The sequence below is a fragment of the bacterium SCSIO 12741 genome, from assembly GCA_024398055.1.
In the GTDB taxonomy this organism is placed as follows: Bacteria; Bacteroidota; Bacteroidia; order Flavobacteriales_G; family Salibacteraceae; genus SCSIO-12741.
Genome location: CP073749.1, coordinates 4,325,360 through 4,383,030, shown reverse-complemented (window position 1 = coordinate 4,383,030; position 57,671 = coordinate 4,325,360). Strand labels below are relative to the sequence as shown.

Sequence of the window (57,671 nt, the reverse complement as noted above, 5' to 3'; positions counted from 1 at the left end):
GCTCGTTACCAGCAAATGATTTTTGCACTTTGCTGCCAAATGCTTCAGCAGGAAGTATGGGCAGAAGAAGCTACGCAGGATGTTTTGCTACAGTGTATTCGAAAAATGGATCGTTACGAAGGCCGTTCTCGGTTGAGTACTTGGGTCTATCAAATTGCCCGAAACCATGCCTTAAATGAACTAAGAAAACGGAAGAGTGCACCCGAGACCTTGGAGTTTAACAGCGAAACTCACGGAAGTTTTGAGTCACCCTCCGATAAGAAAGAATTAAAGAAATGGGTGAGGCAATTCATCGGCTCATTGCCCGAGAAGCAACGGGAGTTGGTGACTTTGTTTTATCTGAATGAACTGAACCTAAAGGAAATATCTGCCCTTACCGGTGAGACCGAAGGTTCTATTAAAGTAAATTTGTTTCGGGCGCGTCAAGCGCTCAAATCTCGAATTACAGATCGGGATGCGGAACTACTAAATGATTTGCGCCATGGATAATCACCTGAGTCCGGAAGAAGTATTTGCTCTCAGCAATGAATGGGACATCCCCCAGAAGCGAAGGCTCATTATAGCCAATGTTCCCATTGTCAGGCTTTGGTGGCCGAAGAAAAAGCGCTTAACGGTTGGGTAGAACAATCCATTGTCCCCAATCGTAAAGTGGACCTGGCCGAAGCGGTACTCAACCATCTATCCCCAAAAAGGTGGGTACCCTGTCAAATGTAGGTTCCTTCGTTCCGGTTTTTCTGGGATTGGCGTTTGCCCTTTTACTGGTATATCTCATGCCTGTTGTTAAAAGCTATATACCCGTTCAAGGCCCCGAAACAAATTACTTTACCCTGGCCCTTTTTGCCATGGTGTGCCTGTTCATTTTTGATGCTCTTCGGTCTTTCTTCAAGTCCAAAGGGGTGGCTTAAGGAAAACAATCCGACTCATAAAACTTACTTTTAACCTTTTGAACCGTCACTGGTCGAGGTTTTGCGCAACTGAAGTTCCGTTTATGTTTCGCCTTTGGCGGTCGGCCTAATTTTACGCCTTCAAATATTCGCGGTATGAAAAACTCCTTTATTCTTTTGATCAACCTACTACTTCCAACTTTACTTCTGGCTCAACCTGGTTTTGAGGTTAAAGAAATTCAGAAAAAATGGGTGGGTGATCAAATGCATAACACCTACGAAGTGCTCATTCTGCAAGCGGAGAAAAAAGACGTCCTCAAGGCGATCGAACATAAAATTGAGCATGGAGGAGAGGTGAAATGCGAGGTAAACGAGTCGGCCATTTCCGCCAATTCAGTAGTGATGTCTGCTTTCTGGACCGATTCGGTGGATATTTACACCCTATCTGAAGCCGATAAATTAGGTACCCGGGTATTCTTTGCCTTTTGGATGGATACCCTGTGTCTCGGATCAGCTTCTCACCACGAATACGATGTATTTATTCGCAAGTTCATCAAAGACATTGCGCTCAGCGAATACATCAATGCCGTACAGGAGGAATTGAAAAATGAAGAAAAGAAGTTGCTCTTGATTGAAAAGGAACAGGCTAAGTTCAAAAAGGAAGAAGACAAAATTCGCCTGGAAATCAAAGAAGAGGAATTAGATGTGGTAGGTATGAAGGATGACCTGACCATCAATGAAAAAGACCGGGAAAACAAGGTAAACCAAATTCAAGATCAGAAAGCGGCGGTTGAAAAAGTGGATCCCACGGATAAGGTTTCGGCTTCAGCTGAAAAAGACAAACTCAAGACCTATAAGTCGGATTTGAAGCAACTGAAAAAGCAGTACAAGAAAATCAGCAAAAACATATTCAAAACCGAATCTGGTATTACCGATCTCAAAGAAGAGCTGGCTAAGAGCTTGAAAGAGAAGGAAGGAGTAGACAAACGCCGCAGCGACCAGTACGACTGGATTCAGAGTGTAAAAGCTAAGTTGCTCGCCGCTCAGAATGCGCTTTAGTGGTCTCGTTTTCTAAGGAGGCGAATTAGGTTGGTTAATGCTAATACAAGCAGCACTATTCCAGCAATCAGGCATAGTTTTTCCAAGATTAAAATCTCAAAGGCCTCGGCTCCCGGGTATTGGTAGTTTCTACTCCAGATGGCTTCCTTTTGATCTATGGCCCAGCTAATGGTTAGGAAGAGCCCCCCTACAATAGCTTTCAGTACAATTTGGTCAATCGATCTCATCTGACTTTGTTGGTCAAACGAAGATAACCCACCCGTCCCATTTCGGGAAAAAAGCCAGCATTTTTAGCAATCTCAATTTTTTCATTTCTAACCGGCGAAAAATTCAAAATTTTGTAACCTGATTCCAACCCAATCACGAACCCCATAAAGTAACCACCATGGTTGGAAAACAGTATAGTGGAGCTGGTAAGCTTCACGAAATCACAGAAAAAGAGCACATTTTCTTTCGCGATTTTGGATTTGAAATCGTCGCTCGTAAAGGACCTTACGTATCGTTTTACAAAACCTGGGGTAATTACCTGGACTATCACCGCGATCTGTCGGGTTGGATGGATTTTTGCCGCTACGATCCCAGTTACAAGGTGTATGAGATAGACACGGCCATTAGCCAAATTCAGCGGGAATGGATTGAACCGGGTACCCGATTTGCTTTGGTCATTGTACGCGACCTAAGAATGCTCACCGTAAATGAGCGAAAAGAAAAGGATCAGTACGGAACTTAAGCGAGAGGCTTAACCGATGTTGGTAAACACCTGCTGGCAGTCGTCATCGTCGTCGAGTTTGTCCAGCATTTTTTCGATGTCCACCATCTGCTCTTCCGAAAATTCAACCGGAGAAGTAGGGTAGCGGTTCAGGGAAGCTTTTTTAACCTCAATGTTCAGTCCTTCCAAAGCAGCTGCCAGGGAACCAAATTGGGTGTACTCACCGTAGATGTAGATCATACCCTCATTTTCCTCGATCTCTTCCAAACCGGCATCGATCAATTCCAATTCCAGTTCTTCCAAATCGTGGTCTTCGGTTTTTTCAAATTCGAAAACGGCCTTGCGGTCAAACATGAATTCCAAAGATCCGGAAGGAACGAGTGCACCGCCGGCTTTGTTAAAGTAAGAGCGAACGTTGGCCACGGTACGTGTGGTGTTGTCTGTAGCACATTCCACAAAAACCAATACCCCATGAGGCCCTTTGCCTTCGTAGTTCACCTCGGTAAAGTCACCCATGTCCTTTGAGGCCGCACGCTTGATGGCAGCATCAATGTTGTCTTTAGGCATATTCTGTCCCTTGGCGTTGGCAATTGCCGTACGCAGGGTAGCATTCATTTCCGGATCGGTTCCACCTTCTTTGGCGGCCAGGGTAATGGCTTTAGCCAGTTTGGGGAATATTCGGGACATCTTGCCCCAGCGTTTTTCTTTAGCAGCTCTTCGGTATTCAAATGCTCTTCCCATAGGGGTACTTGTTTAGCTTGTTCGAACTGCAAACATAGAAATCACGAAGTTTTTTACCAAAATCAAAGTCCTGTGATGAACGGTTTGACCGCTAATCCCTCAGAACCGCTTATCACAAATGGGTGCTTAAGGCCAAACGATCAGAAAGTTAGCAGCGTGAAATGGGAAACACTCAAAAAAACGACTTACCATGAAATCGATAATCACTGCAGCACTATTGTTGCTTCTCTCAGGGGCTATTTACTCCCAGTCTTTGCTAAAAAATCCACAAACTGGAAATCCGATTGGAACGGGAACCATTGATCAAATTAAATTGATCACCGATGGTCAGGAGGTGGTACTCATCGTAGCCGATGGGGTCAAGTTCAAATTATATGCGATTGCGCTAAATGACAACAACGTAGCAGATCGACACCAGAATCTGGTAGATTCCATTCCCAATTACACCACTAAGATCAGCGCCGCTTTGGGCGTAGGATCGGTTCATGTGATGAATATGGAAGTGAACCCACTTTCGGGCTCAGTGTATTTTTTGGTCAATGATGGCGCTCAGCGTCGGGTAATGGTGGCTACGAATGGAGGAAATGACTTGCAGATTCTCGATTTGAGCCAAGTGACTTACTGCGAAATGTCCTATTCTAATAATGGATTTACCGTGCAGGACATTACCTGGGGTAACGGTACCTTATATGTATCGTCTGGAGAGCTCTTCGGAGGATTGGTGGGAGAAGTAGCTGCAGTAAATGCTCCATTTGAGCATCAGACTCAAGTGGTTCGTAGAGCAACTACCTTGTACAAAACCAATTGGGGCGGAGGATACCACACCAATGCACCACTCGAAAAGATGGCTTATACCGAAATTAATGGACAAAGCCGTTTGATGGGGGTAACCGTTTGTGCACCTGGGTTTTCCTTCGACCCGGCAACGATTAATGGAGCTGGAGTTCTACAAGTGCACGAGCAATTTAATGTGCACAACAATTTGCCTTCAAAAGTGGTAGCAGTCAATCAAGATGGGATGCATTACCTCTACAACCTTCATCGCGATAATGGAATCAACAACCAGGTTTTGATGCGCATTGGCCAGCACTGGATTGATGGAACACCAGAGAACAACAATCAGATTAACAACAACGCGGTAAGATTACGCGACAATGCCGGACAGCCCGCTACCGGTATGACAGATTCGGATATTAAGGTGTATCCAGAAACCTACCGAACCATTTCTTTTTACGACAATCACAACTTACTGGTATTAACCTCTGATGCTACACTAAAGATGTTAAAGGTTGGGACCAAGGATCCGGTATTTACATTGAACGCTCAGGCTATCCAACAACCGATTGATGGAGTTCGGGTATACCCGAATCCGGTGAGTGACCGGTTGGAGGTGGCCTGGCCCGGATCCGATGCTCAAGTAGAGTTAATGGACCTCAAAGGCCGCGTACTTCAAAGCGAAAGCCAGGTTAGTGGTGGAAATATTCAATTCTCCTTGAAGGAGTATCCGGCGGGTCAATATATAGTTCGGATCAGTGCGGAAAACAGAACGCCCTACACGACCCAAATCATTAAGAAATAGAAACCGGGGTAAGAAAGTCGGATTGTATGGATTCGACTTTCTTTGCAGGTATTATGAAGCGAATCATCTTAATGGTCCTCTTGGCTTGTCCCATGATGATGTTAGGGCAAGAGCGAATCGAAATTTTGGACTCGGCCCGATTTGAAGTGGCCGGCAGGCTTTTGCCATCTGAGCTTAAGTATCTCTCGGAAAAGAATGATCCAGTTGCCTTTCGACGCTTTCTATCCGTCCATTGGATTGTGGATAATGTAACCGTTGATCAGCCCGTTCTGGGGCGCTACAAAATAAAAGGGCAATACCTCTGCTTCACATCGACATCCGATGCCGGATCCAACCTGACTTTTGAAGTTCGGTTGCAAAGTCGGGGAGAGGAATTTAGAAAACGATTCAAGTCACCGCCACAACCGGAGCTTAATCCTTTCGCACCACAGGTTTTGGCCCATTATCCAAGTGCTCAGGCTATTCCTGAGAACACTTTGCTTTTTTACCTCAAGTTCGACCAGCCGATGGATCCGGATGTATTTGACCTGAAGGAGGTTAAAATACTGGATAGTTTGGGCCTGGATCGTCCCTTGGTTTGGCGGCACAAAGTAGCCTGGAATGAAGATTATACCGTTGTGGCTTTGATGCTTCATCCGGGCCGGGTAAAAAAAGACATTCGCTATTTGGATGAGTACGGTGAAATCTTTTATCCAGGTGAAAGGGTCACGTTACAATTGGGAAAAGCCTTTCAGGGCGTCAACAATCGTTGGGCTGAGTGCTCCTATGCCATTACTTATACCATTACCGAATCCGATACGCTGTTGCCAAGTATTGAGGAATTTCAAAAAGGTCCGGTCAAGCCTGGAAGTAAAGAGGCTGTATCCGTTCGTTTTTCTGAACCCATGTGCTATGGGAGCCTTTTAGAAGGATTGCAACTAACCTCGGCTCAAGGGGAGGTTATTCAAGGAACATTTCAGTCTGAGCAGGAAGAACGAAGTTGGAGCTTTACTCCCGATGCACCCTGGGAAATTGGAAACTACCTTTTCATTCTTCCTGAATTGACCGCAGATTTGGCTCAAAATCAGTTAGATCGTCCTTTTGAAAGTACCAACCTGGAGCAAATGAAACGCAGACAGGAATCGGTGCTGCTGCGTTTCAGGGTAGAGTAGTGCTAAAACTCATAAGAGGCATGGGTCCACTTAAGTTTATCTCTGGCAATAAGGATGATTCTATCGCCTTCGATGTGCATTCCGCTTCTTGGACGGATATCCAGCTTGGTGTCTTTTTCTGTCCCAATTACTTGTCGATCGAAATCTCCTTCTGAATCGACCTCAGCCAACATGAGTGGAATTTTTTTCCGGGTGTTTACCGTAATCGTTTCGTTTTTCGGTTTCTTTAGGTTTTCCTCCAAATCGTGGTAGATGTAGTACATCTTATCATCAGTATATCCATAGACGAAAGAGGAATTGGAGCCACCATCGTTTTTGGTGTACTGGCTTTTCGGAATTCTCGACATCCAGTTAAGTTCCATGTTTTTGCTAAATGACCAGGTCATGATTTCACCATACTTGTAGTGATTTGTAGTGGTGGTGTTACCGTTGGCATCGGTACTTTGAGTTTGCCAGTAGCGGTATTTTTCCAGAATGTACACATAGTCATCACCGCGCTCAATGAATCCTCTCCAAACCATGTTGCTGAGTTCATAAATCACGTCACGTCCTTTTTTAGCGGCTTTTTTCTCGGCCTTCTTGCGGATTTTATCAGCCTGCTTGGTAGGAGTAAGCTCGAATACCTGGTCCTCGGATAAGTGGATAAATTCAAATTCTCCAATCTTACCGTTGCCACCTTCCTTGGCAAAGAAAACTCCGCCCATACTGGAACTGTATATCTTGGAGTATACACCGGCAATGGCTACTTTATCGTTCTCATCCACCAAAACACTAATGTCGTTTACGTATACCTGACCCACCTCGAGGTATTGATGATCCAAAGGAGAACCTTTGTCGTCAAATTCGATCAGGGTAAAGAGTCTGGGAGTGATTTCATCTTCATCCACATCTTCCTGCACTTCGTCGTCCTCATCGGTTCCTACCCAGCGAGATTTTAGGAAGAGGATGCGTCCGTCTGAAAACCAGGAAAAATCGGTGTAGTAGTTAATTTCAATGTGCTCTTCGCGGTCATCTTCTACCAAGTCTGCTTTGTAAAGCTCTTGCATTTCATTGTTGTATACTTTGAGATGGTGGGTCAGATCTTCCCGTTCAAATTTTCCCCTTTCCGGAGAAGTGAAGTAGGAAATGGCCATCTTGGTAGCATCGGGTGATACTTTAACCAGAATGTCCTCGTAGCGGAATTTACCAATGAAGTCTATGTCCATAAACTCTTCGGGGCCGCTGGTTTGCATGGTACTCAAGTCATATATCTGGTAGTAGAGGTGGAAGGTTTCTTCGTCTTTGTCCTTGAATCGGGTAAAAACCACGAGACGATCTCCCATCCAGCGAAAGCGGGGCTCGGTGAATTTTCCAGGTGCACTTTCGTGTTTGTAGGTAAAAGTCTCACGAGCTTCTTCCTTCATGTTTAAGTCACGACGGATGAGGGTAAACTCACCATCTGCGCGGTGATAACTGTAGTACTTTCCTTCATACAGATTGTCGTTCCAGCCTTCCCGTTTGGGATCTTCAAGGATTTCGGACCAGCTAAGCTTTTGGCCGAAGCCCGGGCCAGATAAAATTATAAGGAGTGAGAATAAAGCAAGTTTAAGGATGAAAGAGTTTCTTCTGCCTAAGGCAGGTACGTGAAATAGAGCATTCATCAGGAGAGGAAATTGGGTTAATTACTTAATTAGTTGTGACTAATCTAAATAAATTCAACCAATGGTCTAATTGCTTCCCAAAAAATCTTTCCCGCTTACAACGTCGATGCCGTGATGCCCAGCTTTTGCTCCAGCCAACTTTTGTAATGAATAAAATCCCCGCCATCGGGAGTAGGAGGTGCTTCATAGCCATTGGGGTACAACCGCTCATACAACCATCGGTATTGTTGCTCATACTCTAGCAATGGAGCCTTACTAATTCGTGAAAAGAAACTGAGAACATGCGGTACACTTGGGTCTTTAATAGGCCACTTTTTGAGATACCGTCGGGTGCTGTCTACGAAATAGCGTAGCACGAAGAGGTTTTGCAATTCCAGGTGAATCATCAGATTTAGGAATCGTGCATTGACCTGAACATCGGGGCGCACCTGTCGGTGTTTGCTTTGAAGCACCAGATTCACCCATTGAAGGGCCTGGGAAAATTTACCTCGCTTAAAGTATATATACGCCAGCTGAAAGCGAAAGGAGAAGAGGTAGTCCAGCGGCATTTTATAGGTTTTGCTGATCACAAAGTCCTCGATGTGTTGAATATCGATATCCGCATTTTCCTGTTCCCGGTAAATCTCGAGTTCTATGTTGTAAGTTCTGAGCATCTGCTTGAGCACGGTTCGATTCTCGCTCCGGCTTTTTACCTTTTGATAAACCTGCTGCGCTTTACGAATCCAACTCATGGCCTGATCGTAGTCCTGGTTAAACACATAGTAACTCACCACATTATTCACACTTCCAGCGTATAGCGAAGGCGCTTCAATAATTCGATGAGGGTATTTTTCCATACGATCGATCAGTTCGTGCATCGATTGTAGGGCCTGTTTACTTTGGTTTTGAAGAATGCTTTTAAAATAGAGAGCGTTGTAATGCATGGTGGCCGCATCCTCGGTAAGAGCGTTTTCCGGAGCTTCCAAGAGTTGTTCGTAAGGAACCGGACTATCACTATTTTCCATTATGGAGCGGGAAACGCCCACGATGAGTTCCATGTATTGGTGCTGGTTTTCCAATTGTTTTAACGCCTGTTCCTGCTGCTTAAGCGTTGCTTGAAACTGGGCATATTGGTGAGGGTTTTGATTCTGCTGCAATTTTCGCTGCCAGTCATAGATTTCATACAATCCCGCGGTCAATTCATATTTGAGAGCCAGTTTCTCCGCTTTTTTCAACTCCTGATCACATAATTGGTACAGTTCTTTATTGAATAGGATTTCTACATTGCGCAGCAAATCTTTGAGCTCTGCCTGCTTACTTAAGTGGTGGTGGTAGTTGCGTAGGCTTTTTAGCAGCAGCTTGTAGAGGTAGTTCTTTGTAACCGAAAGTTGGTTGAGAAAGGTCTCTCCTTCAAACAACTGGCGAATGGCGCCCTCATCATATTCGTTTTGTTGCTCAATGGCTCGAAACAACCGAAGATAGTTGTCTCCATTTTTTTGCCGGGTGCAATCCAGGACGAAATACCGCTTTTCACTCTGATTGAGGGAGTGAATTAAGGAAAATAGAACTTCCTTTTTTTTCATTTAAAACTTAATTATTGGGCGTAATAAATTCACTTATTGAGCAAGTTATTGGTAAAAATATTAAAATTAGAAATTTAAGTTTTTGGATTTTTTGATTTGCCGTCGCGAATCACCCCATCTACATTCGTAGAGAAATAATGCTAATTCTTAAAATCTATTTCTAATGGCTAATGTGATTAACTGGTTCGAAATTCCAGCTAAAAATTTCGATAGAGCTTGCAAATTCTATGGTGCAGTATTGGATGGACCTGTACAAGAAATGGAAATGAACAGCCCAGATGGAGGAGACTTCAGAATGGGATTTCTTCCAGGATCTGAACCTGGCGTTGTTGGCGGAGCCGTAGTTACCGGCGAAGGTATGGAGCCTGGCTCAAGCGGTGCCTTGGTTTATCTTAATGGAGGAGATGATCTAAGCATTCCTTTGGGACGCGTTGAGGCCGCTGGTGGAACCATAACAATTCCTAAAACTTCGATTGGGGAGAATGGATTTTTTGCTCAATTCATGGATCCGGAGGGTAACCGCATTGCCTTTCATTCTATGGGATAAGAGGAAAACGAAGAGCAGGAAGTAATTCTCGTTCAATTTTTCTTGCTTCACCGTTTAAAAATCGCTCTTTACCCAAAGACATTTCGATTTAACTTAGCGTTCACCGCTGCTTCGGTAGCGGTGAACTTTTAATTATCTGATTCACTATGGCTACCCTCAGCAAAGACACTTTCACCTTTCTCAAGACACTTAAGAAAAACAACAACCGTGAATGGTTTATGGATAATAAACCGACCTATCAAAAGGTACATCAGGAGTTTATCGAGTTCATTGATGAATTGATTCGGGAGATTGCCAAATTCGATCCTTCCATTTCTCATCATTCGGGTAAGGCGGCAGCCTTCCGCATTTACCGAGATGTTCGATTTTCTAAGGACAAGTCGCCGTACAAAACGCATTTTGGCGCTCATATTACGGCCGCTGAGAAAAAGTCAGAGATTCACTCTCGTGCGGGTTACTACATCCATATTGGACCGGGAGAATCTATGCTGGCCGGTGGAGCCTACATGCCCGAATCCAAATGGATCAAATCCATTCGGGATGATATCGCTCATGATCCGGATGAGTTTAAAGCCATCATTCAAAACAAAACCTTCAAAAAATACTTTGGCGAACTGGAAGGAGAGAAGCTTAAAACGGCTCCTAAAGGCTTTGCCAAAGATCACCCGGAAATTGAGCTTCTACGGTACAAAAGTTTCCTGGCTTCGCATCAAATGGAGGATAAATTGGTGACTTCGGCCGATTTTCTGAAACACTGTGCATCCGTCTTCAAAGGACTCAAACCTTTGGACGATTACCTGAATCGTTCCCTCATTTCCTGATTATCAGGAAACTAATAATAAGGGAAGACTTCAATTCTTGGAAGATTTTCGCGTGGGTGTAAAAAAGAATTGTGCATAACCCGTTTTTATCTTCTGCCTGGGCATAAAAAACTCCCTATTTTTGCAAAAATTTTGGAGAACAATTCATGCCGGTTGAAGCCACCGAAAAGTTAGATAAGAAAGTAGGGAAGGAGTTGTACGACTACCAACACGAGGCGATGGAACGCATTTTCGATCGACTTCGTGATAAGAAAGAGAAGTACAACTTGCTGTATCAGCTACCTACCGGGGGAGGAAAAACGGTAATTTTCTCTGAAATCGCCAAGCAATACATTCGCGAAACGGGAAAAAAAGTACTCATTCTAACCCATAGAATTGAGCTTTGTGCCCAGACATCCAACGTGTTAAGCGAGTTTGAGGTTCCTAATAAAATCATCGACAGCAAGGTAAAAGAGCTACCCGACCAGGAAAGTTATTCCTGTTTTGTGGCCATGGTGGAAACGCTCAACAACCGCTTAAACGATGATGTGTTTGAAGTGACGAATGTTGGCTTGATCATCGTGGATGAGGCTCACTACAACTCTTTTAGAAAGCTGTTTAAGTTTTTCGAAAATGAGATGATTCTGGGCGTTACAGCTACTCCGCTTAGCTCCAATATCAAGCTTCCGATGAAGGATAACTACGATGAACTAATTGTAGGAGATTCCATTGGTACCTTGATCAAAAAGAGCTTCCTGGCTAAAGCATCTACTTTTTCTTACGATGTAAACCTCAAATCCCTTTCGGTAGGTATCAACGGGGATTACACCGTTCGATCTTCCGAACGCCTATACACCAATTACCTGATGCAGGAAAAGCTTTTGGATGCATATGAGGAGCGTTCCAAGGGCAAGAAAACATTGATCTTTAATAATGGTATCAACACGTCCAGAGAGGTTTATGAGTCCTTTAGCAATGCCGGTTATGACGTTAAACACCTGGATAATACCAACTCATCCAAAGAGCGAAAAGAAATATTGCAGTGGTTTAAAGAAAAGCCGGATGCGATTTTGACCTCTGTAGGAATTTTGACCACTGGATTTGATGAACCAACGGTGGAAACCATCATTCTGAATCGGGCTACAAAGTCTTTGACGCTTTATCACCAGATGATCGGTCGGGGTTCTCGTATTTTGCCTGGGAAGTCTGAGTTTACGGTAATCGATTTGGGTAACAACGCCTACCGTTTTGGTAAGTGGGATGCTCCAGTTGATTGGCACGATATCTTCCGAAATCCTAATCTATACCTGGAAAGCCTGGCTTCGGATGAAGATATTCAGCGCAACTTCAAGTACATCATGCCGGATGAGATCAGAGAAAAGTTTGCCAAGTCAGAGAGCATTGAGTTTAACATCAAGGAAGAGTATAAGCGGGTTATTCAAAGTGGTCAGCGTCCTCGGGTAGCTATCGATAATTCTATTGAGCAGCATACGCAGATTTGTGTAGAGAACTCGGAGGATATGTTCGACGCGCTTCAATTGGCAGAGCACCTGTACGACGATATACGCGATCGGGTCAAGCATTATTGCCATTGCATCAGTAAGAGTACGACCAACTTTATGGACTGGATGACAGAAGATTACCAGCGTAAGTTGAAGTACAATCTTCGTCGTCGTTTCTAAGTTTATAGTACTTCTCTAATCTTTTAGCAAGATTTCAGATTGGGCCAGAGCTTGAGGGTTAACCTCGTTTAGGCTATGGAAAAAGGCGCACCTATCAAATAGATTGGAAGGAGCGATTATGGTGATTTGCTCCATCGAATGATTTTGTAGCCTATCGTTTAGATTTTCCAGAAGGATAGTGGCACCCTGCTCATCCAGAGAATTAATGGCCGATAAATCGATGATAAGGCTTTTTGCGGGGGAAGCCTTCAATTTCTGTAAAAGATGGGTTAAATGCTCCCCATTCCAATCTTCCTGCGAGCTTGATACCGTCAATCGAGCTTTGGGCTCTTGGATGCTAATGGTGGACTTCTCAACGGGCAAGGTCTTGCTAATGGCTTTACCGTCAGCCGTTATACGGATTCCGGCCAGAATGATATCGTCGGTCTGCTCGTTATCGCCTTTCCAATTCCACAGTTGTTTTTCTACTTGGGCTTGCTGCTCCTGAATTGGCATTTGGCTGATTTCCAAGGTGAGTTGTTTAAGTCTTTTGGCGGTAAACTTCTTGTTTTTGCTTCCGCCGAATTGATCCTTGATTCCATCGGAGAATAGGAAGAGTTCTGCCTCGCTTTCCAAGCTTATTTCCTGGCAACGGAAGGTATGTGCCCCTAAGCGCTCTGTTTGCAACGATCGATCACCGGTTAGGTATATGGGGCTGCCACTTTTCGGATAGAGGTAGGCGTTGGAGTTCATTCCGGAGTAATACAGGGAGTTGTAGCCTTCAGGAATAGCAATCAGTGAAATGTCAAATCCATCGCGAAGTTGCCCTGATTCTCCCAAAGACTCTTCCAGTGTGCGATACAGGCGCTTAAGCAATCGGGGGGAGAAGGGCAGGTTTCTTTTTCAATGGCCTCGTTGAGCGCAGCTTGGCAGAATAGGGTGATAAATGCAGCCGGAATTCCATGTCCCGTACAATCGACCATGGCTAGGAAGTGAATTCGCTGTTGAAACCCTCGTGCTTTGAATTCTACATTTTCATACCAAAGAAAATCACCGCCAACCACATCTCTCGGTCTTGACCACAGGAAGGAATTTGGAAAATGCTTCTTCAACCGAAGTTCGGCATCCAAAATGGCACTTTGAATACGGTGAGCATAGTTGATGCTGAGCATGAGCTCATCGTTCTTGGTCTCAATCACGTTCTTCTGCTTCCGAATCCGGCGGTTCATGTTTCGGGTCCGGCGATAGAGCCAGAAGATCCAGATGAGCATCAAGTAGCCAATAACAAAGGTGATGATTATATTTCGCTGGCCTTTTTGAATGATTCCGAGCATGTCTTTTTCGGGAACCAATACGCCAAAGGTGATGGCATTTTCATCATTGAGTTTCATCGACCGCATCCGACACCACCAACGAGTACCTTCAAAGGTGATTTCAAACAGGGCTGAGTCCTGCTCGTTTTCAGAAAATCGATCGTAGCAGGCGCCAAACAGCGGTAACCCCGCGTCTTCGGGCTTTTTGAGCAGTAAGCGATTCAGGGTATCTGAGGCCAAATCACGGGCCATGTGGGGAAGTCCCATGAATTGCCCGTTTTTACCCAAAATGAAGAATTGTCCGTTTTCAGAAACCTTCAGGTGTGAGGTGAAGTCCGATATAGCACTTAATGGAATGTCATAGGCAAGGACAGCAAAATTGGAAGCACGACCGGGAATGACACGACTAACTGTTATTCCTGGTACCCCGGTCCAAAACAATTGATGAGGCTCGCTCATAAACAAGGGGGCAGACACGGGCCTGCTCAAGGCTCCCTGATACCAACTTTGTTCCCGAGGATCGTAATCTGCACTATCCTGGTGAGAAATAACCTTGTTGGTTGGTTTGAAATTGAGCGTAAGGTGGTTGTTAGGGCTGTTTCCTTTAATGGTGCGGGTTATGAGCAGATTTTCGGTTTCAGTGAGTAAAAATTCGAGGGAGTCAGAAGCTATACGAATACAGGTGATTCGATCGGTTTGGTGCAATACTGGAGTCATCAAACTTCGCAGCTGTTGTTCATCGCCTACATCCAAGAGTGGGTAAACGCCGGGAAATTGCTCTTTGACCAGGTCGAAGGATTGCCAAACGGGTTGCATAAACCGAGAAACGGTTTCTTCCGGTGTACTGGCGATTTCACTAAGAATTTTTCGAGAGTTGTTTTGAACCGACCATCTGCTTTGAAACAAAACATAAAACAGGGCAAAGCCAAACAAGGTCAAGGCAAGGTAGGGCGAGGATCGTTCGAAGGTTTTTCCAAATGAACTCATCTCGGCCAAATGTAATACAATTGAGAGGCAGCACCCTCAGTTAAATGCGGTCAAAGTGCAGGGATTCTTCTGCTCATTCCATTATTTTGTGGTTCTATATTTTTACCCCATATCGGATACACAACGACATGAATTTCAGCTACTGGGAACAAAAGGAATGGATTGGAAAACCCGATCTCGTGGTTATCGGGAGTGGAATTACGGGTCTGTCGGCTGCCTATTTTGCCAAAAAACAACATCCCGACTGGCATATTCTGGTTTTGGAAAGAGGTATGCTACCTTGGGGAGCAAGTAGTCGCAATGCGGGTTTTGCTTGTTTTGGTTCCTTGGGTGAATTGCTGGATGATCTGAATCACCATGACCCGGAAGAGATAAAACAATTGGTGCTTCAGCGTTACCAGGGCCTTCAAGGATTGCTATCCACGTTTGGAACAGACCGGATCGGGTTTCATCGATGGGGTGGGTATGAATTATTCAGAGATTCGGAGGCCTGGGAAGAAGCTCTTGCCAATCGGGAGCGGATTAATGATTGGCTGAAGTATGACTTGGGCCCGGAATTGTTTCGCCAGACTGACAACACCTTTGGTTTTTCTGGTATTCAGGGACTGCTTTTTAATCCCCTCGAGGGACAACTGGACACGGGGAGGTTAATGCAATGCCTCTTGGAAATGGTTCAGCGATCGGGCATATTGGTTTTGAATGGAGCACAAGTGGAGGAGTGGAGTGAAAACCCTTCACAGGTCACCATTTCGGTGCAGGGTCATCCAGATATTCAAGCTTCGCGGGTACTTATTTGTAGCAACGGGTTTGCGCAATCCTGGTTAGGTGATTCGGTTCAGCCCGCCAGGGCTCAGGTTTTGGTAACTAAACCGATGCCCCATTTGAATATCCAGGGGACCTTTCACCTGGATCGAGGCTACTACTATTTTCGGAATATTGACGGTCGAGTATTGCTCGGAGGCGGTCGCCAACTGGATAAACAAGGGGAAACTACCACTGAAATGGTAACAACAGATCTCATCCAGTCTGACTTGAGAACATTGATGAACGAGGTCATTCTTCCCGGGCAGAAATGGGAATTGGAACGTTCCTGGTCTGGAATTATGGGGGTGGGGAGTAGTAAGTCACCTTGGATAGCACCTGTCTCTGATCGGGTGGGGTGCGCGGTCCGTTTAGGGGGAATGGGCGTAGCCCTGGGAATGGAGACTGGAAAGAGGGCTGCCCTTTTGGCCGGGGAACTCGGTTAGGTTGTTTACCTTTAGCCTGATTGAGAAATAACGAATATGAAACCCATTGAAGCTTCCCTGGATTCCAATGAACCCAATTTCAAAACACATCTCTACATCGATGATCATCATCTGTTGGCCGACGAGCCTGAAGAAAAGGGAGGAGGTGAATTAGGACCTACACCGTTTCAGTATTTGGCCGGTTCATTGGCTTCTTGTACAGTGATCACGCTTAAAATGTACCTCAATCACAAAGGCTGGGAATATGGCGCAGTTACGGCCAAAGTTTCTCGTCCTTCCGATGAAAAAGGTCCTCAAAACCGGTTTGATGTACACGTGATCATTGAAGGCGATTTCGATGATAATCAATGGGGAAGGTTAAATCGAGTAGCTGGGCGCTGTCCCGTCCATAAGGTGCTGGAGCATGGAATGGAAATAAACCTTCATCTAAGCCCCGGTCTTCAGTCATAATCCTAAAATCTGTTTTCCATCTTGAAAGTACAAATTCTCTTGGGGGCAATGGTCCTTTTATTGGTCACCAGTTGCTCTACCACCCGGGTAATTAAACCCTTAGAAAAAGGGGAGTGGCGTATTGCCGCTGATGCAGGAGGTCCCTTTGCGGCTAACACACCCATTCCGCTCACCAGCATTTCTGCGGCACATGGCCTTACAGACAAGGTTAGCCTTTTTGGAGGTTTGCACACTTCAGCCTTATCCTTCAATACCCTTCAATTGGATTTAGGAGCAAATTTTGGTTTGCTTCAACCGCAGGGATGGCGGCCCGGAATTAGTGCGAACCTCGTTATCAATCCCATGGTTGCTTTTAGAAATGGATCCTTCCGAATCTATCCGGAAACTACCGTTAATGCCTACTGGACCGTTTGGAAGAAGAGTCAGATCTATTTGGGTTTTACCCAATGGTATGACTGGCACCTGCTGGAAACTGAATTGGATAAGTCTACTTTTTTCCATCCTAACCTACAAGTGGGGTATCAGTACGAAGCCAAAAAGTGGGTCCTGGGCGCAGAATACAAATGGTTAAACTTCAATAAGAAATTACTCATCCCTCAAACCAAGGTCAATTCTATTGGAGGTTATGGAGGATACGGTATTTACTTGAAAGTGGCTTATCGTTTTAATCGAAAGGAGATAGGTGATGCTCAATAAGATGAAGATTTTAATGGTCGCTACTTTAGGGTTTTTGTGGGGCTGTAACAACGATGTGGACCAACTCATGCTAAAGGGAGAGCCTGGTGAATACAAGTTTACCAATGCCGAGCTAAGTAATCGTTTCGTAGATGAAAGTCTGGTGCATCGGTTTCAGGTTACTTCCAACTACCAGGGAAGTAAAGCACAATTGGAGTGTGTGTACCTCGGTGATCTGGGGTTGATTAGCCAGGATACCATCATTCTCTATTTGCACGGCAATGCACCAAACATGGATGACTATTGGCAACGAGCTGCTGATTTTGCTAATATCGGTGGCCAACACCGGTTTGGGGTTATGATGTTTGATTACCGCGGATTTGGTAATTCAGAAGGAAAGACCGAACACATCAAAACCATGTTGGCTGATGTGGATGCTTGTATGCTTTGGCTCAAGGAACATGGCCTTACCCAGGATCGTTTGCTACTTTATGGTCATAGTTTGGGAACCATGCCAGCAGCAGAGGCAAATGCCTTTTCGGATGTTATGCGAACTCCCTGGATGGTATTGGAAGCACCACAAACCACGGACGATGTGTTGCTGCAAGATGCCACGGGTAGCCTAAGTCTTTCAGCCACTTATGTAACCGATTTTGGTTACGATATTCCTTCGGCCTTGGGAGAATTTCAAAAGCACTTCCTATGGATTCATGGTACGGCAGACGATGTGGCTTCCTACCCCAATATGCTCCATGTTTATGAAGGTTATAAGAACCCCCTCAAGGATGCAGTGATCGTAGAAGGTGCAGGTCATGAAGTGGTCGATGAGATGGGTTTTGAGCCTTGGGAAAGCAAAATGCTTGAATTATTGCGAAAATAATTTTGGATATAATGCGCTGTTATTTAGTGTGTTATTTGTTTTTTGCGAAAAAGTTGTGAAGTCCATGTAACTTTTTCTTCCGTAGAGGGACTATCCTATTGTGACTCCTCAAGAAAAATACAAGCAGCAGTTTACCGAACAATATCGAGAAGTACATGCCAAGTTCTTAAGGTATTGTGAAGTATTGACCGGAGAACCCGAATCGGCAAGAGATCTTCTGTCAGATTCGGTACTGGTAACGCTGGAGAATTACCACAAAATCAAGAAAAAAGATGCCTTTTTATCCTACCTCATTGGAGTAGCTCGCAACCGCTTTTCAAAACATTTGAGGCATAAGAATAAATGGGAATCCATAGAAACCGGTAGAGTAGGAGATGCCCAGGATTCAGGAGCCGATCCATCCTTGCAAGCTGATGTGCGATTTCTCCATGAAGCCCTGAACCAATTGCCGGAAAAACAAAGAGAGGCCCTGATTTTATTTGAGCTATCTGGCTTTTCTCAAAAAGAAATTCAAGCTATTCAAGGCGACAGCCTCTCGGCTGTGAAGGCCCGAATTGTTCGTGGACGGGAAGCTTTGAAGCAATTATTAATCGAAAAAAAATCCGTAGCATGAGCCATTCATTGGACCACTATTTTGAGGCTGGCCGGGCCAGCTTAAAAGCAGAAATGTCATTGGACGAGGTGGATAACCTAATTGCCGGCGCCGCCATTGCTGGTGGGGCTGTAAGCCTTTTGGGGTGGATAAAACCGCTAACGGCGGTTGTGTTAACCTCTGCTGCCGGTGGAGCACTTTGGTTGGGTATTCAGACGAATCAACCCGAACCTACGCCTCCTTTAAAAGAAAATCCCATTATGGTTCAACCTGAAGAACAGACCGACAGCTTATTGGTTTTTCCTCAGGACACCCCGCCACCGGTGGAAACGAACATTAAACCCATATTGGAGCCCCTGGATACAGAAGCGAAATCCCCCACACCGGTTACTGATGATTCCCCCATTCAGGAACCTGAAACCCAGGAGGCTCCAACCCCACAACCCGAAGCGGAAGAACAACCGCCCACTAAACCAGATGTGCTGGACGAACCTGTACCCATACCCGAAGAAATTTTGGAATCGTTGGAAGAGGTAGAACTTCCCGAATTACCTGAATTACCGGAGCTGCCCGATGTGCCTGAACCGCCGACTCCACCTGCACCTCCGGCACCTGGACTCTGGGATGAACATGCCGTATCCACAACAACGGTGATCCATTCTTCAGGAATTTTTGTAGAAAATCACCATGAGCATGATGAATTGCATCACAACTCCAACTTCTATTTTGAGATTTCAGGAGATGAGTCAGAAATCGATTTGGAAGAATTGGTTCGAACCATGGAAGATTACAACCTGGAGTTGCAATTCAAACCGCTGAAGTATGATAAGGCTGGCCAAATTCGAAAAATTGGTCTCAACTTAAGGGGAGATGACTCCCACCACGTCATCAAAACGGATTCATTTGGTAAAATCATCATCTCCTTTGACTACACGGAAGAATCCGGACCATACAACATTCATGTAAAAGTGCATGGAAACGATGATTGCACTTGTGACTAAGGAAAAAAGAACCTGTGTTTATTAGCGAAGGGCTTTTCACCGGCCGCATACTTCGGTGGAGAGTTCTTTGCTAATTAGTGGATCAACGAATCACCTTTACGCTATCGATAAACAGGTCGTCAATAGGCCAATCCTTGGAATCGGTTTCCACATGGGTAAGCTTGGGAACTACCGAATACCCGGAAATAATTTCTCCAAAAACCGTGTGCTGGCCATCAATATGAGCTGCTCCCTGGTTCTCTCCTAAGTAGTAATCCCGCTGAGTTTTGGTGTATTTGTATCCGTTTGTTTCCTCGTATTTGGCTAAGGTAGGTTCGTTGTATCGGGTGCCTTCAACGAAATAAAAACGGTGCGAATCTGAGCGTTTTTCTGGATTGTCTTTGTAGTGACGCGCCGCACCCAAGGCTCCTTTTTTGTGAAAATGGTGTTTGTGAAATTCGGGTGGAATGGTGTATTTCCCGATTTCGCGTTTGATTGCCTGCTGTTCATCGGTATGCGTGGCTCCTCCCTGAGCAATAAAGTCGGGGGCTACTCGCATAAATACGCTCCCGTTGTAAAAGCCCTTCTTAGCCCAAAGTAGAAAGCTGGCTCGGTGCAAAGGCGTGTCTTTGTAGAGTCGCACCCGCACCTTTCCAAAAGTGGTATAGATGTCTACAATGGTCTCAGGATTCTCTTTGCCATATTGAGTCAGGCGTTCCACCACATTGCCGTTGTTGATCCAACCGCGTGGCTTTTTGGGTTTGGGCTTTGGCTTTGGTTTAGGTTGAACAACCTTCTTTTTAGGCGGGGCAGGTTTTTCTTCTGGTTTAGGTTCTTCTGAGCAAGACCAAGCCAGCGCAGGAATCAATATGAGGAGCATCCATTTCTTCATGCCCCAAAAGTAGAACCGAAAATGCAATTGTCAATCTCCAATCTCCAATCTCGAATCTCGCATCTCGCATCTCGCATCTCGTTTCTCCTTTCTCGCATCTCATTTTAACCCTTTTAAGTCCCAGAATTACCTTTCTTGCCCGGTTGCTGCTGTAGACCTTTGTTCCTTCAAAAGAAAAGTAAGATGAAAACAAGAGGAATATTGTACCAACAACCGGCTAAAAATGATGTTCAATTTATCGTATCTCCTCGAGTGAGAGAGGAGCTAAAACCCCTGGTCTTTTTTGATGCTGGAAAATTTACCCAGGAGGGCAATGGATTTAAGGTGGGATTTCATCCGCACTCAGGCATTGGAATTATTACCTATTTCGAAGGAACGGATCTTCATCACCGGGATAGTGGAGGACATGAAGGAGTTATTCAAGATGGAGGTGCACAATGGATTCGTTCCGGTGGTGGGGTATGGCACGAGGAGGGATATCAACGTAAACCTGGTGTAGAGGGCACATGGACCGGAGCGATTCATCAATTGTGGTTACAGTTACCGCCGGAATGGGAGGAAAGTGAAGTAGAGTATGGTCAATTGAGCAAAGAAGATATTCCCTCGAAAGACCAAGTGAAGGTTTTGGTGGGCAATTACCAGGGAGTTCAGGGAAGGTTAAATCCGCCTGTAAATATGACTTACCTGGATGTAACCTTGAGTCCTGAAGAAAGCTGGTCTTTTGAAACTCCGCCGAATCAAACGACGGGATTCATTTTTGTTCGAGAGGGAGATCTACTCATTCAGCAAGAGGAATTGGCTCAAGGTGGAATGGCCGTTTTGGAGCATAATGAGGGGAAAATGGAGCTTATGGCTGGAGCTCGTAAAGCTAAATTCGTTGTGGTTTTGGCCAAGCTGTCACCCTGGCCAACCATTGCTTCAGGCGGGCAAATTCATACGGATCATGAAGCGTTAAACCGCAGTTTAGAAAGAATCCGTAACATTGGTCGGAATTTGCTTTAATGAACCCGGAAGAACTTACTTTTTTTAGCTCGAAAGATACTGGACAAGGCCTGCCTTTTGCCATTGTGGATCATACCACGCTGATGCAATCGGACGATATTTTTGTGCCTTCCTTGCGGGATTTTCACGTGTTGTTTTGGTTTAAAAAAGGGGGAGGTAAATACTACGTCGATTTTAAAGAGTACGAATTTGAGCCGGATACACTGCTCTTGCTTTCTAAAGATCAGCTGCAGTATTTTGAAGAGTTTGATCGCAATTCCTGTGAGATTCAATCCATCGCTTTTGTTCCCGATTTCATTTACCGCAACGACAACGATATCCGGCATTTGTTTCAATTCAACATGGGAAGTCCCTTGGTTGGCGTTCAGGTGTTGAACATCGGGCAGAGGGAGAAGCTGTTGTTAGAACAATTCTCGGATCAAATGAAAATGATTTTTCGGGAGTGGGAGGGGGAAACCCGTGAAGTTGGATTCTACCATGCTCTTTGTCTGTTTCTTACCGTTTGTGAACGATTGCAAGATCCTCTGCTTAATGCTCAGGAGGAATTTGATGAGGATTCCAAAATGCTTTGGCGGTTCACCCGTTTTTTAGAGAAGCACTTTCGAACGGAGTTTAAGGTGGATTTTTATACAGAAAAGCTTCAAATTCATCCCAAACTTTTAGCACGGTTGACCCGAGAGAAATTCCGACTTTCACCCAAGGCTGTTATTGATCAACGTAGGATGCTGGAAATCAAAAGGCAGCTTCGTGGAAGTTCAAAACCTGCTAAAACCATAGCCTACGAACTGGGTTTCGGGGAGCCTACGAACCTATTTAAGTACTTTCGAAAGCATACCGGAATGACGCCGCAGGAGTTCCGTATTTCCAATTAGTCTCATTTTTACCCTTTCTTGTCCCTTTTCTACCTTGATCGAGGTTGGTGTATTCAGGTTCTTTGTTTCCACAAAACATTAGAATCATGGCAGCAGATTTTTTACAGGACAAAACCAACAAGATTTTACTAAGAATGAGTATTCCCATTAGTTTGGGAATGATTTCAACGATTCTCTTTCAGGTCGTGGATACCTATTTTGTTGGGCAATTGGGAACCCGAGAGCTCACAGCTTTGGGTTTTGCATCTACGGTCTATTTCCTTTTGGTGGGTCTTTACATTGGTGTTTCCGTAGCCGTGTCCATTCAAGTGGGACGCCTTGCTGGTGAAGGGCAGGGGAGCAAGGCCCACAGGGCAGCCTTAATTGGTATGGCTGTATCCTGGGTGCTGTCATCCCTGTTTTCCATTCTTGGGTTGTTTAGCATCGACCCCTTGTTTGGCCTATTGGGGGCCACACCCGATCTGATTGAACCCATACGAGAATATTTAATTCCTATGTATTTAGGCTTGCCTATTCTGGCCATAGCCATGGCAGGAGGGGCTGTACTTCGATCCAATGGCTTTGTTCGAAGTCCTGAAATAATCTTTGGAGTAGGGGGGATCATCAATGTGATTCTCGATTACGTGCTCATTTTTGGTACCGGACCTTTTCCTGAAATGGGTATTCAGGGAGTAGCTGTAGGTACGGTAGTCTCCTGGATTGTGATGTTGGTTTTGGTATTGATCTACTTGGTAAAAAGCCGATTAATCAATTTCCAAGGATTATTCGGAACCGAGACTGGCGTATTGCTCAAGGAGCTATTGGCTTTGGCAGTACCCACCGGAGTTACTCAATTGGTAGGACCATTCACCTTGTTGTATGTTACCTTCCTTTTGGGACAAGAAACTTCCGAAGCCGTGGCTGCATTTGGGGTGGCTGGGCGAATCGAAACGCTTATGATGATCGGAATCATGGCGGTTTGTACCGCTTCAACACCATTTATTGCCCAGAATCTTGGAGCTCAAAAACACGAACGTATCGATGAAGCAGTCATCTTTGGAGGAAAATCAGCCTTTTACCTTGGCTTTTTGTTGATGATTGTGATGGTAGTGGCAGTGGGACCTATTGCACGTATATTCAGTGATGACCCTGCCATAATTGGTTACACCAAAACCTATTTCTACTGGGTGAGCCTATCCTATACCTTTTATGGTTTTTACCTCATAACGGCTTCTATTTTCAACGGACTTCAAATGCCCAAAAAGGCCATGCGCATAGTCTTGGTTAAAACGCTTGGCTTCACCATCCCATTGGGGCTGATAGGAGCCTATTTTGGTGTACTCGGAATTTTCATTGGCCTGGCACTAAGCAATGTTGCAGGAGGAATCTATGCCGCCTACCTGATGAGAAAGCAGCTCAAAATGGTCAATTCTCCTTTGGCCCAAAAGAACCCGGTAGAATCCTACCGCGATGATTTGGTATCCATCGCTTCAGGTGTTGCAGCACTGGTTAAAAGAAAGGGATAGGTCTTATCAATCAAGAAGAAGTTCTGGAAACAAAAAATGGTTTCTCACCCACAAAAAGTCCTCCTTCGATACAGTCTTGCCATTCCTTTGGAATTTGTTGTCCATAGAGCACACGGGCAACGCTGTATGCGGCAAATCTGGTGTAGGGTTCAAGCTCTTTGATTTCTTTTTCAGCCTCACTGAAGTTTCCTGCTTTTATCCAACGCACTCCTTTGATAATGCGTTCAGATCGTTCGTCGTATTCTTTCTTGATGTAGGATTCTATTTCAGAGCAATCTTTGTCATACTTCAGACGCAACCCCCAAGTAGACCACACGGTATTGAGGTTCAAGCCATCTTCCAATCTCAGGTTTATTACGTCTTTGTTTTGCCTTACCGTTGCACCATCGGATGCACCCAGTAGGTGGTAAAAAACATAATAGGAACCATGGTCTTTGTCCAAACTGCTTATACCAGCATCAATCTGCCCATTGATTAAGTACCACAAGACCGGAGGATCATCGCTAAGGCTCAATTCCGTCATTCGTTGTTCCTGAGACTTTATATTGTCAACATGACTGGATTGACAATCGTGTCGTTGAGTGAGCACATCCGCATTTCTTAGCTTTATCACCCGATAGACCCGTTCAGCCGTGCTGGAGATATAATCGGCAAGGTGTGGGTGTTTTACGCATAGGTCACTCATCAATGCATAAGCCTTTTCCCATTCATTTTGATTGGTGTAACTATAGCTCGCAGCTAGCATAAACCAATCGTGTTCGGGAAACTGAAGGTGCCCATCAATAAACATTTGATTCTGATCCGGATTGTCTTTCTCACATCTACAAGCCAGGTAGCTCCAGTTAGCATTTTCGGGATCTTCCAGCTTCATTTGGTGGAAGTAGGTGCAAAGAGAATCCTTGCCCGCATCGGTATTGTTGTCCATCAATATTCGATAGCTTGCCAACTCACCTGGGTATCTTATTTGACGCATAGCCACGATGGAGTCCAGGTTGGCAAATTGAGCAGCCAGTTGCAACCAGGAAGTAAGTTGAGGTGAATCGTAGGGTTCCCACACTCCATGGGTAGTTACCAACGCTTTAATTTCATGTGCATCGCTCATGATATCCACCATTTCGTAGGGATTGGTACTCGAAAAGGCGTCGAGCACATTTTTAATCGAAATTCCCGATTTGGATTGAATGGAAGAAGGAGGCTCTTTCAATACATAATCCAGGTTGGAGCTGGTGAATCGTGTAGAAGTTCCCGGGTCAGGTTCAAGGCCACCATCTTTGTATTGATGACCATACCACACCTGGTAGTTATAAATTACAGCGCTGCGAGCTACATTATAGACATAGGTTTCACGTCCTCGCTCTAATTCGGGTTCAAATTCTTCGATCAGTTGCCCTGCAATGTAGGCCTCAATCGTCGGCTCATCACCTGGAGATATTTCAGTTCTTACCGAAGAATGTGGAAGCACCGCATAGTAGGAATCATCAACTTTTACATCAACCGTTTTGGAAAATCCGTTGTAAATAACGAGCTCTTTTTCGTCAAACATTGCACCGAGTGAAACGGTACCTCCAATGATGACCGAAGCTGCCGCTAATCGTAGCAGGGTAGCGGCGGTGCCATCGGCGGTGTGAATTTTATCCCACCAGCCTAACTTGGTTTGAATTTCACGTTCTTCTCCAGGCATCAGGGTTCGATATTCCAGAGCTACCTGTGAAGGAACCGGAGCGTGCATCATGGTTTGCTTGCCTTCCAGTGCCTGGGCGATTTTATCCTGAGATTCCAGGAGAGTTTCCAGTGCGCTAAACCGAAGATCATTCAATGCTCCTAAGGCAACAGCAGCCCAGCCGTCGACTACTTCAAGCCAGCTGCCCACATTTTGTTCCACAGGGCCCACTAAGCCAAACTCTTCTAACCGGTCGCCCCATTCTTTGAGTTTGAGTTTTTGGAGAATAAGCTCATCGGGTTTGATTTTGTCTTTTTTGGTAAATACGGAGTCCAAATTGAGTTGTACATCATTGCAAGCCTGCAGAAGTTGAACCATTTCCGAGCTCGATACCCGATTGTCGGCCGTGACAATGGCAACCACATTACCCAATTTATTCATCGAGTCCGTTATTTCCCGGGACGAATGCTCGGCATAGTGAATTAGGCGCATTAAGCCTTGAAGATAGGCTGGCCAGCCTTCGCCTACCTTTTCGGCAGCCATCATATAGGTGGACTGACAATTGATGTTGTGTTCGTTGATTTTGTTTTCCAGATCGTCGATTTCTTTTTTGACGCCTGCAATTACTTCATCAAGATCTTTCCGCTTCACAATTTTTCCACGGTGCATCAGCTCTGGACCGGTTGTAGAAAGAGCTTTGCTTTTAACCCCTTCCAGCATGTTCGTTTCTTCAAACAGGCCTTCTCGGTCTTCGATCCATTGTCCCAAATTTTCAGGATACAAGCCTTGCAGGGATTCCTGGAGATTGGCAATCGAAACTTGCCTGCTGTAAATATCTTCTGGTTTTTTGAACGATTGAAACAGCGAAATCGAACGATAGAGTCCCCTGTATCTTGGTTGTAGAAAGAGTTTTTCGTATTCCTGATTCTGTCTCGATAGCGCATCCTCAGAAGAAAGTAGACTCAATTCACCCTCCACATTACGGTACAGGTTTTCCGTAATGTCTTTTCTCCATTTTTCAGGCTTTTGAAACAATTCCCAAGCTGATCGATCATCAATAGTTGCAGGGATGTAGCGTTTTTTGGCTTCATTTTCCCGGTCAAAATCGGGTGGGTGAGTGGCCCACATTTTTGGAGGTTGAGCCAATCGACTTTTAAATACCCGAAATTTTTCGGGATCTTTTTCCGGAACCTGAGGGGAACGCAACCATTCCGATTGGTTGTAAATGCCAGAGAGCTTTTGGATAGCGTTGCTCTGAAAATCGTAGATATCTGGAATTCGGTGTTTTTCTCCCACCAACTTGTTCACGTCGTCTATCGCCGAATTATACCCGCGATCACCCACACCCAGTCGCTGTAAGGCGTGAACCAAGGCATCGCTACCCGTAAGGGATACAGCAACAGAATCGGCGTGAAATTCCATTTCCTGTGAAAGCTTACGTTCGGCCATAACCACCAATCGGAAGGCAATTTCTACTACCGACCGAATGGACCAAACGATAATGGACAGAATCCAACCAATCCAGGCTATACGCAGATCAAAACCGGAAATGAAGCCCAGAACTTTATCCAAAAAGTCACGCTTGGCCACGATATAGGCAGCAATTTGATGAGCCACGTAAACCCATCTACCAACCAGCATAGATCGTTGTCCAAAATGTCCAAACTCATGAGCCAACACGGCTTTAAACTCCCCGAGATTTAACACGTTCACAAGACCCAGGCCTATTAACAGGTTCTTGCGGGATGGAAAAAGCAGGTTGAAAATGGAAAGGTTGTAGAATACGGCTGCATTAACATTATCGGTGATGTATACTTTGTGAGGCTTAGGTGCACCTGAGTCCTTGACCAATTGATCTATGAATCGAAATAATTTGGGTTCCTGTTCCCGAGTTACTTCTACTTGGCCGCTATTGTCGGTTTGAATTCGAAAAAAAAGCGCTTTGACCATGAATACGGCTAAAAACGTATTGACAAAGGCGAACAAAAAGGTGATTAAACCATCTCCTGATCCTTCAACCAGAGCCTGAATAAACTCGAGAGCTTTATTGATAAACCACCAAGTGAGGCCTACATAGAGAATAACAAAGGTGAGAATACCGCCAACAGCAATCCATACATGCTTCCGGTATTTAGAGGATGGGCGAGTCAGGTCATCTGGAACAGACTTGGGCCCGGGTGGGTATAGGGTGTTCATCCAATTGTAATTGTTGGTTCAAAAGGAAGGCCAATTTATAAAATCTCGAATTAAGAGCACCAAATTGGATGGTTCGAAATCCCATTCCCTTGATTTTAGGTGATTGTTTGATCTAATTGTTTTATTTTTAATCACTTATAAATCGTGCTGCTATGAAGATTGTTTCTGTATTTCTCGCTGTTTCCACCTTACTTCTGTTTAGTTCTTGTGAAAAATTGGATTTTGGTAAAGGGGGCAAAGGCACCAAATGCCAGAAATATGTTTATGAAGATTTGGTCTTCTCCGAGCAGTGCGGTTGCATTGTTTCCGGAAAGGTAAAGTACGTAAAGGGGAAGACGCTTGCCTTAGTGGATTACGGAGACGGTAGTTGTGACAATGAAGCCGTTAAAACCGTTTGCTACCAAGGAGATTGTTACCATAAAAAGGCCACTAAACACGTGATTACGATCGACTGTCAGCAGAAAAGCGTTGCTGAAGGTGAGGTGGAGGAAAGTGAGGCCTTATCACCAGAACTTCCTTAAAAATCCTTTTCTATAAGCCCGTCTTGGCTACTTTTGTCCTGACTGCAAATGGGGCAAATTGCTGATCATATTCGGGAACACTTTCCACTACTCAATCAGGTTCAGATGATCCAGGAATTGGAGAGCCACGCCCGTATTGTATCCGCTCCAGAAGGAGTTACGCTTATGGATTTTGGTAGCTATATTCGGTTTATGCCGCTGGTTACCAAAGGAGCCATCAAAGTGATTCGGGAAGATGACCAGGGAGAAGAGGTTTTTCTATATTACCTACATCCTGGACAAAGCTGTGCCATGACGGTGGATTGCTGCATGACTCAAGCGAAAAGTCAGGTAAGAGCCGTTACCGATGCTGAAACCGAATGGATCTCCGTTCCGATCGAATGGGTGGATACCTGGATGGAGCAGCAAAAGGGATGGCGGGATTTTGTTCTTACTACCTACAGTCAGCGGTTTTCGGAGCTCCTGCATACCATCGACGGCATTACTTTTCATCGATTGGATCAACGTCTTTTGGACTACCTTCATGAAAAGGCACGAGCCACCCAAACCCAGGAAATTCATACTACCCATCAGAGTATTGCTCAAGATCTGCACAGCTCCAGAGAGGTTATTTCCAGGCTTCTTAAACAGCTGGAAAAACAAGGGAAAATCGAATTGGGACGAAACAGGATTCAGGTATTGTAACTTGAGTCACGCTGGGAGCCAGTAAGCCGATCTACTTTTGTGGAACAATTAAAACGATAGGTGGTAACTCTACCGCCTTCTTACACAGACATGAAAGAGATACTCGAAAACTGGAAATTAGCAGCTGTCACTTCACTCACCTTAGGATTAGCCCCGTTTGTACCTGAACCTCATATTGTAGGTAAACTACACTGGATTGCCGGTGGAGCGGTAGGGATGAAGCCGATGGACTGGTTTGATACCTTGCTACATGGTGTTCCTTGGGTGTGGCTTGTTGTGGCTCTACTGCTCACAGTTATAAAACTGGTTTCTCCCAACAAGGAACAGCCCGTCTGATTTTTCCTTCCTTACGTTTAATTATCATCCTTTGGAGTGATTATCAGCTGCGTAAAAAGTTTTAATTTCCGTTTATCAATTCATCCATAGCTACAATCTGAAAGCGGCGAGTGCATCAGCTTTGGATATAACGGGAACGAATGAACTATAATCCCGAAGTGCTTATCCGGCCGATGGGTTAGATAATGGCTTTGGGCCACACCTACTAAACGTATCAAACATGATTACTCGCCTGATATCCTGGGTATCAAACCATCCTAAAGGTTTGACCTGGCATTCCTGGATTCTTCTGGTTTTTACCATCTTACTGGCTACCGTTGCTGGATTATTCTCCATCAATGGGTACATCAATCACCCACAACATGCCCGGTTTGAGGATTTTGCTAATATCTATCAGTTCATCCAAGGACATGACCATAAAAAATGGTACTATGCCTTTTTTGTACTCGATGCTATTTGGGCTCCTATTCTGCTATCCTGGGGACTTCATGTCTTGATTACTTTAAAGCTCAATCGGGAGATAGATTCGGATAAACAGGATACTAAACAACGGGCAGAAGATTACCCCAGAAGCAAAACGCCTGATTTCGTTCCGGGTATCTACTTATTGTTAATTGTAGTGGCTTACCTGCTGGATTTTGTGGAAGGTGTGCATTACGTATGTGGTTGGGGTACGAATTTGAGCGATATTGTTACTGGTAAAACAGTGGCCTATGGGCTGGCCATTTTAGTCCTCTTGTACGGCTGTTGGAAATATTGGAACCTAATGCCCAATCTCAAAAGAAGCCAGCAGCGATCGATTCGTATTTTCCTTTCTTCTTCCTATTTGAGTATCCTTACCGTGATTATTGTTGCAGGCATCCTCACCTTTATTCCTCAAGGTATAACTGTGGTTGTTCATGATTTGGCTTCTGGACAGAACCTCTTTTTCATGGTTATTCTGATCAGTTTTTTGGCTTTGGTCGTTTCTCACTATCCTGCCTATTTTGAAGCTCGGCGCGAAGAGATGAAACCCAAATTGGATTGGTTCATGATTGAGGATTGGCCACTCTTAAAGTGGTCCGCCAGAAATTTGGGTTTAGGTTTCGTCTATTATCGGGTTAATGACGATTTTAAAGGGCAGACCCTATTTGATCCCAGAGCCAGGATGTATAGGCATCATTTGGGCTCCTTAGTTATTCTGGCTCTGATGTATGCCGTTTTGTTTACGGCCAATGAGGTATATAATTTTCCTCTTCCTCCTTCCTTGGTAGCACTTTTACTTATTGGTGCAATTGTTTACTACAACGCCCTTTCTAAATGGGAAAAGAAAACGGAAAAGGTGAGGGGCTTTCTGTTCGTTTCGTCCTTGATTACAGCTATCCTTTTGATCACCACCAGTTTGATTTCTTTCTTGGATGGTTGGTCGAAAGTGCTGGTTTATTTCACCCTAATCACCTTGACGGGTGTTTTGATTACCTACATAACCTATCGTATCCTTCGTAAAAAAGCATTTGGCGTGGGAAACAAAGGCTTGGTGTTTTTTATGGGCGTATTTGGCTGGGGAACCATGATTGCCATTGTTCTGCTCAATTTATTTCTCGATTTTACGCATCAGTGGATTGGGCCGGTTACCTTGCTGCTCCTTTACCTGATCAATCTCTACGGTCTGGTAAGTATATCCTCAAAGCATGTTCAGTTTTTCTATGACAATCCGTTGCGCAGAAACAATCAGCTTCGATTCATTATCCCGCTTATTCCCATTCTATTACTCATTTGGATTCAGGCCAAAAGACCCATTTTCAACGATCTTCATTACTTGAATGAAGTGCCTGAATTGAAGAGCGAGCCAATGGCTTATTCCAAATTCATCAATACCTGGAAGGAACAGGCCCAGCGCGATACCTCCGGACAAGAGGTGTATCTCATGGGAACCAGCTACGGAGGTGGGCTTATGGCCGATTTATGGGCCATGTTGGTACTCCATGAATTGCAAAAAGAAACCCAGGGAAAGCTTCTCAATCGAACCCTAAATTTATCCTCCAATTCTGGTGGAACCATCGGTTTTGGTAATTATGCCAACCTCTGGCTATACCACGGATCGGGGATGCCCGACCATTCCTACGATACCATTTCCGGCAGCATTCAGAGAATTGGAAATTTCAATCACTTGTCCATAGATTTTGTTAGTCTTCTGGGAAGAGATTTGGTCAGACAATTGCTTCCTTGTGAATGGGAGGGACGTGACCGAAGTTATGAAGCCATGGGCCGCTATGCTCAAATGACCGGTGATTTGGAAGCTATCTCAAATCGTACCCAAAGTTTTAGAAGTCGTTATAATCAGATTTATCAGGCCTCTGGCTATTTTCCTTCTATGGTTTTTGCCACCACGTCTGCCGATGGTAGTTTAGGAAACTGCTTTTCTCTCAAAATGGATGATCAGCGATGGGATAGAATCTTTCGAGGAACCTCCAACATACTGGATATCAAAGGAAGTAGAGAGGATAGCTCATTAACCTACTATGGAGCACTTTCAGCCAGTAACCGGTTTCCCTTGTTTAGTCCGGTTGCATCCATCAGGGGAGAAGGACATTATTTGGACGGAGGCTACTACGACAACTCCGGCTTAATGAATTCCCTCGAATTATTGGAGGATTTTTTGAACGCTGGAGCCATTCCCAATGAAGAACAGGTTCGTTATTATATGATCAACAATTCACGCAGCAAATACATCCGCTACCTGTTTAAAGATTGGATTCACCGCGAGGTAGATGAAAAGGGAGTAGGGCAATTGTCTGCCATCTTAAACACCGCTACTAAGATCGATAAGGTTTCCCGACATCTGGAAGCTCGGGCCGATGATTATAAGGGCGTGAGGGTATTCTTACCACTCCGACTTACTTATGAAGATGTGGTCAAAGAATTTGGAGGGGAACCAAAATGTCCGCTTCAAGTGATCCAGTGCATCGATAGGAATAACCGGAAGATTGACGAAGCTCTTCAAAAAGCCAAGAATGGTAAACTGTATGACTTCGAGAAGTGGGGAGTAGTGGAACCGCCTACAGCTCGTTTACTTTCCAGGCAGGGAGTGGCTTACGAACAGGCCATGGTTCTTTATCATGATGACGTACGCCGTCAAATAGCAAAAATAAATTCCTGGTTTGGCGGAAAGCCGTCCAATCAACAGATGCCGGATGAATATCGTTGTGATTACTCCAGTGCGTGCGAATAATACACATAATTACCTCATTCACATCTATGTGGCCTTGTCATTTATCGGATCAAATTGTCGTTTTACCTAAAATTGATTTTCGCTTTTTCGAATGAGTCGAACAAATGATTTTATTTGCAGCTGCGAAAGATGAGGGTCCTTCTAACTATAACTTTAACTGCACTAGTCGGCTTAACTGCCTTTGGTCAAGGTTCGGGTAACTGCTTGCGATTCAATGGGTCGAACGAGTATGTTCGGATGAACCATAGCAGTAGTTTGAATATCACTTCCACTTGGACCATTGAGTTTTGGATTAACCCAGATGCCACTCCTTCAGGATGGGACGCTTTGGTCAGTAAAAACGTAAGCGACCGCCCAGCGAGTGTTTGGTTGTACTACAACAGTGTGGAGGTATGGTATGGTTCAGGAACGAATGGTCTTATCGCTTACACGAATTTTGGAACAGTATCTGCCGGAGAATGGCAACATATTGCCGCCACCCGAAGTTCAGGTGGATCGGTTAAAATCTATGTAAACGGCGTTTTGGAAGCTACCTTCAACGGAACGTCAACACCGCCTACTAACTCCGATCGCCTAAACCTGGCCCGAAGAGGCGATAACGCCTACCACTACGATGGTTTTATGGATGAAGTGCGCTATTGGAATGTAGAACGTACTCAATCCGAAATTCGTGAGAGTATGTGCAAAACCCTTTCAGGTTCTGAAACTGGATTGGTGAGCTATTGGAAGTTGGATGAAGGAAGTGGAAGTTCAACAACCGATTCTAAAGGTTCCAACAATGGTAGCTTAAGGAATACACCTACTTGGAGTACTTCGGGTGCACCTATTGGTACTACTTCTCAGCAACTGTTCACCAACAGCTGGTCTGGTCAATCCATTTACCTGGCATCGGCGGATGGAGATTCGGTTTCTATTTCCAACGTAACCGGAAACCCTGATGGAATTGTATTGTATTCTGTGAATACCGCTCCTAATACCACTTCAGGTTCGAGTGGAGTAGGTGGCAACGATCACTACTTTGGAGTGTTTAAGGCCAATGGTACTTCACCTACGTACACCATGACTTACTATTATGGGTCTAATAGTCTGATTAATACCGTAGAAGAATCCGATTTGAGGGTTTACCAACGAACAGACAATTCAACCAGCAGCTGGTCTGTGGTCAGTGCCACTCAGAATACGGGCTCGAACACGCTAACCGCTACTGGACTCAATTCAGAATACATTTTAGGAAGTGTAGGTAATCCGTTACCGGTTGAATTGATTAGCTTTTATGGTGTAAATACCCCGTATGGAAACGACTTGACCTGGGAAACTCAATCCGAGATCAGTTCCGATTATTTTTTGGTGGAGCGGAGTGAAGATGGCGTAAACTGGACACCCTTGACTGAGGTAAGTGCCAGTGGATTTTCCAACGAAAAACGCACCTATACGGCCAATGATCTTTACCCGGCCATGGTAACTTATTACCGACTTACACAGTATGATTTTGATGGGAAGTCAGAAACATTCCCAATTATCTCTGTACACGGTAACATTGATCCAGAAAACAGTCTCAGACCGGTAAGCATTATTCAAAATCCGGTGAAGGAGCGTATTCAAGTGAGAAGTAAGGAATCACACCAATATATTCTTTTCAATTCAGCTGGGGCTCAGGTTACTGCTGGAAGATTCAGTGAAGGGATGAATGAGATCAATGTTCAAAGTCAACCCGCCGGTATCTACTTCTTGATGACGGATCCTGAATTGGAAACTTCCTTGACCCACAAGGTTGTGATTAGCGAATAGTCTTCTGTTCATTCTTTTGTCATGTCTTGAATTGGCTTCTTAAGAATTCAATCCTATTACTACAGAGCATTTTTTACGGGATTATAGTTGCCTGTCAATATCAGTACTCAAAGAGTCGAATAAAGTGAACTCTTGGTGCTCTATTGGCTTCTAATTCGTGAATCTAAGGGATTTAACGGAGGATGCTAAGTGGTTTTTAAGACAGAAGTTCTGTGTCACGATTATAGGTATGATCTTCATGGCGAAATCCTAGGTTGGAGTAGAAGGGCATTTGTCTCTTTAGGAGTGGAATTAGCGCCTTAAATTATAAGGACCATTGTAATTCCAAATGAAATCAACATAGTCCCTTTGTAAACGAGATTTTTTAGGCAAAAGAAAACCCCATCCGAAAAGTCGAATGGGGTTTCCATTATTTCTAAAGGCGAATTATTTATTGCCCGTATATAAAGGTGATTGGCTCGGCCAATCCGTCTGCTTTGATTAGGTACAGACCCGGGCTCAGATTTTCTGGATGAAGTTCCAGTGTATTCAAACCGAATTCTACTCCAATTCGAGTTTCGTACACCACTTTTCCTTGGGCGTTCACCACTTGAAGATCAGTCTCGGATTCGAAGTTGGCATCCAATTCAATATTCAGCGCACCTTCGCCCATATAGGGGTTAGGGTAGAGGCGAAGAACAAGCAGAGAGTTTTCGGTAGCCGGCTCTTCGAAAATCAGATCACCGCCTGATGGAGCGATGGATAAACTGTTCTCCTCATTAGCAGTACCTCGAGTGGCAGTAGATTGAGTTACCTGAATGGTATAATCTTCTACCTCCCCATAAGAGAACTGCTCACAGCAAGAAGGATAACTTCCATACTTCAAGGAAACCCGCATACGTGTGGTCCCAGCTTTGGCATGTGTGGGAACATGGAAACAGGCTGTACGGGTATACTTACCGTAGTCGTAGAATACACGCTCGTTAGCATCTCCAAAGTCACCATCCTGGTTCCAGTCAATCCATACTTTCCAGTATAATTTATAGATGGTGGAGGCATAACCAGGAGTTAGATCCATTTTGGCCGTTTGACCTGTAGAAAGCTGTCCGATAATGTGGGTATGATCGCCATAGCCACCGTTGTTTCCAGAATGGTAGTCAAAGCTTGAGTGAAGCTTAACCCGATCAATCCACTTGTGTGAGCTGTTTAGCCCTTCACTATTGCAGTAGTTCACCGTTGGGCAAGATCCAACAGTTACATCAAAGCTACAGGTGTCGCTGGCTCCAGATTGAACATCGGTAGCCACATAAGTGATGGTTGTTGATCCAGCAGGGAAGAGACTTCCACTTGATGGTCCACTCACTTGAGTCAAACTTACTGTATTGGCACATGGCACTTCCATGATGAATTCATATTGAGAACAACCTCCGCGATCATACCAGTAACCATTTGGTCTTAGTACCGTGTAATCGGCACCTGATCCATAATGAGACGATACGCAGTATTGACCACCTCGATCATTAGGCTCACCTGATTTCCAACGTGTGAAGACGTTCTGGTCGCCATTGATCCAGATAAAGGAACCTTCTTGTTGTTTATCTGTGTATCCAATCCAGGCGTCGTTGGCCATCAGTTTATTAGCCAAGAAGCTATTTTCTCCTAAGGAGTTAATAGAAGCGAGGTAACCTCCGGATGACTGAGCCAATGAATTAGCCTGATCCCAGGTATAATCACAACGCTTAGAACAGTAGTAACGGTGTCCGTTGAATTCACCTAAGTAAATGAATCCAGAGATTTGAGTGCTTGTAGGACAACCAGGACTACATGGATCGTAGGAAGTAACCTGAGGATCTGTCCAGTTCACGTAGGCACCTTGATGAGCACCGTTACAAGCCACTGAAATATCTGATGGGCAATTGATGCTTACACTTGGGGTTCCAGTAACGGTAATAGTTACCACATTGCTTTCACCAGCGTAAACCGAGCATCCACTTCTTCTTGCACATCTTATGAAGTAGGTCGTTTCATTCAGCATGCCCGGATCATAACTTGCAGAGTGGGCGCCAGGAATAACTTTCCAATATGGACTTCCAGGTCTGTTGACTACATTGGTGTCACTCTTCAACCATACATACTCAATGGCACCAATTCCTCCAGAAGGAAGTGTGATGTTTGTAATAGGAGCAGGGTCAAATGGTCCACAGTTATTTTGATCCGAACCAATACTTCCAGCTGCGGTAACATTACAACATCCAGGCAAACTCAAGGTTACTGATCTTGAAGTTGTGCAGCCTTTAGCATCAGTAATGGTTAAGGCATAAGTTCCGGCACTCAATCCAGAGAGGGTAGAGGAGGTGCTACCTGTTGACCAGTTGTAGCTGAATGGAGCAGTTCCACCAGTTACAGAAGCTGTAACCGAACCACCATTAGGGTTAGCGCAATCTACATTTGTACTTTGAAGGCTTAGGGATGGAACGTCGTTTACTTCAATGGTAATCACGTTACTTTCTCCAGCGTAAACCGAACATCCACTTCTACGAGCACAACGAATGAAGTAGGTTGTTTCCGTTAGCATGCCCGGATCATAACTACTGTTATTAGCACCTGGCACAACTTTCCAGTATGGGTTACCGGTAGTATTTGCTACCAGTGTATCACTCATCAACCATACATATTGAAGAGAGCCAACACCACCGGTAGGTAAGGTTACGTTGGTAATTGCAGATGGATCAAATGGCCCACAATTGCTTTGATTGTTTCCAATCTTACCAGCGGCAGTTACATTACAGCAGGATGGAAGACTCAGTGAAGCAGAATCCATGGTTGTACATCCATTAGCATCCGTCACAGTTACGGTGTAATGACCAGGACGAAGACCAGTTACCTTTTTAGTGGACGCCCCATGACTCCAGTTATATTGGAATGGAGCTTGACCGGTAGTGGTCACTACTTCGATTTCCCCACCTGTAGGTTGGGCACAGGATACATTAGTTACATTAAGTGAAACCGTCAGCTGAGAATTAACGATCATACTTACTACATTACTTTCTCCGGCATAGAAGGAACAACCGCTTCTTCTTGCACAACGGATGTAGTATTTCGACTGAGTGATGAATCCTGGGTTATAGCTCGCACCGTTAGCACCAGGAATCATTTTCCAGTAAGGATTACCTTGAGTATTTGGAACCAAAGTATCACTCACCAACCAAACAAATTCCAAAGATCCAACGCCACCAGAAGGTAGAGAACGGCTTTGAATGGTCATTGGGTCAAAAGGTCCGCAGTTATCCTGATCATTGCCAATATTACCGGCAGCTGTCACATTACAACAAGCTGGTCTTGCCAGACTAAAGGTATCGATAGAGAAACATCCATTGGCGTCACTTACCGTAACAGAGTATGAACCTCCGGCAAGTTGCTGAGCATTTTCAGAGGTTTGGCCATCACTCCATTGGTAATGAATTGGAGCTGTTCCACCCGTTACGATTCCCGTTGCGGCTCCCGCCAAGGTATCTTGACAATTTGGATTAGTTAAACTTAGCTGAACCGAAGGAACAGAGAATACCTCAATGGTTACAATGTTGCTTTCACCTGCATAAATGGAACACCCGCTTCTACGAGCACAACGAATGAAGTAGGTAGTCTCAGTCAACATACCTGGATCATAGCTTGCACTGTTCGAACCAGGAATCATTGTCCAGTGAGGGTTACCTTGGGTATTTGGCACAAGTGTATCACTCTTCAACCATACATACTCCAATGACCCAAGTCCACCAGAAGGAAGAGTAGCACTATTAATAGAGGTAGGGTCGAATGGTCCGCAGTTGCTCTGGTTGCCTGAGATAGTACCAGCAGCAGTTACATTACAGCAAGTAGGAAGACTCAAGCTAATTGAATCAGAAGCCGAACAACCATTAACATCTGTAATGGTAAGTGAGTAAGCACCTTCGCTCAACCCAGAAAGGGTAGAAGAGGTATCACCCGTAGACCAAGCATAAGTGAATGGGGCAGATCCACCAGAAATGGAAGGAGTGATAGATCCACCATTTGGAGCCACACAACTAACATTATTAGAAGCCAGGCTAACTGAAGGAATATCGTTAACCGAGATAGTAATCACATTACTCTCCCCAGCGTAGAACGAACATCCGCTTCTGCGAGCACAACGAATGAAGTAGGTAGTCTCCGTCAACATACCTGGGTCGTAGCTTGCACTGTTCGAACCAGGGATCATGGTCCAGTGAGGGTTACCTGAAGTGTTAGGCACAAGTGTATCACTCTTCAACCATACATACTCCAATGAACCAAGGCCACCAGAAGGAAGAGTTGCACTGCTGATCATTGAAGGATCAAAAGGACCACAGTTGCTCTGGTCACCAGAGATAGTACCAGCAGCAGTTACATTACAACAAGCAGGAAGACTCAGGCTAACTGAATCAGAAGCCGAACAACCGTTAGCATCGGTAATGGTGAGTGAGTATAAACCTTCGCTCAACCCAGAAAGGGTAGAAGAGCTGTCACCATTAGACCAAGCATAAGTGAATGGAGCAGTTCCACCAGAAATGGATGGAGTGATAGAACCACCGTTTGGAGCCACACAACTAACATTATTAGAAGCCAGGCTAACTGAAGGAATATCGTTAACCGAGATAGTAATCACATTACTCTCCCCAGCGTAGAAAGAACATCCGCTTCTGCGAGCACAACGAATGAAGTAGGTAGTCTCAGTCAGCATACCTGGGTCGTAGCCTGCACTGTTCGAGCCAGGAATCATTTTCCAATGAGGATTACCTGAAGTATTAGGTACAAGCGTGTCGCTCTTTAACCAAACATACTCCAATGAACCCAGCCCACCAGAAGGAAGAGTTGCATTATTAATAGAAGTAGGATCGAATGGTCCGCAGTTGCTCTGATCGCCACTAATGGTTCCAGCAGCAGTTACGTTACAGCAGGTAGGAAGACTCAGGCTAACCGAATCAGAGGCCGAACAACCATTAGCATCTGTGATGGTAAGCGAGTAAGCACCTTCAGTTAACCCAGAAAGGGTAGAAGAGGTGTCACCAGTAGACCAAGCATAAGTGAATGGGGCAGTTCCGCCAGAAATGGAAGGAGTAATAGATCCACCATTTGGAGCCACACAACTAACATTATTAGAAGCCAGGCTAACAGAAGGAATATCATTAACAGCGATAGTAATTACATTACTCTCCCCAGCGTAGAAAGAACACCCGCTTCTCCGAGCACAACGGATGAAGTAGGTAGTCTCCGTCAACATACCTGGGTCGTAGCTTGCACTGTTGGATCCAGGGATCATTGTCCAGTGAGGGTTACCTTGGGTATTTGGCACAAGTGTATCACTCTTCAACCATACATACTCCAATGCCCCTAATCCACCAGAAGGGAGAGTTGCACTATTAATAGAGGTAGGGTCGAATGGTCCGCAGTTGCTCTGATCACCGGAGATAGTACCAGCAGCAGTCACATTACAGCAAGTAGGAAGACTTAAGCTAACTGAATCAGAAGCCGAACAACCGTTGGAGTCGGTGATGGTAAGAGAGTAAGTACCTTCGCTCAACCCAGAAAGGGTAGAAGAAGTGTCACCCGAAGACCAAGCATAAGTGAATGGGGCAGATCCACCAGAAATGGAAGGAGTAATAGATCCACCATTTGGAGCCACACAACTAACATTATTAGAAGCAAGGCTTACCGATGGGATATCGTTAACTGCGATAGTAATCACATTACTCTCTCCGGCATAGAAAGAACATCCGCTTCTACGAACACAACGGATGAAGTAGGTAGTCTCCGTCAACATACCTGGGTCGTAGCTTGCACCGTTAGATCCAGGGATCATGGTCCAATGAGGGTTACCTTGGGTATTTGGTACAAGCGTGTCGCTCTTCAACCATACATACTCCAATGAACCAAGGCCACCAGATGGGAGTACTGAGCTAATTATGGTATCCGGGTCAAATGGACCGCAGTTGCTTTGTGCTCCACTAATGGAACCGGCATCGGTTACGTTGCAGCAGCTTGGAAGAGTTAGGCTTAAAGAATCAGAGGCAGAACATCCATTAGCATCGGTAATGGTGAGTGAATAGCCACCTGCACTCAGCCCTGTGAGGGTAGAGCTGCTATCTCCGGTTGACCAGTTATAGGTAAATGGCTCAGTTCCACCCGTTACCTTGGGAATGATCCCTCCTCCATTTGGAGCGGTACAACTTAGATCGATAGTAACTAAGCTTAGAGTCGGAATATCATTTACTGCAATGGTAATCACATTGCTCTCTCCAGCGTAGAACGAACAACCACTTCTACGAGCACAACGAATGAAGTAGGTAGTCTCCGTCAACATACCAGGATCGTAACTTGCACTGTTCGAACCAGCGATCATTTTCCAATGAGGGTTACCTTGGGTATTTGGTACAAGCGTGTCGCTCTTCAACCACACATATTCCAACGATCCAAGCCCGCCTGTTGGGAGGGCTACATTGTTGATTGATGAAGGATCAAATGGGCCACAGTTGCTCTGGTTGCCAGATATGGTTCCAGCTGCTGTTACATTACAACAAGTAGGTAAGGTAAGGGTGGCCGATTGCTGTGAGGAACATCCGTTAGCATCGGTTACGGTAACTGAGTAAGATCCTGCAGCTGCGTTACTAAGGGTGCTTCCCGTGCTTCCATTGGACCAGATAAAGGTATAAGGAGATTGCCCTGATGAAGCCTGGGCGGTTATCGTTCCGTTGAAGGCGGGGGCTGAAGAACAGGAAATATCAGCATTGAAATCTCCAATACCACTATAGCTACCGTTGATCGAAGAGTAGTCAAACCAACAAGAGAACCCATAGTCTGCATCCTTGCTGTTGGCGGCCATTCCAACCTGTAGGCCATATTTTAGATTCGATGGTCTGTGCGTTAGCAGGAGTACTTCACCCGCATTTGACCCTAATCCGGTAAAGGCATTGGTCTTGCTGGTATCCATCACGTAGTAGGTCCAATCGAGGTAGTGATTACCTACTTTGTTATGTTCGTCTTTGTACAAGCGGCCCAAAGCAGACCAACTGGTCCAATTCATGCCATTGGAAAAATGAACATCCACAGACCATTTACTGGAAGTATCTGTAGTGTTGACCAAAATACCGGTGATTCTTGCCGTCCCATTAGGGAATTGTTGAAGTTTACCTGAATTGTTGGCAAACACGTACTTTGGATCGCTTGCTCCTGGTAGGCTTTTGATCCAGCCTGCGTGACTGCTTGCTTTCCAAGGTGCGATAGAACAAGTAGTCGTACTATCAGCTGTGGTAGGGCAAGAAGGGTTAGAAGGAGTTAAAGTTAGAGTAGGGGACCCATTAACAGCAATGGTTACCACGTTACTTTCCCCAACGTATTCTGAACAGCCACTTCTGCGAGCACAACGGATGAAATAAGTTGTTTCGGTTAGCATTCCTGGATCATAGCTGTCGCCAGTGGCACCTGGAATAATTTTCCAATGCGGATTTCCTGAAGTGTTGGGAACCAATGTGTCGCTCATCAACCACACATATTCCAGCGATCCTTGTCCACCGGTAGGAAGAGTAAGGCTATTAATCGTTGTTGGGTCGAAAGCGCCGCAATTGTTTTGATCGTTTCCAATAGTACCAGCAGCTGTCACATTGCAGCATGCAGGACCGCTCAGGGTAAAGGAAGTGTCATGGTAGCAACCGGTAGAATCTGTTACGGTAACGGAGTAAGATCCACTGGAAAGATTGTTAATCGAAGATGATGACTCACCCGTGCTCCAGCTAAAAGTGTAGGGGCATTTCCACCTGAAGCGCTCAGGTTAATGCTTCCACCATTGATCGAGGAGCAATTTGGATTTTGTGCGGTAGATTGAAATCTAATGTTTTGGATGGTAGTAACTTGAGCCTGTGTGATGGTTGAGTTGTTGTTGACATCAGTTACAGTGAGTGTATAATTTCCAGGAGCCAATTGCTGGATGTCGGAAGTGTTTGCCCCGTTGCTCCAAGCGTAGGTGTAGGGTGTGCATCCCCCTGAACGGTAGAAAGCAAATAACCATCGGTTCGGCCTTTACAGGAACCGCCGGAAGTTAGCGTAACTACAATTGGGGCAGGGTTCACATTAACATCGAAAGAACAGCTGGCCGTGTTACCAGACGCATCGGTAACGGTATAGGTTACAGCAGTTGTGCCCTTCGGGAAGGGAGAGCGTGCTCGGTGAGAACCCATAATGGAGGTAACACCGCAATTGTCAAATACATTGGGCTGTCCCCAGATAGCAAATGCAGTACAGCCGTCTGTTGATGCCTGAAAGGAAACGTTGGAAGGACAAGTAATGGTTGGTTTTTCTACATCGCGAACCACCACCATGAAATCACAGGTATCTTCATCACCACAAGCATTTAGTGCGGCAAAGGTTACCGTTGTCGTTCCCACCGGGAAAAGAGAACCACTTGGTAAACCGCCAATTTGGGTGATGACCGTTGTGTTGGAATTTCCATTGACCGAACATTGATCCGAAACGGTGGGCATTCCAAAATGGACAATGGCTCCACACTTTCCACTGTCGTTGTCCACAAAAACATTGGAGGGACAATCGATGACGAGGGGCAAGGATTCTGCAGCCAAAGGTTTGCTTCCCAATTGAAGCAAAAAGAGGCAGGCTAAAGCTAAGATCGTTCGTTTGAGTGTTTGGGCGTTTAGTGATATTCCGGCAGTAGCCGAATTTTTCCCGATTGATCCAGACATGATAATTTTTTTGTCGCGATGTTATGATTCTGAGTTACTCTCCTTCCTGTAAGGAAGGATCAAAAATAACCAAATGGATAGGGGAGGATGTGGTATTTGAACGATGGATCATGTCATGGGTCGATTCTTAATGGTAATTTGACCTCTCATCTTCAAGGCGTTGTGTTGGGATATTTATGCTAATTTTAAAGGGCTTTACGGAGCTGATTTGGCTCCAGTTTTCATCCTTTTTTATGCTTGGAAATCGCAGTTGGGACGAATGGATTCGGCAATATTCACTGAGTCATCAAAACCGGATAAATCGATTTTGCCATACCCTTGGAATTCCGCTTATCGTTCTTTCTCTGCTGGGACTGATTCCAGCCCTCATTTACCCTCATTTGTGGATGTGGGTATGGAGCCTTTTTGGAGCGGGTTGGGTTCTTCAATTTATTGGGCATGCCTTTGAAGGAAAACCACCGGAATTCTTTAGGGATTGGCGCTTTCTATTAGTGGGTTTGCGCTGGTGGTTTGCAAAAATTAGAGGGAAGGCATAACCTGGTTACAAAACCTTAGTTTTGCGCAAAATTCAGGTATGAGCGGATTTGCTGATTTTAAGATTTCAAACTCCCTTCTTCGAGCCATAGAAGAACTTGGTTTTGAGCAGCCTACACCTATTCAGAAAAAGTCATTTCCTCTGGTTATGTCAGGAAAGGATGTGGTAGGAATTGCCCAGACAGGAACCGGGAAAACGCTGGCCTACATGTTGCCCTTGTTGCAAGACTTGGGTTATTCCGAGCAAATTCACCCTCGTATATTGGTGTTAGTGCCCACCCGTGAGTTGGTTTTGCAGGTGGTCGAGAATATAGAATCTTATGCTCAGTATAAAACGGTTCGTGTATTGGGCGTTTTTGGTGGGGCAAATATTAACCAGCAAAGAAAAGCCTTGGCTGAAGGTGCGGATATCGTGGTGGCCACACCCGGTCGTTTGTATGATTTGGCCTTGAGTCGCTCCGTTAATTTGAAGACCATCAAAAAACTGGTTATCGACGAGGTGGACGTGATGCTTGACTTGGGTTTTCGTTTTCAATTGAACAACCTGTTTGAACTACTACCCGAAAAACGGCAAAATATCATGTACTCAGCCACCATGACAGAGGAAGTGGATATCTTGATTCACGATTTCTTCAAGCTGACCACAAAAATCTCCATTGCGGTGAGTGGAACCCCATTGGAAAACATCAAACAATCCTGTTATCCAGTTCCCAATTTCTACACGAAAATCAACTTGTTGATCCATCTCCTTCGGGATAAGGATCAATTTAATAAGGTGGTTATCTTTTTGTCGTCCAAAAAGTTAGCTGATCGTGTATTTGAAAAGTTGGAGGAAGTATTTGGCTCCGAGGTATGCGTTATTCACTCCAATAAATCCCAGAATTACCGGATTCGTTCCATTCGTCAATTTGATGAAGGTAGTAACCGCTTATTGGTGGCTACTGATGTGATGGCCCGTGGATTAGATTTAGATCGAATTAGCCATGTGATCAACTTTGATACTCCTGCTTTTCCGGAAAACTACATGCACCGCATTGGTAGAACGGGTAGGGCAGAACAGGAAGGAAATTCTATCCTGTTTTATACGCCCAAAGAAGAATCAGATAAATTGGGTATCGAGATTCTAATGGATTACGCCATTCCGGTTGTTGAATTTCCAGAAGACGTGGAGGTTTCGGAGCAGCTAATTCCTGAAGAGCGACCCAAGATTGCCGGAAAGGATCATTTTAGGAATGACAAGGCCGTTGAGCGCGGTCCTGCTTATCATGAAAAGAAGGATAAAAACAGGAAAGTAAACCTGGGTGGTACTCTCAAGCGTAAAAAAATGGCTAAGTACAAAAAGCCGAAGACACGGGGAGACAAAAACTTTAACCGTAGAAACAAACGAGGTAAATAATCAACGATGAAGTATGTTTTGAATGGCGAGCAAACCGACCGCCTGGATTTTAGATTGGTCAATGAAGATGACTTTGATACCTGGCTGCCGTTGTTTCAAGGAGATGCTATTCGTTTTCTGGGGTTAAACCCGGAGTTGAGCGCGGAGGAGCATGGAAGATATTGGTTCAACAAAGTTTTTCATCGCTACGAGAATGACCTGGGAGGAATGAACGCGTTGATTGAGCGCGAATCCGGAAAGTTGGTAGGGCAGTGCGGCTTGCTGGTTCAGGAGGTACAAGGCGATACACTTTTGGAAATTGGTTATTCTCTTTTGCCCGATTTTAGGGGAAAAGGATATGCCTTAGAAGCTGCTCAAAAATGCAAGGAAGAGGCTTTTAAGCGTAATTATGCCCAGGAGCTTATTTCCATTGTGGACATCAATAACCATCCCTCTGCACGGGTAGCTCAACGCAACGGTATGCAGATCGTGAGACCGCACATTATCTACAAAGACTGCGAGGTCAATATTTTTGGAATTGGCAGAGAAGAGTGGTTGTCCGCTCAGAAAGCGTAGGTAATTCGCCAGCGGATCGGATTGGTCCATTTGTCGAAGTTGCTTTCCGGTCTTCCGTCATCGTTGCGCTGATATTGCTCATATTGGTACCCGATGGCTGTTTCAAAACCCCAATGGTCGTTAACCCCATAAAATCCAACACCAGCTCCCATAAAGTATTTCTGCCAGGCCAGTTTTCCAGTCATCCAATACTGGGCTCGCTGATCCGTGTAGTCGCAAATTCCAAAATCGGTGCTTACCGTAGCGTAAGGTGAAAACCAGCTTCGTTTGATGTGGTACTTGATGTATGGACCTCCACTGGCATAGAAAATGTTGAAATCCCGTGCACCGGAATTGACATCAACTCCCACCTGAAGTTTGTGGAGTACAAAATACCCATATCGGAGGTATACTTGGGCTCCAAACGCATCGTCAGAGCTCATATCAGCATAAGAAAAACCAACTTGTTGTGTGCCTTTATCGAGTAATGAGGTTTTGACTTCCTGAGCGAATAAGTTGAAAGAAAGGAATAGGGCTAAGGTTAGAGCGGTAATGCATTTCATGGTCAGAATTTTTAGTCCTTACAATGATAGTAATTTCAATGCAATTGCCTATTTATTGAAGCGTGATAAGGCCACATTAGTAGGGGATTGTTGAATCCCAAATTCACGAGATTATCACTTCCCCATTTTTTTGTTAATTCAATTATAAGATATTGCTAATAAACGACTTATGAATTTTAAGTGGGAGTGATTTGTTACTTTTAATTCACCAAATTAATTCCTTAAATCTAAATTTTATGAGACGATTTCCCATAACCTTATTACTAACTGTTGCCGTATCAGCGCTTTGCGCTCAAATTCCCTCGGGTTACTACGATAGCGCAGACGGATTAACCGGATCAGCATTAAAGAATGAATTAAACGACATTATCGATAGCCACACTGAGTATCCCTACACTTCGAGTAGTACGGATGTATGGGATATTCTAAAAGCCGCCGATTATGATGAGTCGAATTCCAGCAATGTGGTTCTATTCTACACCGGTTGGAAAGTGAATGGTGCCCAGGAATACAACAGCGGATCCGGTTGGACTCGTGAGCACGTATGGGCCAAAAGCCGCGGAAACTTTGGAACCTCCAAAGGACCGGGAACAGATTGTCACGCTTTAAGACCCAGTGATGTGTCAGTTAACTCGGCCAGAAACAACCGTTGGTTTGATGACGGAGGTACAGAGTACATTGACAACTCGGGGTACTATGAAGGTACCGGCGCTACAGGGTGTTACCAGGGTAGCAATTGGACCTGGGAACCGAGAGATGAAGTAAAGGGTGATGTTGCCCGAGCCATTTTCTACATGGCGGTTCGATACGAGGGGAACGCTCGGGAGAGCCTGATCTGGAAGTGATTGATTATTTTCCTTCCAACAACAATACGCAGGATCCAGTGCATGCTAAACTTTCCACATTGCTTCAGTGGCACAACGACGATCCGGTGGATGCTTTTGAAGAGCGCCGTCACGACATCGTTCATGATTACCAGGGTAATCGCAATCCTTTCATCGATCACCCGGAGTGGGTTTGTGAGATTTGGGGAGGTACCTGCAGTACATCTACTTCTTCAGATGACTTGATCATTTCCGAATACATCGAAGGTTCTTCTTACAACAAGGCCATCGAAATTGCTAATCAAACAGGGGCTTCCGTTGATTTGTCTGACTATACTTTGAAGAAACAAACCAATGGTTCCGGATCCTGGAGTAGCGGTCTTAGTTTGAGCGGTACATTGGCTGATGGAGCCGTTTATGTAATTGCCCACAGTTCTGCCGGAACGACTCTTTCCAATGCGGCTGATTTGAGTACCAGTAACTCTGCCATGAGCTTTAATGGAAATGACCCTATAGGTTTGTTCAAGGATGGCGTTTTGATCGATATCGTGGGAACCTTTGATGGCGGTAGCAGCAATTTTGCCAAGGACGTTACCCTGGTTCGCAAAGACGGAATTACCGTAGGAAGCACGACGTACAGCTCCTCCGATTGGGACAGCTATTCACAAAACGAGTTCAGTTATATTGGGGCTCATGGAAGTTCTTCGGGTGGAAGTATTTCTGACCTGATCATTTCCGAGTACATCGAGGGATCTTCTTACAACAAGGCCTTAGAAATTGCGAACTTTACCGGATCATCCGTTAGCTTGTCCGATTATTCCTTAAAGAAGCAAACCAACGGCTCTGGGTCCTGGGGATCTGCACTTACCTTGAGCGGAACATTGAACGATGGGGAAGTCTATGTCATTGCGAATAACTCTGCCGGATCAACCCTTTCCAATGCAGCTGACCTAAGCACAAGTAACTCCGTGATGAGCTTTAATGGAAACGACCCAATTGGATTGTTTAAAAACAACGTTCTCATCGATGAAGTCGGCACATACAATGGTGGAAGCAGCAATTTTGCAAAAGATCTAACCCTGGTTCGAAACAGCACCGTTACCGATCCTAATTCCACCTACACTACAAGCGAATGGACAACCTACTCCAAAGATGATTTCTCTTACATCGGAAGCCATTCCACCAGCTCTAAGAGATCGATCGTATCGGCCATCAACGATAGGGTAGGTAGTGCGGTGACCTGGAGCGTATATCCCAATCCGTTTCAAGATCAGATCACAATCGAGTTTGAATCTTCCACCTCTGGAGAAATGGCAGAAGTAATTTTGGTTGATTTGGCCGGTCATCAACTCATGCAACAATCTGTGAATTTGAATCAGGCTAAGCCCTCTGTGAGATGGAATAACCTAGAAATGACGGAAGGCGTTTACTTGTTGCAGGTGAGAATTCAGGGAGAAACTCAGTTTTTTAAAGTAGTCAAACAATAAGCCCTCCTGCGGAATCAATCCGCCTTAAACTAAATCCCGTCTCTTCTTTGGTTTTAACTCATCGAGGAGCCGGGATTTTTCAATGAATAGGAAGAAAGGCTAAGGTTATTTTCCCATGTATTTCCTGATTCTATCCACCATAGGAGAAGGTGCATCGCTTTCTTCGTCAGGCATAAGTTGTCCTTCACTTTCCAAAAATTGGCGACCAATTCGATAGCCCAGTTCTCGGTAGGCTTCAAACTGCTTTTCATCAAAGAATTGATCTCCTGTGGACTCATCCGGAAATTCAGGATGAGCCATTTTATAACCTAACACATCAACCGGTAGATCAGGGATCATCGTAGTTTTCAAGTAAATCAATACCCCTTTTGTACCATCCGGGTAATGAATGGCAGCACGAGCAAAGCCACGATCAGCAATTTCGCATTTGGCATCTAAAGACCCACTCTCATGTTCTTTAGGAATCAGGTTCTCAAGAGCATTCTCGTCAAACACAATATCTAAACCAAAATCCACACGGATTTTTTCCATGGCATTGGTCAAGTCATCAAAAATGTAGTCAGGATCGGCACCGCCATCACTCACCACAATGAGCTTGAGTTTTCTACGGATCAATTCGTAAAGTCCCAGATTTTCGAAATGACCGCCATCCGATATTTCCAGAACCTCGTGCTTTTCGTGAAAACGGCTGGTAAAGGAGTTTAGAATCGATTGGATAAGGCTACTTTTTTTCCGAAAGTCCTTCAGGGATTGGTCCCCGCTTTCAGGGAGAGGGACATGCACACCCAATCTTAGATTAAGCATATTGAGCAACTGGGAAACCAAAAAGTTTCTGGTGGCACCTTCGCCGCCAACACCAGCATTTGGGTTAAGTGCCGCTCCGGACGCCGCCATGGCTGTTGCTAAAGACAAACCGTCAAATCCTTTTTCGATGCGGTAATCCTTCGTTTTTCTCCAACCGGTGGCATGGCTTCCACAAAACAGCGGAGATAGAATGTAGTTATCTCCACCACGGCCTCGATAGACCGGATTGTCCGAATCCTTGAGAATAACATTGGTATTGATCAGGTGGTAGGGGCGGGGCTGCTTTTGGCAAAAGGAGTGGAGGTAAGAATTATTGGCTTCCGTGGCCGGTTGCCATTGATTGGCCTTAATGGCTTCTGAGTTGGGCATAAATAGCTCCATCAATCGATCGCGGTACATGCGGTGGTGGCCAATGATATTGGTGTTGGACTTAGAACCTAAAAAATAACCCAGGGCCATGGGTATAAGAAAGAGGAACCAAAGGGAGCTGTTGTCCGATGCGACCCAATAGCAGAGCAACAGCACTCCATAGAGTATCAGGGCGACAGCCAAGTAGACCATAAGGCCGGAATACCAGGAGGGCGATTCCTCGGATTGGTCACTTTTCAGGTATTTTAAATAACCCAATCCAGCTCCTGAAGTTATCATAGCAGGGATGGCTTCCTTTAAATAATTCAGGGTGTGTGGGAGTGAAGCCAATAGGCCAATCACGATCATTATCGTCCATAGCCGGCCTTGGCTGATTTGAGACTTAATGTATTTAATATAGGATTGGCTTTCTGCTTGATCCGAATCTGATTGCTGCGAATACTTATACAAACCATCGGATCGAAAAATGTGATAGATGTAAGACAATGCCGTTAAAAGTCCAACTGCCCCAAGTATCCATAGCATAAAGCTATCCTGATTAAGCATGCTTAATCCCGAGGAATCCAGAAAACGGCGTACCGGGCTCCATGTAAATAGAGTTTCCATTCCCCCAAACAGGAGCATCATAACACCGGTGATGATCAGAAAGTAGATAAAAAGAGAAATGAACATACCCCGAATGGCGATGGCTGCAAGGGATAAGGCATTCAAGCCAACTCCTGGCGTTAGGTAGTTGCCGTGCTGCCGGATGTAGTTTAGCACCGCATTACGGTTTACCTTGTCCGTGGCTTGTTGCTTGTTTTGCGCACCTACTTTTTTGGCTCCAAATGGAAATCCCTCGGGTGTGCAGTCGGCTTGTTTTACGCCAGGTGCTCCTTTTTGCAAGTACCAGGTAAGGGAAGAGCCGATGTATCCACCGCCAGAAACGGTTGACAGGTAGTCAAACACCGTAAACATGTTTTTGGCCACGAAAGCCTGCATAACGCCCAATCCAAACGATGCCGAACGAATTCCACCACCGCTTATGGCAAATCCGGATAAAGGACGGTTTTCTGATGAGTTTGAATGATTAATGTGGGACCTTTCCTGATCGAATAGTTCTTGCCACTCTTCAGGTTTAACGTAGGGAGACTCCTGCAAGGGAAGTCCAGCTTCCGAATCGCTCATAAGGAAATGCTTAATTTAAGTTTAGCCGAAAGGCAAACCTAATTTAAGCAAATCCCTTGAAAATAGGTTGTTTAGGCGTTTTTCTTAGGTAAGTTGAAGCCCTGTTTGATACCCTACCAAATTGAGCGGACGGGCAGTGCAAGCGGGGCATTGTATTATGCATGTGACTGAAGTTAAGCGCTTAGCTTAATAATTGGAGAACAGAATTTCACCCACTCCTTGGCCGATTTTACTACCACAAGTTGCCGTCCATGAAATGGTCAAATTCTCAGGACATCCGTTGCAACTCGATAAGTTTGGAAAATGAACCGATGAAGGATGGTTGCCATAGGGTTGTGCGTAGCCATAAACAGGGCAACGAATACAAGTAGGATTGATCGCAGGAGCAAGTTCTGTACTCAAGGGACAAGAACGTGTAGGTAGTGTTGGGCTTTGTGGCACGGATACAATTTCTGCAAAAGAGTATTCAATAAAAGGAGACGCAATAGGCGTTACTATTATTTGACTGTATGGGCCTACAAGTACCGTTTGGGGATGATAAGTGCAATTTGAAGCCGAATCTTCGCCATGAAGGTGCACGCTAAAATAGCAACCCGTTGTGTTGTTCAGGATGACCCGATCGCCCTGACCCAGAGCAGGAAGAGAAAGTAGGAAAATAGCAAGCAACAAGAGGCTGTATTTCATCTGTTGAAGAGTTATCATAGTGGTTATTTTTAGGATTACAGGTCAAATGTAGCCGGGCTCCCTTTTCACTATTCTAACATTTCATAGCTCCCTCATTTTATTTCATAGCTGCGATTAACCCTCTCTTTTTTGTAGAGGGTTCTTTTCAAAACGTGGGAATGATAGGTTGTTTAGGACTTCTCCTTGGGCAGATTTAACCCGTGAGACTCCAACAACTCGCCCAGTTCATCATAATCCTTCAGCACCTGTTTGTAGATCCAGGTATAGTGGTGGTTGCTCCAATGATCCATAACGGCTTTGGCTCGCTCTTGTCCTAATTCCCGAATCAGAATTTCATATTCCAGGTAATTGACCACCAAATGTAGGTGAGTGCCATACTCTGACCCGCCACCTTCTGGAAGTTTGATGGGTACCTTGGGATAGCGCTTTTTAATCTCTTCCATGACCTCTTCCGAAACCTCGTTTTTGTGCAATGTATACCAGTGCATTTGCTCATGTACAAAGGTGGATAGAATAAGGTCTGGAGCACTGTCTCGGGTAGTCATGGTTAGCACCGGATGACTATGAGGAATGGTACTGTCTTGAATGAGTATTTCTTTGGTGTAGAGGTAGGGTTCCAGATCATATTCCTTCAACAATTTTTCTAACCTGACTTTGGTGTCGAGTTCTGTTGCGGTCTGTGATTTTGTTTTTATTACAATAGGCTGGTCCTTAGGTGGTTTTGGTTGATCATATAAACTGATTCTTTCTTCGTTTTTTGAGAGCCAAAAAGGAGTAGGGTCAAGATGTTCTGTGTACATAAATCCACGAATAGTATCGCCTGTCCTCAAGGCTGAAAATTGAGCCGGTCCTGAGCGGAAATCCACCGAAAACCATACGGAATCATTCTTTTCTTTTACCGTATGCAAATCGAGAGGAATGGGAATCAAATCTGGCATCAAAAAGATTCCCGTGCTTTGTTCAAAATCAAAGCTCAGTTCTATCTTGTTATCTCCCTTTTTTTCGAGGTGTAGTATTCCTTTCCAGGCATCTTCCCCGGGCATTTTTCTTTCTGAACAACCCACTAAGATCAGCAGGCTGGCTAACAAGGCTAAGTATGTTTTTTTCATTATTCTATTCGTTCAAATGTATCTTCAATTAAAGGGTGACTGCTAACGATTCCCGATTGAATCAACTCCTGAAGTTGAATTTCAATCGTCGTGTTGTTTTGGTGTTTTTTATACTGAATTTCTTCTTCCCAACTCGAGAACACGATCCATTCACGGGTGAGCGGGTTTCTAAAAACTAAATGTTCCTGGCATCCCTCGGCGAGGAGTGCTTGAGGGATGGTTTCCAGGAGCATTTGTTTTAACCTATTCTCATGCTCGGGAGCGCAGGAAAAACATTTCGTTACCAGGTAGGGAGATGCCACCGTTTTGAGCGTGACATCCGTGCTGCGGTGCGTGGGGTGGATAGGAAGTAACATGGCGCAAAAATGCCGGTATAGCAGCAGTTCAGCGTTCGGATTTATAAATTCGAACCTCTTTTCAGGACTTTTTTAAAAATTGAGAAGGGGTTAATCCAGTTTGCTTCTTAAAAGCCGTGTTAAAGGACGACTTGCTGTTGTATCCCACTTCATAGGCAATACCAATAATAGAGTAGTGGGAGAACTCGGGATCCAGTGCCTTTTTCTTGAATTCTTCGATTCGGTATTGATTCAAAAGCTCTGAAAAACTTTGCTTCAATTGGGTGTTGATTAACCGAGAAAGAACATGGGGCTGAGTATTCAATCTTTCAGCCAAGGATGACAATTTGATATCCGGATCGGTAAAGATTTTTTCCTTTTCAAAAAGCACATTCAACTTTTCCATCAATAGGTCCTTGGTTCCGGGTTGAATTTTGAGGGTGGCATAGCGAGTATCAAATCCCGGCAACACGGTTTGATTGTGAAGCAAGGTTTGGTAGCCAATCAGGTAAATGATGAGCGATAGAATCGTGGTAATGATAAAGTTCCCATCAGCAGAATACTTGCCGGTAACAAGCATCATAAAGGTGGCGCCAACTAAAATCAAGGCTATTATGGAAAATGCAATAGACATTTTGTGAATCCATTTTCCCCGTTCGGCCAGGGAAACCTGATAGTTGTCCGCATCTTGCTGCTCAGAATCGGTCAATACTCTTCGGGATAAATGCAGATAAAACAACAAGTGAGAAGCGTAGAAGATAAAACGAAGGATCCAAGGCCAACTCACAGGCATTTCACCGGCCATAAATACATCCACCATTTGCCGCATTTCTTCCTCGTTTAAGGCCGAGTCTTGGATGATTAAGCCCGACAAAACCAATAAATAAGGAAGGCCATGGAGCAAATGCCTGGTATGAAAGGTAAAAGAAGGTTTAACAATGGATTGAACGTAAAGGTAAATTAAGGGGCCTATTAATAGAATCATGCCCATGGCAAAGCCTGCTACACCGGGTATACTCTGATACAGATAACTGGCGTACCAAAGGTTGTTGATGTGGATTAGAAACAGGACAAACAATAAACCAAGAAGCAGGCTCAAAGCTCTCTTGTTGGTAGTAGGTCGAAGAGCAAACATGGCACCCAGAAAAACAGATTGAGACAGGGACGCTACCAGGATAACCGACCAGAGGTTGAGGCTCATGAGGCGAATTTACTGCCTTCCGCTCAAAACCGGAAAACATATTTTAAAAATGTATCTTGATGAATCCCTAAAACGGTGAATGTTAAGATGAATTAAAACTGATTTTTATCATCCGGTTCACACTTGCCTTCCAAATTGGACTTACCGATCTTTGTGAAGCAACGTTCAAAATGAACGGGAACATAATAACACAAATAGCTATGAACAAAATAGGATTAGACCCCACTCAAGCCGAAGAATTGGCAGATAAACTCAATGACCTACTGGCAAACTATCAGGTGTTTTACATGAATGTAAGAGGATTTCACTGGAACATCCGAGGAGAAAAGTTTTTTGAACTTCATGTCAAGTTTGAAGAACTCTACAACGATCTGTTGCTGAAGGTGGACGAATTAGCCGAACGGGTGTTGACCATTGGTAAGTCGCCCGTACATGCTTTTACCGATTACCTGGAGGTATCCGAAATCAAAGAAGTAAAGAATACCAGTGATGGAAATGCCTGCGTGCAATCTCTACTGGATAGTTTTGAAATCCTAATTCGCAAGCAACGTCAATTGCTCGATTTGAGCGACGAAGCCAATGATGAAGGTACCAACGCTTTAATGAGCGATTACATCCGCGAACAGGAAAAAACCGTTTGGATGTACAGTGCCTTTTTGGGCTGATTGAACACTGAATGTTGAATTCTGAATTCTGAATTTCGAAATGGGTCCCGCTCGGAGAAAGATGGATCATGAGATTGAGAATTCAGAATTCGAAATTCAAAATTGAAAAAGAACTTCTACTTTTGTAGGGATTTGAAATTCAAGAAGGTAATAGTGTCCCTTTTTCTGCTCTTGACCTATTCGATGGGTTTTGCGCATTATTTAGTGCCTCATTCTCACGAGGAAGCAGGGGAGCATACCCACCACCATCATTTGGATTTGGACAACCACAATGAAGATGAGTTTCATGTTCACCATGACGATCATGTAGATGCCAGCCTTTATGATTGGTTAGTCTGCTTGGTTACTGACATGGAGCACCCGGAAGACGATTGCTCCAATGAGCCTTCCGAATTGACCAGTCCGCTCACACTGACTCAAAAGGTGCAGAAGAAGATTGAGCTAATTTCTACCCTTTACGTGATTCTTGAGCTCCCCGTAGCGGAGTGTGAAGAACCCGTAAACACAGCCTATTTTACGCCTGAATATCAGGTCCCCCCTTTACTTCGAAGTTTCCTTCGAGGCCCTCCTTCAGTACTTGCCTAATGAACGGGTAGATCCAGGATCTGCCGTGGTCCGTGCTTAGCGCGGAGTAAACCCTTTATTTCATTTTTTAAGTACATCATCATGATTGATCGGATCATATCCTTTTCTATTCATCATAAATTAATGGTTGGGCTGATGACCCTGGCCATGGTGGTTGGCGGTATTTGGAGCCTGTCGCAAATTCCTCTCGATGCCGTACCCGACATCACCAATAATCAGGTGCAGATTATTACTCAAGCACCCAATCTCGGAACCGAGGACATGGAGCAATTCGTGACCTATCCCGTAGAAATTTCTATGTCTAACCTTCCCGGAGTGACCGAAATTCGCTCTGTTTCCAGGTTTGGATTATCCCTGGTTACCATTGTCTTTGAAGACGATATGGGGACCTATTTACCCCGGCAACTTGTAGCTGAAAAACTCAATGAGGTTCGAAAAAACATTCCGGAAGGGTTTGGAGAGCCTATGATGGGACCCATTTCCACTGGGCTGGGAGAAATCTACCAATACACGCTGGAAGTTGATTCAGCACATGAAAACAATTACACCGCTCAGGAATTAAGGGTTATCCAGGATTGGATTATCCGTCGGCAAATGGCGATGGTACCAGGAGTGGTTGAGGTCAATGGTTTCGGAGGAAACATTCGTCAATACGAAGTTGCTATATCTCCAGATCGCTTGAATGCTATGGGATTAACCATAACTCAGGTTTATGAGGCCCTACAAAAGAACAACCAAAACACCGGAGCCGCTTATATTGAAAAAGATCACTACGCCAATTTTATTCGGGGCGAGGGGTTAGCTCGGAATATTAGGGATATTGAAAAATCCGTGGTAATCAATCAAAACGGTATTCCAGTGACCATTGGCGATATTGCCACAGTTCAATACGGTCAGGCTATCCGATATGGAGCTTTTACCAAGGATGGCAAAGGTGAAGCGGTAGGGGGAATGATCCTAATGCTCAAGGGATCCAACTCCAATAATGTAATTGCGGCCGTTAAAGAAAGGGTAGAGGAAATTCAGAAATCCCTACCTGAAGGAGTCCGAATTGAGCCGTTTTTGGACCGTAGCAAGCTAATTGGAAAAACGACAGAAACGGTCAGCCGGAATTTGTTGGAAGGAGCACTTATTGTTTTGTTCGTGCTGGTATTCCTTCTGGGCAATTGGCGCGGAGGATTAATTGTAGCTTCTACCATTCCGCTTTCCTTGTTGTTTGCCTTTATCCTGATGCACTTTTTTGGTGTTTGGGCCAATTTGATGAGCCTGGGTGCCATTGACTTTGGAATAATCGTGGATGGGGCGGTGATCATTGTGGAAAGTGTGGTTTTTGTTCTTTCCAAAAGGGTGCTTGAGGGTAAGCAACTCGGCTCCAAAGAAAGGGATGAAGTTGCACAAAAAACCTCCAGTAAAATGATGAACGCCGCGTTCTTTGGTCAGCTAATCATTCTACTTGTTTTTATTCCCATTTTGGCGCTGGAAGGCATTGAAGGAAAGATGTTTAGGCCAATGGCACTTACCTTTATGTTTGCCATGATTGGGGTAATGGTTCTTTGCCTGACCTATGTACCCATGATGTCGGCCTGGTTGCTTCGCGTCAACCCCCATCGTAAATACTGGGGCGATCGGTTGGTCAAATACCTGGAAAATGCCTATCAACCTGTATTAAAAGGAATGCTTAAGCGGGGTGGTGCGGTTCTTTCCGGGGCAGTTTTACTCTTGGCCCTGGCAGGTTTTACCTTCTTTCGATTAGGTGGAGAGTTCATTCCTCAGTTGGATGAAGGTGATATTGCGTTTCACGCCATTCTAAAGCCTGGAAGTTCTTTAACGGAAACAGTGGAAACCACCACCCGAATTGAAAAAATGGTCAAGGATCGCTTTCCTGAGGTAAAGCATATCATGAGCCGAATTGGGGTAGCAGAAGTTCCTACTGATCCCATGCCGATGGACATAGCCGACATATTCGTTATTCTTCATCCTCAAGAAACGTGGACAACGGTGAAAAGCAAGGCCGAACTGATCCGTGAAATGAAGAAAACCGTTCAGGTGATTCCAGGAATCAATTTTGAATTCTCACAACCGATCGAAATGCGGTTTAATGAGTTGATTACCGGTGTGCGTGAAGATGTGGCTGTTAAGCTATTTGGAGATGACCTGACCATTCTCGCGGAAAAGGCTGAGGAAATGGGACAAATCATCGCTTCCGTAGAAGGGGTGGGTGATATGAAGGTGGAATCTACCAAAGGCTTGCCTCAAATGACGATTCATTATAACCGCCAGAAATTGGCTCAGTATGGACTCAGTATCGAGGATGTGAATCAGGTGGTGGAGGCCGCTTTTGCTGGTAGAAAAGCAGGTGTGATTTTCGAAGGTGAAAAGCGATTTGACTTAGTAGTCCGCCTCGCCAATCGCCATCGAAAGAGTATAAATGACCTCAAGCAGTTGTTTGTTTACCTGCCCAATGGCAATCAAATTCCACTAAAAGAAATTGCAGATATACATTACGAACCCGGGCCGATGCAGATTAGTCGAGACAACACCAATCGCCGGACTTATGTGGGGATCAA

At 44.8% G+C, this 57,671-nt stretch carries 47 protein-coding genes and 2 pseudogenes (2 of these 49 running past the window's edge); 32 read left to right on the top strand and 17 right to left on the bottom strand.

The window, feature by feature from the left end:
* From KFE98_18675 to KFE98_18660, 4 genes are all read left to right on the top strand, one after another.
* A protein-coding gene (locus KFE98_18675) for a sigma-70 family RNA polymerase sigma factor (protein UTW62011.1) crosses the window boundary here: on the top strand, window positions 1-489 show its 3' portion. Its footprint begins 66 nt before the window's first position; the window shows 489 of its 555 coding nt (coding positions 67-555); the start codon falls outside the window, past its left edge; the stop codon is at window positions 487-489.
* Entirely contained in the window at window positions 482-622 is a 141-nt protein-coding gene (locus KFE98_18670) for a hypothetical protein (protein UTW62010.1), read from the top strand. Before KFE98_18675 ends, KFE98_18670 begins: the two co-directional genes overlap by 8 nt.
* Window positions 623-692: 70 nt before the next feature.
* Window positions 693-905 carry a hypothetical protein gene (locus KFE98_18665; GenBank protein ID UTW62009.1) on the top strand — a complete coding sequence of 71 codons (213 nt, stop codon included), beginning with the start codon at window positions 693-695 and terminating at the stop codon, window positions 903-905.
* A gap of 135 nt (window positions 906-1,040) precedes the next feature.
* On the top strand, window positions 1,041-1,943 hold the full coding sequence (locus tag KFE98_18660) for a hypothetical protein (GenBank protein UTW62008.1): 903 nt from the start codon (window positions 1,041-1,043) through the stop codon (window positions 1,941-1,943).
* Here KFE98_18660 and KFE98_18655 read toward each other — a convergent pair.
* Window positions 1,940-2,170 carry a hypothetical protein gene (locus KFE98_18655; protein UTW62007.1) on the bottom strand — a complete coding sequence of 77 codons (231 nt, stop codon included), beginning with the start codon at window positions 2,168-2,170 and terminating at the stop codon, window positions 1,940-1,942. The two genes, KFE98_18660 and KFE98_18655, sit on opposite strands and share 4 nt — an antisense overlap.
* Window positions 2,171-2,328: 158 nt before the next feature.
* Here KFE98_18655 and KFE98_18650 point away from each other — a divergent pair, with 158 nt between their 5' ends.
* Window positions 2,329-2,673 (top strand): hypothetical protein, encoded by a 345-nt coding sequence (locus tag KFE98_18650; protein ID UTW62006.1) that lies wholly within the window; start codon window positions 2,329-2,331, stop codon window positions 2,671-2,673.
* A gap of 9 nt (window positions 2,674-2,682) precedes the next feature.
* Here KFE98_18650 and KFE98_18645 read toward each other — a convergent pair whose 3' ends face one another.
* On the bottom strand, window positions 2,683-3,393 hold the full coding sequence (locus KFE98_18645) for a YebC/PmpR family DNA-binding transcriptional regulator (GenBank protein UTW62005.1): 711 nt from the start codon (window positions 3,391-3,393) through the stop codon (window positions 2,683-2,685).
* A gap of 190 nt (window positions 3,394-3,583) precedes the next feature.
* On the opposite strand from KFE98_18645, the gene KFE98_18640 reads away from it, so the two are divergent.
* Together KFE98_18640 and KFE98_18635 are read left to right on the top strand one after the other, a co-directional pair.
* Window positions 3,584-4,972 (top strand): T9SS type A sorting domain-containing protein, encoded by a 1,389-nt coding sequence (locus KFE98_18640; GenBank protein ID UTW62004.1) that lies wholly within the window; start codon window positions 3,584-3,586, stop codon window positions 4,970-4,972.
* 26 nt (window positions 4,973-4,998) lie between these two features.
* Window positions 4,999-6,123 (top strand): hypothetical protein, encoded by a 1,125-nt coding sequence (locus KFE98_18635; protein ID UTW62003.1) that lies wholly within the window; start codon window positions 4,999-5,001, stop codon window positions 6,121-6,123.
* Between the two features lie 2 nt (window positions 6,124-6,125).
* Here KFE98_18635 and KFE98_18630 read toward each other — a convergent pair whose 3' ends face one another.
* Both KFE98_18630 and KFE98_18625 read right to left on the bottom strand, forming a co-directional pair.
* On the bottom strand, window positions 6,126-7,763 hold the full coding sequence (locus KFE98_18630; GenBank protein UTW62002.1) for a hypothetical protein: 1,638 nt from the start codon (window positions 7,761-7,763) through the stop codon (window positions 6,126-6,128).
* A gap of 95 nt (window positions 7,764-7,858) precedes the next feature.
* Window positions 7,859-9,325, bottom strand: a complete 1,467-nt coding sequence (locus KFE98_18625; GenBank protein ID UTW62001.1) for a hypothetical protein — start codon at window positions 9,323-9,325, stop codon at window positions 7,859-7,861.
* A gap of 163 nt (window positions 9,326-9,488) precedes the next feature.
* Between KFE98_18625 and KFE98_18620 the strand changes: the two genes are divergently transcribed.
* The 3 genes from KFE98_18620 (at window position 9,489) to KFE98_18610 (ending at window position 12,354) form a co-directional block, all read left to right on the top strand.
* Complete coding sequence (locus tag KFE98_18620) at window positions 9,489-9,872, top strand: VOC family protein (GenBank protein UTW62000.1); 384 nt, start codon at window positions 9,489-9,491, stop codon at window positions 9,870-9,872.
* Window positions 9,873-10,018: 146 nt separating this feature from the next.
* A complete protein-coding gene (locus KFE98_18615; protein ID UTW61999.1) occupies window positions 10,019-10,693 on the top strand; it encodes a DUF2461 domain-containing protein in 675 nt (224 codons plus the stop codon).
* A gap of 146 nt (window positions 10,694-10,839) precedes the next feature.
* Complete coding sequence (locus tag KFE98_18610; protein ID UTW61998.1) at window positions 10,840-12,354, top strand: DEAD/DEAH box helicase; 1,515 nt, start codon at window positions 10,840-10,842, stop codon at window positions 12,352-12,354.
* Window positions 12,355-12,369: 15 nt separating this feature from the next.
* On the opposite strand, the gene KFE98_18605 is transcribed toward KFE98_18610, so the two are convergent.
* Both KFE98_18605 and KFE98_18600 read right to left on the bottom strand, forming a co-directional pair.
* The gene (locus KFE98_18605) at window positions 12,370-13,209 is read right to left on the bottom strand and encodes a SpoIIE family protein phosphatase (protein ID UTW61997.1); all 840 of its coding nucleotides are present in this window, start codon (window positions 13,207-13,209) and stop codon (window positions 12,370-12,372) included.
* A complete protein-coding gene (locus KFE98_18600; protein UTW61996.1) occupies window positions 13,128-14,633 on the bottom strand; it encodes a cache domain-containing protein in 1,506 nt (501 codons plus the stop codon). The genes KFE98_18605 and KFE98_18600 overlap by 82 nt, the downstream gene beginning before the upstream one ends.
* A gap of 128 nt (window positions 14,634-14,761) precedes the next feature.
* Here KFE98_18600 and KFE98_18595 point away from each other — a divergent pair, with 128 nt between their 5' ends.
* The 6 genes from KFE98_18595 to KFE98_18570 all read left to right on the top strand — a co-directional run bounded on the left by KFE98_18595 (window position 14,762) and on the right by KFE98_18570 (window position 19,478).
* Entirely contained in the window at window positions 14,762-15,880 is a 1,119-nt protein-coding gene (locus KFE98_18595) for an FAD-binding oxidoreductase (protein ID UTW61995.1), read from the top strand.
* Between the two features lie 36 nt (window positions 15,881-15,916).
* Window positions 15,917-16,330, top strand: coding sequence for an OsmC family protein (locus KFE98_18590; protein ID UTW61994.1), 414 nt, complete (start codon window positions 15,917-15,919; stop codon window positions 16,328-16,330).
* 48 nt (window positions 16,331-16,378) lie between these two features.
* Window positions 16,379-17,026 carry a hypothetical protein gene (locus KFE98_18585; protein UTW61993.1) on the top strand — a complete coding sequence of 216 codons (648 nt, stop codon included), beginning with the start codon at window positions 16,379-16,381 and terminating at the stop codon, window positions 17,024-17,026.
* 1 nt (window position 17,027) lies between these two features.
* Complete coding sequence (locus KFE98_18580) at window positions 17,028-17,885, top strand: alpha/beta fold hydrolase (GenBank protein ID UTW61992.1); 858 nt, start codon at window positions 17,028-17,030, stop codon at window positions 17,883-17,885.
* A 100-nt stretch (window positions 17,886-17,985) separates the two neighbouring features.
* Window positions 17,986-18,498: an RNA polymerase sigma factor gene (locus tag KFE98_18575; protein ID UTW61991.1), complete on the top strand. Its 513-nt coding sequence runs from the start codon at window positions 17,986-17,988 to the stop codon at window positions 18,496-18,498.
* Window positions 18,495-19,478 carry a hypothetical protein gene (locus KFE98_18570; protein ID UTW61990.1) on the top strand — a complete coding sequence of 328 codons (984 nt, stop codon included), beginning with the start codon at window positions 18,495-18,497 and terminating at the stop codon, window positions 19,476-19,478. The genes KFE98_18575 and KFE98_18570 overlap by 4 nt, the downstream gene beginning before the upstream one ends.
* An 82-nt stretch (window positions 19,479-19,560) precedes the next feature.
* Here KFE98_18570 and KFE98_18565 read toward each other — a convergent pair whose 3' ends face one another.
* Window positions 19,561-20,349: a peptidylprolyl isomerase gene (locus KFE98_18565; protein ID UTW61989.1), complete on the bottom strand. Its 789-nt coding sequence runs from the start codon at window positions 20,347-20,349 to the stop codon at window positions 19,561-19,563.
* Between the two features lie 183 nt (window positions 20,350-20,532).
* Here KFE98_18565 and KFE98_18560 point away from each other — a divergent pair, with 183 nt between their 5' ends.
* The 3 genes from KFE98_18560 (at window position 20,533) to KFE98_18550 (ending at window position 23,728) form a co-directional block, all read left to right on the top strand.
* Window positions 20,533-21,351, top strand: a complete 819-nt coding sequence (locus KFE98_18560) for a pirin family protein (protein ID UTW61988.1) — start codon at window positions 20,533-20,535, stop codon at window positions 21,349-21,351.
* Window positions 21,351-22,223: a helix-turn-helix transcriptional regulator gene (locus tag KFE98_18555; protein UTW61987.1), complete on the top strand. Its 873-nt coding sequence runs from the start codon at window positions 21,351-21,353 to the stop codon at window positions 22,221-22,223. The genes KFE98_18560 and KFE98_18555 overlap by 1 nt, the downstream gene beginning before the upstream one ends.
* A gap of 86 nt (window positions 22,224-22,309) precedes the next feature.
* Window positions 22,310-23,728 (top strand): MATE family efflux transporter, encoded by a 1,419-nt coding sequence (locus tag KFE98_18550; GenBank protein ID UTW61986.1) that lies wholly within the window; start codon window positions 22,310-22,312, stop codon window positions 23,726-23,728.
* 10 nt (window positions 23,729-23,738) lie between these two features.
* Here the strand turns inward: KFE98_18550 and KFE98_18545 are convergent, their stop codons facing one another.
* The gene (locus KFE98_18545) at window positions 23,739-27,584 is read right to left on the bottom strand and encodes a M48 family metalloprotease (GenBank protein UTW61985.1); all 3,846 of its coding nucleotides are present in this window, start codon (window positions 27,582-27,584) and stop codon (window positions 23,739-23,741) included.
* Between the two features lie 152 nt (window positions 27,585-27,736).
* Between KFE98_18545 and KFE98_18540 the strand changes: the two genes are divergently transcribed.
* The 5 genes from KFE98_18540 (at window position 27,737) to KFE98_18520 (ending at window position 34,124) form a co-directional block, all read left to right on the top strand.
* Entirely contained in the window at window positions 27,737-28,105 is a 369-nt protein-coding gene (locus tag KFE98_18540) for a hypothetical protein (protein ID UTW61984.1), read from the top strand.
* Between the two features lie 48 nt (window positions 28,106-28,153).
* The gene (locus tag KFE98_18535) at window positions 28,154-28,789 is read left to right on the top strand and encodes a Crp/Fnr family transcriptional regulator (GenBank protein UTW61983.1); all 636 of its coding nucleotides are present in this window, start codon (window positions 28,154-28,156) and stop codon (window positions 28,787-28,789) included.
* Window positions 28,790-28,879: 90 nt separating this feature from the next.
* Window positions 28,880-29,125, top strand: coding sequence for a hypothetical protein (locus tag KFE98_18530; protein UTW61982.1), 246 nt, complete (start codon window positions 28,880-28,882; stop codon window positions 29,123-29,125).
* A 220-nt stretch (window positions 29,126-29,345) separates the two neighbouring features.
* Entirely contained in the window at window positions 29,346-32,336 is a 2,991-nt protein-coding gene (locus KFE98_18525; GenBank protein ID UTW61981.1) for a hypothetical protein, read from the top strand.
* 129 nt (window positions 32,337-32,465) lie between these two features.
* Entirely contained in the window at window positions 32,466-34,124 is a 1,659-nt protein-coding gene (locus tag KFE98_18520) for a LamG domain-containing protein (GenBank protein ID UTW61980.1), read from the top strand.
* Between the two features lie 430 nt (window positions 34,125-34,554).
* On the opposite strand, the gene KFE98_18515 is transcribed toward KFE98_18520, so the two are convergent.
* From KFE98_18515 to KFE98_18505, 3 genes are all read right to left on the bottom strand, one after another.
* On the bottom strand, window positions 34,555-41,754 hold the full coding sequence (locus tag KFE98_18515) for a T9SS type A sorting domain-containing protein (protein UTW61979.1): 7,200 nt from the start codon (window positions 41,752-41,754) through the stop codon (window positions 34,555-34,557).
* 62 nt (window positions 41,755-41,816) lie between these two features.
* Window positions 41,817-42,071 (bottom strand): hypothetical protein, encoded by a 255-nt coding sequence (locus KFE98_18510; GenBank protein ID UTW61978.1) that lies wholly within the window; start codon window positions 42,069-42,071, stop codon window positions 41,817-41,819.
* Entirely contained in the window at window positions 42,041-42,847 is an 807-nt protein-coding gene (locus KFE98_18505; GenBank protein UTW61977.1) for an HYR domain-containing protein, read from the bottom strand. Before KFE98_18505 ends, KFE98_18510 begins: the two co-directional genes overlap by 31 nt.
* Before the next feature lie 233 nt (window positions 42,848-43,080).
* Here KFE98_18505 and KFE98_18500 point away from each other — a divergent pair, with 233 nt between their 5' ends.
* From KFE98_18500 to KFE98_18490, 3 genes are read left to right on the top strand one after another with little or no spacing between them, the layout of a single operon-like run.
* A complete protein-coding gene (locus KFE98_18500; protein ID UTW64744.1) occupies window positions 43,081-43,383 on the top strand; it encodes a DUF962 domain-containing protein in 303 nt (100 codons plus the stop codon).
* A gap of 38 nt (window positions 43,384-43,421) precedes the next feature.
* Entirely contained in the window at window positions 43,422-44,777 is a 1,356-nt protein-coding gene (locus KFE98_18495; protein UTW61976.1) for a DEAD/DEAH box helicase, read from the top strand.
* 6 nt (window positions 44,778-44,783) lie between these two features.
* Window positions 44,784-45,332, top strand: a complete 549-nt coding sequence (locus tag KFE98_18490; protein UTW61975.1) for a GNAT family N-acetyltransferase — start codon at window positions 44,784-44,786, stop codon at window positions 45,330-45,332.
* Here the strand turns inward: KFE98_18490 and KFE98_18485 are convergent.
* Entirely contained in the window at window positions 45,320-45,874 is a 555-nt protein-coding gene (locus KFE98_18485) for a hypothetical protein (GenBank protein ID UTW61974.1), read from the bottom strand. The genes KFE98_18490 and KFE98_18485 overlap by 13 nt on opposite strands.
* A gap of 236 nt (window positions 45,875-46,110) precedes the next feature.
* Between KFE98_18485 and KFE98_18480 the strand changes: the two are divergent.
* Both KFE98_18480 and KFE98_18475 read left to right on the top strand, forming a co-directional pair.
* A pseudogene (locus tag KFE98_18480) lies at window positions 46,111-46,904 on the top strand (endonuclease).
* A 282-nt stretch (window positions 46,905-47,186) separates the two neighbouring features.
* A pseudogene (locus KFE98_18475) lies at window positions 47,187-47,738 on the top strand (lamin tail domain-containing protein).
* A gap of 552 nt (window positions 47,739-48,290) precedes the next feature.
* On the opposite strand, the gene KFE98_18470 reads toward KFE98_18475, so the two are convergent.
* The 5 genes from KFE98_18470 to KFE98_18450 form a co-directional block, all read right to left on the bottom strand.
* A complete protein-coding gene (locus KFE98_18470; protein ID UTW61973.1) occupies window positions 48,291-50,525 on the bottom strand; it encodes a patatin-like phospholipase family protein in 2,235 nt (744 codons plus the stop codon).
* 186 nt (window positions 50,526-50,711) lie between these two features.
* A complete protein-coding gene (locus KFE98_18465; GenBank protein UTW61972.1) occupies window positions 50,712-51,227 on the bottom strand; it encodes a hypothetical protein in 516 nt (171 codons plus the stop codon).
* Window positions 51,228-51,379: 152 nt separating this feature from the next.
* Window positions 51,380-52,318 (bottom strand): hypothetical protein, encoded by a 939-nt coding sequence (locus tag KFE98_18460; GenBank protein UTW61971.1) that lies wholly within the window; start codon window positions 52,316-52,318, stop codon window positions 51,380-51,382.
* A complete protein-coding gene (locus KFE98_18455; GenBank protein ID UTW61970.1) occupies window positions 52,318-52,674 on the bottom strand; it encodes a hypothetical protein in 357 nt (118 codons plus the stop codon). Before KFE98_18455 ends, KFE98_18460 begins: the two co-directional genes overlap by 1 nt.
* 61 nt (window positions 52,675-52,735) lie before the next feature.
* Entirely contained in the window at window positions 52,736-53,854 is a 1,119-nt protein-coding gene (locus KFE98_18450; protein UTW61969.1) for an AraC family transcriptional regulator, read from the bottom strand.
* 200 nt (window positions 53,855-54,054) lie between these two features.
* On the opposite strand from KFE98_18450, the gene KFE98_18445 reads away from it, so the two are divergent.
* The 3 genes from KFE98_18445 to KFE98_18435 all read left to right on the top strand — a co-directional run.
* Complete coding sequence (locus KFE98_18445; GenBank protein UTW61968.1) at window positions 54,055-54,519, top strand: DNA starvation/stationary phase protection protein; 465 nt, start codon at window positions 54,055-54,057, stop codon at window positions 54,517-54,519.
* 132 nt (window positions 54,520-54,651) lie between these two features.
* Window positions 54,652-55,104 (top strand): hypothetical protein, encoded by a 453-nt coding sequence (locus KFE98_18440; GenBank protein ID UTW61967.1) that lies wholly within the window; start codon window positions 54,652-54,654, stop codon window positions 55,102-55,104.
* 81 nt (window positions 55,105-55,185) lie between these two features.
* Window positions 55,186-57,671, top strand: the 5' portion of a protein-coding gene (locus KFE98_18435) for a CusA/CzcA family heavy metal efflux RND transporter (GenBank protein UTW61966.1). Its footprint extends 1,873 nt past the window's final position; 2,486 of the gene's 4,359 nt are visible here — the first part of the coding sequence; it begins with the start codon at window positions 55,186-55,188; its stop codon lies off the right edge, out of view.

Coding starts and splice junctions, on each gene's coding strand:
- KFE98_18470 (UTW61973.1), bottom strand. CDS start 50,525: ATGAGCGATTCGGAAGCTGGACTTCCCTTGCAGGAGTCTCCCTACGTT.
- KFE98_18545 (UTW61985.1), bottom strand. CDS start 27,584: ATGAACACCCTATACCCACCCGGGCCCAAGTCTGTTCCAGATGACCTG.
- KFE98_18540 (UTW61984.1), top strand. CDS start 27,737: ATGAAGATTGTTTCTGTATTTCTCGCTGTTTCCACCTTACTTCTGTTT.
- KFE98_18525 (UTW61981.1), top strand. CDS start 29,346: ATGATTACTCGCCTGATATCCTGGGTATCAAACCATCCTAAAGGTTTG.
- KFE98_18610 (UTW61998.1), top strand. CDS start 10,840: ATGCCGGTTGAAGCCACCGAAAAGTTAGATAAGAAAGTAGGGAAGGAG.
- KFE98_18460 (UTW61971.1), bottom strand. CDS start 52,318: ATGAAAAAAACATACTTAGCCTTGTTAGCCAGCCTGCTGATCTTAGTG.
- KFE98_18630 (UTW62002.1), bottom strand. CDS start 7,763: ATGAATGCTCTATTTCACGTACCTGCCTTAGGCAGAAGAAACTCTTTC.
- KFE98_18600 (UTW61996.1), bottom strand. CDS start 14,633: ATGAGTTCATTTGGAAAAACCTTCGAACGATCCTCGCCCTACCTTGCC.
- KFE98_18645 (UTW62005.1), bottom strand. CDS start 3,393: ATGGGAAGAGCATTTGAATACCGAAGAGCTGCTAAAGAAAAACGCTGG.
- KFE98_18635 (UTW62003.1), top strand. CDS start 4,999: ATGGATTCGACTTTCTTTGCAGGTATTATGAAGCGAATCATCTTAATG.
- KFE98_18625 (UTW62001.1), bottom strand. CDS start 9,325: ATGAAAAAAAAGGAAGTTCTATTTTCCTTAATTCACTCCCTCAATCAG.
- KFE98_18500 (UTW64744.1), top strand. CDS start 43,081: ATGCTTGGAAATCGCAGTTGGGACGAATGGATTCGGCAATATTCACTG.
- KFE98_18620 (UTW62000.1), top strand. CDS start 9,489: ATGGCTAATGTGATTAACTGGTTCGAAATTCCAGCTAAAAATTTCGAT.
- KFE98_18550 (UTW61986.1), top strand. CDS start 22,310: ATGGCAGCAGATTTTTTACAGGACAAAACCAACAAGATTTTACTAAGA.
- KFE98_18580 (UTW61992.1), top strand. CDS start 17,028: ATGAAGATTTTAATGGTCGCTACTTTAGGGTTTTTGTGGGGCTGTAAC.
- KFE98_18505 (UTW61977.1), bottom strand. CDS start 42,847: ATGTCTGGATCAATCGGGAAAAATTCGGCTACTGCCGGAATATCACTA.
- KFE98_18490 (UTW61975.1), top strand. CDS start 44,784: ATGAAGTATGTTTTGAATGGCGAGCAAACCGACCGCCTGGATTTTAGA.
- KFE98_18650 (UTW62006.1), top strand. CDS start 2,329: ATGGTTGGAAAACAGTATAGTGGAGCTGGTAAGCTTCACGAAATCACA.
- KFE98_18450 (UTW61969.1), bottom strand. CDS start 53,854: ATGAGCCTCAACCTCTGGTCGGTTATCCTGGTAGCGTCCCTGTCTCAA.
- KFE98_18585 (UTW61993.1), top strand. CDS start 16,379: ATGGTCCTTTTATTGGTCACCAGTTGCTCTACCACCCGGGTAATTAAA.
- KFE98_18535 (UTW61983.1), top strand. CDS start 28,154: ATGGGGCAAATTGCTGATCATATTCGGGAACACTTTCCACTACTCAAT.
- KFE98_18565 (UTW61989.1), bottom strand. CDS start 20,349: ATGAAGAAATGGATGCTCCTCATATTGATTCCTGCGCTGGCTTGGTCT.
- KFE98_18465 (UTW61972.1), bottom strand. CDS start 51,227: ATGATAACTCTTCAACAGATGAAATACAGCCTCTTGTTGCTTGCTATT.
- KFE98_18560 (UTW61988.1), top strand. CDS start 20,533: ATGAAAACAAGAGGAATATTGTACCAACAACCGGCTAAAAATGATGTT.
- KFE98_18555 (UTW61987.1), top strand. CDS start 21,351: ATGAACCCGGAAGAACTTACTTTTTTTAGCTCGAAAGATACTGGACAA.
- KFE98_18485 (UTW61974.1), bottom strand. CDS start 45,874: ATGAAATGCATTACCGCTCTAACCTTAGCCCTATTCCTTTCTTTCAAC.
- KFE98_18670 (UTW62010.1), top strand. CDS start 482: ATGGATAATCACCTGAGTCCGGAAGAAGTATTTGCTCTCAGCAATGAA.
- KFE98_18570 (UTW61990.1), top strand. CDS start 18,495: ATGAGCCATTCATTGGACCACTATTTTGAGGCTGGCCGGGCCAGCTTA.
- KFE98_18455 (UTW61970.1), bottom strand. CDS start 52,674: ATGTTACTTCCTATCCACCCCACGCACCGCAGCACGGATGTCACGCTC.
- KFE98_18640 (UTW62004.1), top strand. CDS start 3,584: ATGAAATCGATAATCACTGCAGCACTATTGTTGCTTCTCTCAGGGGCT.
- KFE98_18495 (UTW61976.1), top strand. CDS start 43,422: ATGAGCGGATTTGCTGATTTTAAGATTTCAAACTCCCTTCTTCGAGCC.
- KFE98_18590 (UTW61994.1), top strand. CDS start 15,917: ATGAAACCCATTGAAGCTTCCCTGGATTCCAATGAACCCAATTTCAAA.
- KFE98_18530 (UTW61982.1), top strand. CDS start 28,880: ATGAAAGAGATACTCGAAAACTGGAAATTAGCAGCTGTCACTTCACTC.
- KFE98_18660 (UTW62008.1), top strand. CDS start 1,041: ATGAAAAACTCCTTTATTCTTTTGATCAACCTACTACTTCCAACTTTA.
- KFE98_18595 (UTW61995.1), top strand. CDS start 14,762: ATGAATTTCAGCTACTGGGAACAAAAGGAATGGATTGGAAAACCCGAT.
- KFE98_18655 (UTW62007.1), bottom strand. CDS start 2,170: ATGAGATCGATTGACCAAATTGTACTGAAAGCTATTGTAGGGGGGCTC.
- KFE98_18520 (UTW61980.1), top strand. CDS start 32,466: ATGAGGGTCCTTCTAACTATAACTTTAACTGCACTAGTCGGCTTAACT.
- KFE98_18445 (UTW61968.1), top strand. CDS start 54,055: ATGAACAAAATAGGATTAGACCCCACTCAAGCCGAAGAATTGGCAGAT.
- KFE98_18615 (UTW61999.1), top strand. CDS start 10,019: ATGGCTACCCTCAGCAAAGACACTTTCACCTTTCTCAAGACACTTAAG.